At 62.5% G+C, this 57,671-nt stretch carries 51 protein-coding genes, 2 tRNA genes and 1 other RNA gene (1 of these 54 running past the window's edge); 45 read left to right on the plus strand and 9 right to left on the minus strand.

What is annotated here, in order from left to right:
* The 3 genes from VLU25_08405 to VLU25_08415 form a co-directional block, all read right to left on the minus strand.
* Positions 1 to 535: DNA methyltransferase (locus VLU25_08405; protein ID HSR67951.1), on the minus strand; the 535-nt coding region annotated here is incomplete at its 3' end.
* A gap of 180 nt (positions 536 to 715) precedes the next feature.
* Positions 716 to 805, minus strand: a tRNA-Ser gene (locus VLU25_08410).
* Positions 806 to 822: 17 nt separating this feature from the next.
* Positions 823 to 918 (minus strand) — tRNA-Ser (locus tag VLU25_08415).
* 93 nt (positions 919 to 1,011) lie between these two features.
* Between VLU25_08415 and VLU25_08420 the strand changes: the two genes are divergently transcribed.
* From VLU25_08420 to recR, 5 genes are all read left to right on the plus strand, one after another.
* Positions 1,012 to 2,271, plus strand: coding sequence for a hypothetical protein (locus tag VLU25_08420; GenBank protein HSR67952.1), 1,260 nt, complete (start codon positions 1,012 to 1,014; stop codon positions 2,269 to 2,271).
* 67 nt (positions 2,272 to 2,338) lie between these two features.
* Positions 2,339 to 2,436, plus strand: an RNA gene (gene ffs / locus VLU25_08425) — signal recognition particle sRNA small type.
* 117 nt (positions 2,437 to 2,553) lie between these two features.
* Positions 2,554 to 4,179, plus strand: a complete 1,626-nt coding sequence (dnaX, locus tag VLU25_08430; protein ID HSR67953.1) for a DNA polymerase III subunit gamma/tau — start codon at positions 2,554 to 2,556, stop codon at positions 4,177 to 4,179.
* 9 nt (positions 4,180 to 4,188) lie between these two features.
* The gene (locus VLU25_08435) at positions 4,189 to 4,497 is read left to right on the plus strand and encodes a YbaB/EbfC family nucleoid-associated protein (GenBank protein ID HSR67954.1); all 309 of its coding nucleotides are present in this window, start codon (positions 4,189 to 4,191) and stop codon (positions 4,495 to 4,497) included.
* 128 nt (positions 4,498 to 4,625) lie between these two features.
* On the plus strand, positions 4,626 to 5,222 hold the full coding sequence (gene recR, locus VLU25_08440) for a recombination mediator RecR (GenBank protein ID HSR67955.1): 597 nt from the start codon (positions 4,626 to 4,628) through the stop codon (positions 5,220 to 5,222).
* A gap of 55 nt (positions 5,223 to 5,277) precedes the next feature.
* Here recR and VLU25_08445 read toward each other — a convergent pair whose 3' ends face one another.
* Positions 5,278 to 5,763, minus strand: coding sequence for a MogA/MoaB family molybdenum cofactor biosynthesis protein (locus VLU25_08445; GenBank protein HSR67956.1), 486 nt, complete (start codon positions 5,761 to 5,763; stop codon positions 5,278 to 5,280).
* On the minus strand, positions 5,760 to 6,446 hold the full coding sequence (moaD, locus tag VLU25_08450; protein HSR67957.1) for a molybdopterin converting factor subunit 1: 687 nt from the start codon (positions 6,444 to 6,446) through the stop codon (positions 5,760 to 5,762). The genes VLU25_08445 and moaD overlap by 4 nt, the downstream gene beginning before the upstream one ends.
* A gap of 66 nt (positions 6,447 to 6,512) precedes the next feature.
* Here moaD and VLU25_08455 point away from each other — a divergent pair, with 66 nt between their 5' ends.
* From VLU25_08455 to VLU25_08490, 8 genes are all read left to right on the plus strand, one after another.
* Positions 6,513 to 7,799 (plus strand): nodulation protein NfeD, encoded by a 1,287-nt coding sequence (locus VLU25_08455; GenBank protein ID HSR67958.1) that lies wholly within the window; start codon positions 6,513 to 6,515, stop codon positions 7,797 to 7,799.
* 70 nt (positions 7,800 to 7,869) lie between these two features.
* Entirely contained in the window at positions 7,870 to 8,673 is an 804-nt protein-coding gene (locus VLU25_08460) for a slipin family protein (GenBank protein HSR67959.1), read from the plus strand.
* Positions 8,666 to 9,280: an SPOR domain-containing protein gene (locus tag VLU25_08465; protein HSR67960.1), complete on the plus strand. Its 615-nt coding sequence runs from the start codon at positions 8,666 to 8,668 to the stop codon at positions 9,278 to 9,280. Before VLU25_08460 ends, VLU25_08465 begins: the two co-directional genes overlap by 8 nt.
* 2 nt (positions 9,281 to 9,282) lie before the next feature.
* On the plus strand, positions 9,283 to 10,824 hold the full coding sequence (gene lnt / locus VLU25_08470; protein ID HSR67961.1) for an apolipoprotein N-acyltransferase: 1,542 nt from the start codon (positions 9,283 to 9,285) through the stop codon (positions 10,822 to 10,824).
* 38 nt (positions 10,825 to 10,862) lie between these two features.
* Positions 10,863 to 11,949 (plus strand): peptide chain release factor 2 gene (gene prfB / locus VLU25_08475; protein HSR67962.1). Its coding sequence is split into 2 segments (ribosomal slippage): positions 10,863 to 10,898 and positions 10,900 to 11,949, totalling 1,086 coding nucleotides; the frame shifts between segments, so codons are not numbered across the junction.
* The gene (locus tag VLU25_08480) at positions 11,949 to 12,734 is read left to right on the plus strand and encodes a hypothetical protein (protein ID HSR67963.1); all 786 of its coding nucleotides are present in this window, start codon (positions 11,949 to 11,951) and stop codon (positions 12,732 to 12,734) included. The genes prfB and VLU25_08480 overlap by 1 nt, the downstream gene beginning before the upstream one ends.
* 9 nt (positions 12,735 to 12,743) lie before the next feature.
* Positions 12,744 to 13,727, plus strand: a complete 984-nt coding sequence (gene gmd / locus VLU25_08485) for a GDP-mannose 4,6-dehydratase (GenBank protein ID HSR67964.1) — start codon at positions 12,744 to 12,746, stop codon at positions 13,725 to 13,727.
* A gap of 30 nt (positions 13,728 to 13,757) precedes the next feature.
* On the plus strand, positions 13,758 to 14,696 hold the full coding sequence (locus VLU25_08490; GenBank protein ID HSR67965.1) for a GDP-mannose 4,6-dehydratase: 939 nt from the start codon (positions 13,758 to 13,760) through the stop codon (positions 14,694 to 14,696).
* Positions 14,697 to 14,701: 5 nt separating this feature from the next.
* Here the strand turns inward: VLU25_08490 and VLU25_08495 are convergent, their stop codons facing one another.
* Positions 14,702 to 15,031: a hypothetical protein gene (locus VLU25_08495; protein HSR67966.1), complete on the minus strand. Its 330-nt coding sequence runs from the start codon at positions 15,029 to 15,031 to the stop codon at positions 14,702 to 14,704.
* Positions 15,032 to 15,354: 323 nt separating this feature from the next.
* Entirely contained in the window at positions 15,355 to 18,210 is a 2,856-nt protein-coding gene (gene gcvP / locus VLU25_08500) for an aminomethyl-transferring glycine dehydrogenase (GenBank protein ID HSR67967.1), read from the minus strand.
* Positions 18,211 to 18,378: 168 nt separating this feature from the next.
* Here gcvP and recJ point away from each other — a divergent pair, with 168 nt between their 5' ends.
* The 8 genes from recJ (at position 18,379) to ptsP (ending at position 28,301) form a co-directional block, all read left to right on the plus strand.
* Positions 18,379 to 20,082 (plus strand): single-stranded-DNA-specific exonuclease RecJ, encoded by a 1,704-nt coding sequence (recJ, locus tag VLU25_08505; protein HSR67968.1) that lies wholly within the window; start codon positions 18,379 to 18,381, stop codon positions 20,080 to 20,082.
* 92 nt (positions 20,083 to 20,174) lie between these two features.
* Positions 20,175 to 22,601, plus strand: a complete 2,427-nt coding sequence (lptC, locus tag VLU25_08510) for an LPS export ABC transporter periplasmic protein LptC (protein HSR67969.1) — start codon at positions 20,175 to 20,177, stop codon at positions 22,599 to 22,601.
* Complete coding sequence (gene lptB, locus VLU25_08515) at positions 22,598 to 23,341, plus strand: LPS export ABC transporter ATP-binding protein (GenBank protein HSR67970.1); 744 nt, start codon at positions 22,598 to 22,600, stop codon at positions 23,339 to 23,341. Before lptC ends, lptB begins: the two co-directional genes overlap by 4 nt.
* A 101-nt stretch (positions 23,342 to 23,442) precedes the next feature.
* Positions 23,443 to 24,873, plus strand: coding sequence for an RNA polymerase factor sigma-54 (gene rpoN / locus VLU25_08520; GenBank protein ID HSR67971.1), 1,431 nt, complete (start codon positions 23,443 to 23,445; stop codon positions 24,871 to 24,873).
* A 27-nt stretch (positions 24,874 to 24,900) separates the two neighbouring features.
* Positions 24,901 to 25,797 (plus strand): RNase adapter RapZ, encoded by an 897-nt coding sequence (gene rapZ / locus VLU25_08525; GenBank protein ID HSR67972.1) that lies wholly within the window; start codon positions 24,901 to 24,903, stop codon positions 25,795 to 25,797.
* Positions 25,794 to 26,213: a PTS sugar transporter subunit IIA gene (locus VLU25_08530; GenBank protein HSR67973.1), complete on the plus strand. Its 420-nt coding sequence runs from the start codon at positions 25,794 to 25,796 to the stop codon at positions 26,211 to 26,213. The genes rapZ and VLU25_08530 overlap by 4 nt, the downstream gene beginning before the upstream one ends.
* Positions 26,214 to 26,283: 70 nt before the next feature.
* Positions 26,284 to 26,556, plus strand: coding sequence for an HPr family phosphocarrier protein (locus tag VLU25_08535; GenBank protein HSR67974.1), 273 nt, complete (start codon positions 26,284 to 26,286; stop codon positions 26,554 to 26,556).
* A complete protein-coding gene (ptsP, locus tag VLU25_08540) occupies positions 26,553 to 28,301 on the plus strand; it encodes a phosphoenolpyruvate--protein phosphotransferase (GenBank protein ID HSR67975.1) in 1,749 nt (582 codons plus the stop codon). Before VLU25_08535 ends, ptsP begins: the two co-directional genes overlap by 4 nt.
* Positions 28,302 to 28,386: 85 nt before the next feature.
* Here ptsP and VLU25_08545 read toward each other — a convergent pair whose 3' ends face one another.
* On the minus strand, positions 28,387 to 29,181 hold the full coding sequence (locus tag VLU25_08545) for a peptidoglycan-binding protein (GenBank protein HSR67976.1): 795 nt from the start codon (positions 29,179 to 29,181) through the stop codon (positions 28,387 to 28,389).
* A gap of 301 nt (positions 29,182 to 29,482) precedes the next feature.
* On the opposite strand from VLU25_08545, the gene VLU25_08550 reads away from it, so the two are divergent.
* From VLU25_08550 to VLU25_08650, 21 genes are all read left to right on the plus strand, one after another.
* Positions 29,483 to 30,037: a CDP-alcohol phosphatidyltransferase family protein gene (locus tag VLU25_08550; protein ID HSR67977.1), complete on the plus strand. Its 555-nt coding sequence runs from the start codon at positions 29,483 to 29,485 to the stop codon at positions 30,035 to 30,037.
* A 101-nt stretch (positions 30,038 to 30,138) separates the two neighbouring features.
* A complete protein-coding gene (locus VLU25_08555; GenBank protein HSR67978.1) occupies positions 30,139 to 30,924 on the plus strand; it encodes an enoyl-CoA hydratase-related protein in 786 nt (261 codons plus the stop codon).
* A 19-nt stretch (positions 30,925 to 30,943) separates the two neighbouring features.
* Positions 30,944 to 31,414 (plus strand): 6,7-dimethyl-8-ribityllumazine synthase, encoded by a 471-nt coding sequence (gene ribH, locus VLU25_08560; protein HSR67979.1) that lies wholly within the window; start codon positions 30,944 to 30,946, stop codon positions 31,412 to 31,414.
* A gap of 2 nt (positions 31,415 to 31,416) precedes the next feature.
* Positions 31,417 to 31,839 (plus strand): transcription antitermination factor NusB, encoded by a 423-nt coding sequence (gene nusB / locus VLU25_08565; GenBank protein HSR67980.1) that lies wholly within the window; start codon positions 31,417 to 31,419, stop codon positions 31,837 to 31,839.
* Positions 31,840 to 31,998: 159 nt separating this feature from the next.
* Complete coding sequence (locus VLU25_08570; protein HSR67981.1) at positions 31,999 to 33,225, plus strand: FtsX-like permease family protein; 1,227 nt, start codon at positions 31,999 to 32,001, stop codon at positions 33,223 to 33,225.
* On the plus strand, positions 33,218 to 33,904 hold the full coding sequence (locus VLU25_08575; GenBank protein ID HSR67982.1) for an ABC transporter ATP-binding protein: 687 nt from the start codon (positions 33,218 to 33,220) through the stop codon (positions 33,902 to 33,904). The genes VLU25_08570 and VLU25_08575 overlap by 8 nt, the downstream gene beginning before the upstream one ends.
* A 213-nt stretch (positions 33,905 to 34,117) precedes the next feature.
* Positions 34,118 to 36,559: an ATP-dependent Clp protease ATP-binding subunit gene (locus VLU25_08580; protein ID HSR67983.1), complete on the plus strand. Its 2,442-nt coding sequence runs from the start codon at positions 34,118 to 34,120 to the stop codon at positions 36,557 to 36,559.
* A 204-nt stretch (positions 36,560 to 36,763) separates the two neighbouring features.
* Positions 36,764 to 39,394, plus strand: coding sequence for an outer membrane protein assembly factor BamA (gene bamA, locus VLU25_08585; protein HSR67984.1), 2,631 nt, complete (start codon positions 36,764 to 36,766; stop codon positions 39,392 to 39,394).
* Positions 39,395 to 39,467: 73 nt separating this feature from the next.
* Positions 39,468 to 40,031 carry an OmpH family outer membrane protein gene (locus tag VLU25_08590; GenBank protein ID HSR67985.1) on the plus strand — a complete coding sequence of 188 codons (564 nt, stop codon included), beginning with the start codon at positions 39,468 to 39,470 and terminating at the stop codon, positions 40,029 to 40,031.
* Between the two features lie 27 nt (positions 40,032 to 40,058).
* Complete coding sequence (locus VLU25_08595; protein HSR67986.1) at positions 40,059 to 40,706, plus strand: OmpH family outer membrane protein; 648 nt, start codon at positions 40,059 to 40,061, stop codon at positions 40,704 to 40,706.
* Between the two features lie 146 nt (positions 40,707 to 40,852).
* Positions 40,853 to 41,332, plus strand: coding sequence for a 3-hydroxyacyl-ACP dehydratase FabZ (gene fabZ / locus VLU25_08600; GenBank protein HSR67987.1), 480 nt, complete (start codon positions 40,853 to 40,855; stop codon positions 41,330 to 41,332).
* A 2-nt stretch (positions 41,333 to 41,334) separates the two neighbouring features.
* Positions 41,335 to 42,117, plus strand: coding sequence for an acyl-ACP--UDP-N-acetylglucosamine O-acyltransferase (lpxA, locus tag VLU25_08605; protein HSR67988.1), 783 nt, complete (start codon positions 41,335 to 41,337; stop codon positions 42,115 to 42,117).
* A 35-nt stretch (positions 42,118 to 42,152) separates the two neighbouring features.
* Positions 42,153 to 42,998, plus strand: coding sequence for a UDP-2,3-diacylglucosamine diphosphatase LpxI (gene lpxI, locus VLU25_08610; GenBank protein HSR67989.1), 846 nt, complete (start codon positions 42,153 to 42,155; stop codon positions 42,996 to 42,998).
* A gap of 12 nt (positions 42,999 to 43,010) precedes the next feature.
* Complete coding sequence (locus VLU25_08615) at positions 43,011 to 43,958, plus strand: Gfo/Idh/MocA family oxidoreductase (protein ID HSR67990.1); 948 nt, start codon at positions 43,011 to 43,013, stop codon at positions 43,956 to 43,958.
* Complete coding sequence (locus VLU25_08620; protein ID HSR67991.1) at positions 43,955 to 45,175, plus strand: SpoIID/LytB domain-containing protein; 1,221 nt, start codon at positions 43,955 to 43,957, stop codon at positions 45,173 to 45,175. The genes VLU25_08615 and VLU25_08620 overlap by 4 nt, the downstream gene beginning before the upstream one ends.
* A gap of 199 nt (positions 45,176 to 45,374) precedes the next feature.
* A complete protein-coding gene (locus VLU25_08625; GenBank protein HSR67992.1) occupies positions 45,375 to 47,987 on the plus strand; it encodes an ADOP family duplicated permease in 2,613 nt (870 codons plus the stop codon).
* Positions 47,988 to 48,140: 153 nt separating this feature from the next.
* Positions 48,141 to 48,419: a type II toxin-antitoxin system RelE/ParE family toxin gene (locus VLU25_08630; protein ID HSR67993.1), complete on the plus strand. Its 279-nt coding sequence runs from the start codon at positions 48,141 to 48,143 to the stop codon at positions 48,417 to 48,419.
* Entirely contained in the window at positions 48,419 to 48,706 is a 288-nt protein-coding gene (locus VLU25_08635) for a HigA family addiction module antitoxin (protein ID HSR67994.1), read from the plus strand. The genes VLU25_08630 and VLU25_08635 overlap by 1 nt, the downstream gene beginning before the upstream one ends.
* A 704-nt stretch (positions 48,707 to 49,410) precedes the next feature.
* Positions 49,411 to 50,373, plus strand: coding sequence for a tRNA (adenosine(37)-N6)-dimethylallyltransferase MiaA (gene miaA, locus VLU25_08640; protein HSR67995.1), 963 nt, complete (start codon positions 49,411 to 49,413; stop codon positions 50,371 to 50,373).
* A 6-nt stretch (positions 50,374 to 50,379) separates the two neighbouring features.
* Positions 50,380 to 51,840 (plus strand): Asp-tRNA(Asn)/Glu-tRNA(Gln) amidotransferase subunit GatB, encoded by a 1,461-nt coding sequence (gene gatB / locus VLU25_08645; protein HSR67996.1) that lies wholly within the window; start codon positions 50,380 to 50,382, stop codon positions 51,838 to 51,840.
* Positions 51,837 to 52,241, plus strand: a complete 405-nt coding sequence (locus VLU25_08650) for a response regulator (GenBank protein HSR67997.1) — start codon at positions 51,837 to 51,839, stop codon at positions 52,239 to 52,241. Before gatB ends, VLU25_08650 begins: the two co-directional genes overlap by 4 nt.
* A gap of 116 nt (positions 52,242 to 52,357) precedes the next feature.
* Here VLU25_08650 and VLU25_08655 read toward each other — a convergent pair whose 3' ends face one another.
* The gene (locus tag VLU25_08655; protein ID HSR67998.1) at positions 52,358 to 56,410 is read right to left on the minus strand and encodes a carboxypeptidase regulatory-like domain-containing protein; all 4,053 of its coding nucleotides are present in this window, start codon (positions 56,408 to 56,410) and stop codon (positions 52,358 to 52,360) included.
* A gap of 156 nt (positions 56,411 to 56,566) precedes the next feature.
* Here VLU25_08655 and VLU25_08660 point away from each other — a divergent pair, with 156 nt between their 5' ends.
* The 3 genes in view from VLU25_08660 to VLU25_08670 are tightly spaced (at most 48 nt apart) and all read left to right on the plus strand, a layout consistent with a single transcriptional unit that may run on beyond the window.
* Positions 56,567 to 56,770 carry a hypothetical protein gene (locus VLU25_08660; GenBank protein ID HSR67999.1) on the plus strand — a complete coding sequence of 68 codons (204 nt, stop codon included), beginning with the start codon at positions 56,567 to 56,569 and terminating at the stop codon, positions 56,768 to 56,770.
* A 48-nt stretch (positions 56,771 to 56,818) separates the two neighbouring features.
* Positions 56,819 to 57,079, plus strand: a complete 261-nt coding sequence (locus VLU25_08665) for a peroxidase (protein HSR68000.1) — start codon at positions 56,819 to 56,821, stop codon at positions 57,077 to 57,079.
* Positions 57,080 to 57,671, plus strand: the 5' portion of a protein-coding gene (locus tag VLU25_08670; GenBank protein HSR68001.1) for a Stp1/IreP family PP2C-type Ser/Thr phosphatase. The gene runs 158 nt beyond the window's last position; only the first 592 of its 750 coding nucleotides appear in the window; the start codon lies at positions 57,080 to 57,082; its stop codon lies beyond the right edge, outside the window. It abuts the gene before it with no gap.

The following is a 57,671-nucleotide window of genomic DNA, read 5'->3' on the forward strand; positions in this document are numbered from 1 at the left end:
GATAGGGCTTTCCATAGAAGCCCGCACCATTCCCTTTGACCTCGGTCACGCCGTTGGCGATCTTGTGCCAGATGATAGGGGTCAGGCAGTCGAGTCCTAGCTTGCGTACCCGTACCTGAATATCGGAGTGCAAGGGCATAACCCGATGCCGACCATCGAGGCGGCGCGGTATGCAGACATCCCCCACCACGCAGCAAATCCGTCCTCCAGGAGCAAGAACGCGCATGCACTCTCGCCAAACCTCGTCGAGTTGGTCAAGAAACTTCTCATAGTCGCCGATGTCGCCCAACTGACCTTCGATGTCGCGATATTTCTTGAGAGTCCAATAAGGAGGGCTAGTCACGACCAGGTGCACGCTGGCGTCGTCGACCCAAGTCAAGTCCCTGGCATCGCCCAGATGGAGTCTGTGCAGCGTCGAATCAAAAGGCGCTGGCCATGGCGAGTTCCGGTAGTACTGGTTGGCCTCAAGCAACGCCTCCAGCGACTCCGCTGTGTTGTCCTCTCTCGGTACGACTGGTTCTGCGACAATCGACATAGGTCCGTCCTGCCTTCAAATGACCTCTGAAGAATAGCAGCCAGCCATGACAGAGCCCCAAGCCCATGCGGGATGCTTTGAGGAGTGAAGAATTGAGTTGAAACGGGGAAGCTCGCCGACGCGGGGACAGGCATCTTCAGGCACCCCCCGAACACCCACAGATATGGATCAAGAGGAGAATGGCGGAGAGGGAGGGATTCGAACCCTCGGTGAGGTTGCCCCCACACACGCTTTCCAAGCGTGCTCCTTCGGCCACTCGGACACCTCTCCTTCAGGCCGGCTTGCGATGGCGGAGGAGGTGGGATTCGAACCCACGTGCCAAGCTCATCACCTGACAACCCGATTTCGAGTCGGGCGCGTTACGTCCACTTCGCTACTCCTCCGCTGTGGAGCCTGCTATTAGACCCAATCGAGCCTCCTCTCGTCAAGTGCGCCGCCGCTGAGCGATCATCGGCCGTGCTAGAATCCGGCAGGTGATGAGCCGATGGAAGAAGCTGCTGCGGACGGGCTTGAAGGTGGCGGTCGCGGCGGGTGTTTCCTTCTTGCTGCTGGAAGGCATCTTCCTGGCTTTTCCCGACTTCTTTTTTCCTGACCGGTTCTATGTTTACGACTCTGAGCTGGGGTTCAAGGTGCGTCCTCACGCTCGCTACGGGAACGCCCGCGCCAACGAGTTCGGCTTCAATGACCGTGACTATTCGCGCCCGGCGCCGGAGGGGGTTTTCCGGGTGCTGGTCCTGAGCGATTCCTTCAATTGGGCCGGCGGCCCCGTCGACAACTGCACCAACGTCCTCGAAGAGCAACTGGAGAAGACCTACGGCCAGGGACGGGTGGAGGTCATCGCGGCGGGATATCCGATGACGCACACCGCCGAACAACTGGCCCTGCTCAAGAAGTTCGGGCTGCTCTACCAGCCCGACCTGGTGGTGCTGGGCTTCTACACGGGAAACGATTTCTTCGACGGCCGCCCGCAACGCCGCCGGGTGGCCTACGGCGGCACCTTCGTCGACTACAACACCGATCAGGACTTCTTTTTTGAACTGTGGGGCCGGCCGGTCCTCTTCAGAAGCCGCTTCTTTTCCTTCCTGGGTGAAAAATACGTCCTCTGGCGCAACCAGAGGAGCATCCAGCGGGAGCAGGAGGAGGCGGCCAAAGAGAAAAAGGATCCGAAGACGGCAGCCGAGGCTCCGAAAGGGGAGCAAGAGAAGCCCGCCCCAGTGAAGCCCGCCCGAGTGAAGGCCGCCCCCGCGGGCCGGACCGAGCCTGGCGCTCCTTCAGCGTCTCTTCCGCCCAGCATGGCTCGCAGCGCCTACCTCGAGCTGATTCATGATCAGGTCCAGTTCGCCGACCGGCAGCGGGCGGCCATCTTCGATCCTTATGTCGACTATATCCTGGGGGCCCTGGAGGAGATGAAATCGCTACTCGGGCAGCGCGACATTCCCCTCGTAGTGGTGGCCTATCCGGCCGAGTGGCACATCGACGAGTCGCTGCGCCGGGAAATGCTGCAGCGATTCGAGTTGCCCGATGAACGCTTCGAGTGGACCCGCGCCCAGCGGCTGCTGGAGGAGTTCTGCCACCGTCACGGCATCGATTTTCACGACCTCGCCGCAGTTTTCCGGCAGGCGCGCCGAGAGGGGCGGCAGCTTTACCTTCCGGCAGATTCCCACTGGAATCCCGAGGGCAATCGCCTGGCCGCCGAGCAGTTGTTTCAGATCGTCTCCGCATACGTCGAAAACTAGCTTGGGGGCGGGGTGCTCGGCTGGGACCCTGTGCTATGATGGACTCTCGCTCGAAGCGATTGACAGGCTCCGGGTCCTGTGCAACGCGCCCCTCGAACCATGTCAGGTCCGGAAGGAAGCAGCATTAAGGGGTTCCGCGCGTGTGCCGCAGGTTCCCCGGGGCCTGACCCGCCTCGTGTTCCTTTCCGGCCGGGTGTGCTGGAAGGCCGCGACGGCAACCTAGAGCCCCAGCCAGGACGGCCCCGCCAGGTCGCTGTCCTGTGAAAGAAACCGCCGCCTCACATGTCCTATCAGGTCATTGCCCGCAAGTACCGTCCCCAGACCTTCGACGAAGTGGTGGGACAGCGCCTGGTCACCCGCACCTTGAAGAACGCCATCGAAAGCGGACGCATCGCTCACGCTTTTCTCTTTTCAGGCGTGCGGGGAGTGGGCAAGACCACCACGGCGCGCATCCTGGCCAAGGCCTTGAACTGCCATGAAGGGCTCTCGCCGGAGCCCTGCGGAAAGTGCCCGTCCTGCCAGGAGATCGCGGCCTCCAACTCGGTGGACGTGCAGGAGATCGACGCCGCTTCCAACACCGGCGTGGACTCCATACGCGAGCTGAGGGAAAGCGTCCGCTACGGCACCTCCCGCGACCGCTTCAAGATCTTCATCATCGACGAGGTGCACATGCTTTCCAACGCGGCCTTCAACGCCTTGTTGAAGACCCTGGAAGAGCCTCCTCAACACGTCAAGTTCGTGATGGCCACCACCGAGGTCCACAAGATCCCGGTCACCATCACCTCGCGCTGCCAGCACTTCGAATTCAAGCCCATCCAGTTCGCCGAGATCCTGCAGCGCCTCAAGGATATCGTCAAGGCCGAAGGCATCGAAATTTCAAACTATGCTTTGCGGGCCATCGCCAACGAGGGGCAGGGAAGCATGCGCGACGCTCAGTCGGCGCTCGATCAGGTTCTCTCTTACGGCGGCAGCGAGATCTCCGACGAGGACGTCCGCAGTCTGCTGGGCGTGGTGGACGAGGGACTGATCGCCGAGGTGGCCGATGCAGTGCTGGGCCAGAACCGCAAGGCTTTGCTGGAGCACATGCAGGCGCTGCTGGAAAGCGGATCAGACCCTCAGCACTTCTGCCGCGAACTGGTGCAGCACGTGCGCAACCTGATGGTCTGCCGGGCCGCCGGCTGGGACGAGCGGCTGCTCCATCTGCCCGATACCCAACGCCAAAAGGTGGAAGAGCAGGCCAAGCGCTTTTCGGGCATCGACTTGATCCGCTTCTATGACCTGTTGGCCAAGACTCAGAACGAGCTGCGCTGGCACAACCGTCCTTACATCCATCTGGAAATCGCCCTGATGAAGCTGGTGGAGCTATCGCGCCTGCCCGACATCGAGGAGGTGATTGGACAGGTGCGCTCGGGACAGGCTCCTTCGGTGAGCGGAGGCAGCGGGACTGCCACGGCGGAACGCGAGCCCCGTCCTGTGCCTCCAGAGCCCGCACCCCCAGAGCCCGCGCCCCCAGAGCCCGCGTCCGAGGCCCGGGACGAGCCGCCTCCGCCCTCGGCCGTCGCGGACGCCGAAGTCCCGCAACAACTCCTGCAAGCCGTCCGCAACCGCAAGCCCGATCTGGCCGGCCTGCTTCCGGGCGCCGAGAAAATCCGCTACCAGGACGGAAAGCTGGTGATAGGCCTTCCCCGCGGAGGCGGATTTCAGGGCCGCATGCTGGGGAGCAAGGAGAACCGGCGGATACTGAAGGATCTTTGTGCTAAGATCACGGGCTCGCGCCCAAGCGTAGAATTGAGAGAAGATGATGCTGGCGATGACTCGTCCGATGCCGGAGCGGACCCTGAAAAGGATCCCAAGGTGAGAGCTTTCCTGGAGGCCTTTCCCGGCAAGTACATCGTCGAGAAGGAGTAAAAGAGCATTATGAATATGAAGAGCTTTCAGAAGATGATGAAGCAGGCTCAGCAGATGCAGGCCAAGCTTGAGAAAGAAATGGGCGAGATGCAGATGGAGGCCTCCTCGGGCGGAGGCATGGTGACCGTGATCATGGACGGTACCAAACAACTGCAGTCGATAAAGATCGATCCCGAGGCGGTCGATCCCGAAGACACCGAAATGCTGCAGGACTTGATTCTGGCCGCCGTCAACGAGGCGGCCCGCAAGGTCGATGAAGCTGTCTCCGAGCAGATGGGAGGCATGAGCGACATGTTGGGGGGCATGGGCCTGCACTAAGTTGTCCCGTCGGCCAACGGTTCGCTCCGGGAACACGGGGAGTCGCGTCCGCAGAGGACGCACCCCGGCGCCGACCGCGGCCTCGGGCTTGGTGGCGGCCCGACAGACCTGGACCCTACAATCACGCCATGGATCCACGCCGCGACCCGGTCCAGAACCTCATCGAAGAGTTGAAGAAATTGCCCGGAATCGGGAGCAAGAGCGCCCAGCGCTTGGCTTTTCACCTGATCCGCCAGCCCCGCGAAACCGCCCAGCGTCTCTCCGAAGCCCTCATCCGGCTCAAAGACGACCTGGTGCTGTGCTCGCTTTGCAACAATATCGCCGGCAGCGATCCCTGCCGCTTCTGTTCCGATCCCAACCGCGACGCATCCACCATCTGCGTGGTGGAAGAACCCTTCAATATCGTGTCCATCGAGGCCAGCGGATACCACGGCCGCTATCATGTGCTGCACGGCGCCATCAAGCCCCTGGAGGGCATCGGTCCCGAAGACCTCAAGGTCAAGAGTCTGCTCGAGCGGCTGCGCGACGACGAGGTGAAGGAAATCATCGTGGCCACCAACGCCACCTCGGACGGCGAAGCCACGGCTCTCTACCTCAACAAGCTGATCAAGCCGCTGGGGGTGCGCGTCACCCGCATCGCCCAGGGCATCCCGGTGGGCAGCGACCTGGAGTTCGCCGACCAAGTCACCATCTCCCGCGCCTTCTCCGGCCGCCGCGAGATGTAGGGGGCAGGTGTATGAAAGTAATTCCAGGAGTTACTGGTGACGAGCCTGGGTAGCCTCAGTGACCGGTGCGCCCTTGGGCCAGGTCGACAGCGTGGGGCAAGAGCTTTTGCACGGCTTGCAGCGATTCCAGGGCGCCTTTGGGGCTGCCCGGGAGGCACAGGACCACTTTGCCGTTAAGGGTGCCGGCCAGCGAGCGGGAGAGGGCGGCGAAGGGAGTCTTCTTGAGCCCTTCCGCACGCATCAGTTCGGCCAAGCCGGCGGCGGTCCTGTCCAGAAGGGGCTGGACGGCTTCCGGAGTCACGTCGCGGGGACCCAGGCCGGTGCCGCCGGTGCTGAGCAGCAAGTCGAGGTCGTCGCGTCCGGCCCAGGACCGGATAACCTCCCCAATCTGTCCGGGTTCGTCGGGGACGGTCTGACGCTCTTTGACCACCCATCCCAGCGACTCGGCTTCTTCAGCCAGGGCCTGCCCTGACAGATCGTCCCGCTGGCCGTGAAAGCACCCGTCGCTCACCGTCAGAATGGCGGTCCGCAGCTTCTTCATCCGCCCGACTCCTCGATCCAGGTCTCGCCGTCCTGGTAGTGCTCCTTCTTCCAGATGGGGACGCTGGTCTTGAGGGTGTCGATGATCCAGCGGCAAGCCTGAAAGGCCTCGCCCCGGTGGGCCGAGGAGACGGCGATGAAGACGCTGCTGTCGCCGATTTGCAGGTGCCCCACCCGGTGGACCACGCAGACCCCGCGAAGCGGCCATTTTTCCAGGGCCTGCAGGCGAAGCCTCTCGAGCTGCTTGCGGGCCATGCTCTCGTAGCATTGGTATTCCAGCGAGGTGACGTTCTTGCCGCGGGCGTGATCGCGCACGACGCCGTCAAAAGTCACCACGGCGCCCGCTCCCGCATGGGCCACCGAATCCATCACGGCCTGGTGATCGATGGCGTCCCGCGTCAAGTCGGCCCATCCCTGCCCAGTCTTGGCGGCGGAGGCGCCGCTCCCGCCGCTGACAGGCGGGAAAAAGGCGATTTCGTCGCCGTCGGCGACCGGTTGCTGCCATTGGGCATATTCCTCGTTGACGGCCACCAGCAAGGAGGGCCTGTAGGGCGCCAGCCCGGGAAAGCGCTTGAGCAGGCGGGCGAAGACTTCCTCGGCGGTTTGCTGCCCGCGGGACTCGAGCTGCAGCTGCGAGGTCCCGGCCACATCGCGCAAGGAAGCGAAGAAGAGCACGCTTATCATCAGGCTTGCGATTATAGCCGAGGCCGCTTTTCCTCGTTTGGCGGGGAGTTTGCTAGACTACGGAGTATGAAGCGTTTGCGACGGTCCGGGCTGGGATTCGCACTTTTGATGTTGCTCGCATCGCCTCTGGCCGCCGGCATCGTCAAGGTGCGGGTGGACGGGGTGATCGATCCCATCACCGCCGAATTCATCCGGGGGGCCGTCGAGCAAGCCGAGAGCGAACAGGCCGAGTTCCTGCTCATCGAACTGTCCACGCCGGGAGGGCTGGGCGTTTCCATGCAGGAGATCGTCCAGGAGATTCTCAACTCCGAGGTTCCGGTCGTCTGCTATGTGACGCCGCGCGGCACCCACGCGGCATCGGCCGGCTTCTTTATTCTCCTGGCCGCCGACGTGGCCGTGATGGCGCCCGGCACCAACACCGGAGCCGCCACGCCCATTTTTCCCTTCGGCCTGGACAACGAAGTCCTGCTCAAGAAGGTGAAGAACGACGCCTTGGCCAGTTTGCGCAGCATCGTGGAGAGACGCAACCGCAACTACGAGCTGGCGGCCAAGGCTGTCGAGGAGGCGGCCTCCTTTACCGAGCAAGAAGCGCTGGACGGCAACCTCATCGACCTCATCGCCGAAGATGAGGAGGACCTGCTCAATCAGCTCGAAGGACGCGAGGTGTCACGCTTCAACGGTCAGGTGGAACGCCTGCGCGCCTCGGGACAGAGCATCACCCAGGTGCAGAAGACCTACCGCCAGCAGTTGCTCTCCACCGTGGCCAATCCCAACGTGGCGCTGGTGCTGGCGGTGATCGGGGTGCTCGGCTTGTATTTCGAACTCACCAATCCCGGACTCATCGTCCCCGGGGTGCTGGGAGCCATCTCGCTTTTGCTGGGGCTGATGGGCTTCTCCCTGCTGCCCGTCAACCTGATCGGAGTGGCGCTGATTCTGCTGGCCATCGGACTGTTCATCGCCGAGGTCAAGGTGCAGGGGTTCGGCGTGCTGGGAATCGGGGGCGCAATTGCAATGTTCTTGGGACTGTTGCTTTTGATCGACAGTCCTTTTCCGGCTTTGAGGATCAACATGTGGTTGGCGGCGGGCGTCGTCATCGGATTCGCTGCTATCTTCATCTTCCTGTTTCGACTGGCCCTGAAGGCTTTCCAGTCGCCCTCGGCCATGGGGGACGAATCGCTGGTGGGCATGGAAGGCCAAGCGCGCAGCGAAATCACGGCGCGGGGAGGAAAAGTCTTCGTCAACGGCGAGTGGTGGGACGCCTCCTCCAGCGAACCCATCCCGGCCGGCAGCCGGGTGAGGGTGGTGGGAAGCAAGCACCAGACGCTGCTCGTCGAATACGAAGGCGAAGCCTGACGTAAGGCCGATGAGCGTCACCATCGGATGTTAATCTGCAACCGGAGTCCTTGGAAAGGGAGGCCATGTTATGGGCGCGATTTTTGCCATTCCTCTACTCGTCATCGTTCTTTATCTGCTGTCCGCCATCAAGATCCTGCGGGAGTATGAGCGGGGCGTCATTTTTCGTCTGGGGCGGGTCTTGTCGACGCCCAAGGGACCTGGTATCTGCTTCGTGTTCTATCCGTTGGACCGCATGGAGCGCATCAGCCTGCGCACGGTGACCATGGACGTGCCTCCCCAGGACGTCATCACCCGCGACAACGTCTCGGTCAAGGTCAACGCCATCGTCTACTTGAGGGTGCGCGACGCCAACGCCGCCGTGGTGACGGTCGAAAACTACCTCTATGCCTGCTCCCAGTTGGCTCAGACCACCTTGCGCTCGGTGCTGGGCGAGGTCGAACTCGACGATCTGCTCAGCCAGCGCGAAGACCTCAACGAACGGCTGCAGTCGATCCTCGACCAGCACACCGATCCCTGGGGCATCAAGGTCTCCATGGTCGAGGTCAAAACCGTCGACCTTCCCGAGTCGATGCAGCGGGCCATGGCACGCCAGGCCGAAGCCGAACGCGAGAAGCGCGCCAAGATCATCCACGCCGACGGTGAGTTCCAGGCCGCCAAGCAGTTGCTGGAGGCCGCCCGCACCATGGCCAAGGAACCCATTACCGTCCAGTTGCGCTATCTCTCGACCCTGACCGAGATCGGCGCCGAACAGAATTCAACCATCGTTTTTCCGCTGCCGCTGGACATGGTCAAGCCCATGATCGAAGGATTCGAATCCATAGCCAAGGCCTACTCCGGCAAGGACGGAAACCAGGACCAGTCCGATGGGTAATCTCAAGCCGCGGGAAACCCTTTACCTCTACCTCTTCATGGTGGGCTTCTCTTTCGCCCTCTTCGCCCTGGGGGTGTGGGTGGGCAAGACCTACTACGTCGGCGCCCAGGCCGAAGAGACCGCACAGACGCAGTCTCCGCCACCCCTGGCCTCCAAAGAAGGTGAGGAGGAAGAGCCCGATCTGGACTTCTACGAGAATCTGGTGGGCGACAGCCAGTCGGAGAGCCGTTCATCCGACTCGGGTGAGGGCTCCGGCGCCTCCCAGGAGGCCCCTCTCCAGCCGCCGGCTCAGACCGAGGCTCCGAAGGCTCCTCCGCCCGCGGTCGAGGTCTCGCCGCCCGCCGACGATCCCACCCTGGAAACCGGCTATACGGTGCAGGTGGGGGCGGTTGCTTCGCTGGAAGACGCCGAGCAGTTGATGCGTGAACTGAGCGCCAAAGGCTACAAGGGATTCATCGTCAGTCCCGACTTCTCGCAGGACAGTCTCTACCGCGTCTGGGTGGGCCGTTACGCCTCCCGAACAGAGGCTGAACGGATGGAGGGGCAGCTCAAGAGCGCCCAGTTCGCCACCTACGTCAAGCGCGCCCGCTTTCCCGACGAGAACTGATCGTGGAGGATGAAGCCCTCTCGGAATCTAGACTGCTGGCCCACCTGCGTCGAGTGCCTTGGTGGGCGTCGCTCCCTTTGGGCGGACTGGCCCTGGCGCTGGCCTTCCCCAGCTTCAACTTGATTCCCCTGGCCTGGGCGGGCCTGCTCCCCCTGCTCGATTTCCTTATCCGGCGCCCCTCCTGGAAGCGCACGGCTGCCGGACACCTGCTCTTCGCAGTCCCTTTCCTGGGCCTGCTGCTTTACTGGATCCCCAACGTGCTGGTGACCTTCGGCGGATTCCCCCGGGCGGGAGCTTTGGGCGCTTTCCTGGCCTTGCTGCTGCTGCTTTCGCTGCTCATGGCCCCCTTCACCCTGCTGACCCGCTGGTGCGCCGGACGCTCGGCCTCCCTGGCCCTCTTCTGCGCGCCCGGCTTCTGGATGCTCAACGAGCTGTGGCGCAACTACTTCGTGGCGGGAGGATTTCCCTGGGGATTGCTGGGCTACACCCAGGTTCCCGTTCCCTGGCTTCCCATGGCAGCGGACATCGGCGGAGTCTTTCTCATTTCCTTCCTGCTGGTGGCCCTCAACGCCGCCTTGCTGGCCTGGATGAGAGGTCGACCGCGGCTGCTGCCCCCGCTCACCGCCGGGCTGCTTGCCGCGGCCCTGCTCTACGGCGCCTACCGCACCCACCTGGGAATTCCGGCTGCGGGGTCCTCGCTGACGGCCGCCTTGGTTCAGCCCGACGTGGGGCTGGCCGAAAACCGTGAGCATTACGCCCGAAAGTACTTTGAAACGCTGCCGGCTTTCTACATCGAAGCCCTGCAGCGCGGAGCCGACTGGTTCATCGTCTCGGAGGCCCAGAATCCGTTCTTTTTCGGACGCGACTTCTACTACACCACTTTCTGGCAGCGCCAGGTGCGCAACTACGGGATGCCCATGCTCTTCAACAGCACCCACATCGATCCCCAGCGTCCCGGCGTTTACTACAACAGCGCTCACTTGCTGGGTCCCGATGGAGAAGCCGCCTACCGCTACGACAAAATGAAGCTGGTGCCCTTCGGAGAGTACGTGCCCTGGGCAGGCGTCATGAAGTACTTCTTTTCTCCCTTGGTTCAGGAAGTGGGAAGCTTCACTCCCGGCAGCCAGATGACGGTCGGGCAGGTCGACTCTCTGACCTTCTCCACCCTTATTTGCTTTGAAGGCATCTTCCCTCAGGTCAGCCGCCAGGCGGCGCGCCAGGGAGCCCAGGTGCTGGTCAACATCACCAACGATTCCTGGTACGGAGAGAGCTCGGCTCCTTACCAACTGCTGCAGATGGCGCGCATGAGAAGCATCGAGACCCAGCGTCCCATGCTGCGCAGCGCCAATACCGGACTGACCGTGCTCATCGACGCTCAGGGACGAATCGAAGACCGCATCGAGCCCTTCAGGCAAGGCCTGCTGGTGACCGAAGTCGAGGGCGCCCTCGGCCTCTCGGCTTACGCCAGGATGGGCGAATGGCTTAATATAGGAATTGTCGCCCTCACTTTGGCGGCGGCGCTTTTTTGGAAACCCAAGGAGTAGATACAGCCGTGCAAGAGTACCAGGATCGCTACAAGGACATGCAGGAGCGGGTCGGACACTTGTGGGAGTATCTTTGACGTCGAAGGCAAGCAGAAACAACTCGACGAAATCGAAAAGACCATCGCCGACCCCGACTTCTGGAGCAATTCCGACGACCAGGAAACCGTGATGCGCAAGCGCAGCAGCTTGCAGGGCACTCTGGAGAAGGCCAACGGCTGCAAGAGCGCTCTGGAGGATCTGGGTGCGCTGCTGGAACTGGCCGAGGAGGGCGAGGAAGTCGAAGAAGAGATCCAGGGCGGACTCGAGGAGTTGGAATCGAAAGTCGAGTCCACCGAGCTGGAGGCCCTGCTTTCCGGGCCCCACGACCACTCCAACGCCTTCGTCACCATCCATTCCGGCGCCGGAGGGACGGAGAGCCAGGACTGGGCCGAGATGCTCTCCCGCATGTACCTGCGCTGGTGCGAGCAGTCGGGATACAAGACCGAGGTGGTCGATTACCAGCCGGGGGAAGAGGCCGGCATCAAGTCCATCACCTTCATGGCCAACGGCGATCTGGCTTACGGCTATCTCTCGGCCGAGATCGGCGTCCACCGGCTGGTGCGGATCTCGCCCTTCGATGCTGGAGCCCGCCGTCATACCTCCTTCGCTTCAGTCTTCGTGTCGCCCGAGATCGACGAGGACATCGAGATCGAGGTGGACGAGAAGGACCTTCGCATCGACACCTACCGCTCCTCGGGCGCCGGCGGCCAGCACGTCAACGTCACCGACTCGGCCGTGCGCATTACCCACAATCCCTCCGGCATCGTCGTGCAGTGCCAGAACGAGCGCTCCCAGCACCGCAACAAGGAAATGGCGATGAAGATGCTGAAGTCGAAGCTCTTTGAACTCGAGATGGAGAAGAAACGTCAGGAGTTGGACAAGCTTGAGGAAAGCAAGTCGGATATCGCCTGGGGCAGCCAGATCCGCTCTTACGTGCTGCACCCCTACCGGCTGGTGAAAGACCACCGCACCAAGGTCGAGATCGGCAACGTGGACGCGGTGCTGGACGGCGATCTGGACGAGTTGATCCAGGCCTACCTCAAGCGCCGCGGACGCGAGCGGGCCCAGAAGGAGGCCAAGAAATAATGACGGAAAGGCACGACAGCGAAAACCCTGACAGTCAAGCCAGCCGACCGGAGCAGGACTCCGGCCGTCCCCGGCGGCTCGATCCCTATCTGCTGCAGAGCCAGGCGCGCACCCTGCGCCAGCGCTCCGCCGGATCGGTGCGCACGGCAGAGAGCTACGAAGCTCCCATGTGGAAGAAGATCGGCACCGTCATCGTGCTTCTGGTGGTGCTGGGCAGCGTCATGTATCTGCTCACTTTCGGACAGTCGCGCCGCCAGTTGGCTTATCAGATCGGAGGAGCCGTGGAAGGCGTGCGGGGATTGAGCGAGGACCGCATCCTGCGCCTGCCGCCCCCGGCGCGCGACGATGTGGTGGCCGACGCCTCTCGGGTGCCTGTGGTTGTATTGGGTGGAGACGAGAACGCGGGAGTGACCACCACTGCCGGTGAAGGCGAGCAGAAAATCCTCTACTACAACACCTTCCCGGAAAAGAGCGATCAGCCTCGGAACCCGACTCAGGAGGAAATTGCCCCGCCCAGCAAGACCGAGGACGCCCAAAAAGCCTATCAGTTGCTGCTTGAACAGTCTCAAGCCGCCCTCAAGCTCAGCGAGGGCCAAGTCGAAGGCTGGACCTTCCAGGAATGGCAGCCGGTTCAAAACAATCCCCCGCGCTTCTTCATCGCCTTGGTGGCTCAGGACGCCGACGGCAACACCCAGCAACTGATATGGGAGGTCAACACCGACCAGTCCAGCGCCGTGGCGCGCAGCCAGTTGGCCCGCGAACTCGTGCGTCAACTTGAGAACTGAGTCCGCCTCATGAAGACTGCCCTCATCACCGGAATCACGGGCCAGGACGGCTCTTACCTGGCCGAACTGCTGCTGCAAAAGGACTATCGCGTGGCGGGGATGGTGCGCCGCTCCTCCACCGAGAACTTCGAGCGGGTCGACCACCTGCGCGATCAGATCGAACTGCACCAGGCCGACCTTCTCGATCAGCTTTCCCTCATCGAACTGCTGGAGGAGGTCAAGCCCCAGGAAGTCTACAACCTGGCCGCCCAAAGCTTCGTCCCCACTTCCTGGCAGCAGCCGGTTCTGACCTCGGAGTTCACGGGCCTGGGCGTGACACGGCTGCTGGAAGCCATCCGCCTCGTCAACCCAGGAATCCGCTTCTATCAGGCCTCAAGCTCGGAGATGTTCGGCAAGGTGCGCCAGACCCCCCAGAACGAGCAGACGCCCTTCTACCCCCGCAGCCCCTACGGCGTGGCTAAGGTCTACGGGCATTTCATTACCGTCAACTACCGTGAAAGCTACGATCTCTTCGCCTCTTCCGGCATCCTTTTCAACCACGAGTCGCCCCGCCGCGGCAAGGAGTTCGTGACCCGCAAAGTCACCTACGGCGTGGCCAAGATCAAGCTGGGCTTGGCCGGTAAGCTCACCCTGGGAAACCTGGATGCGGCCCGCGACTGGGGCTATGCCGGCGATTACGTCGACGCCATGTGGCGTATGCTGCAGCAGGACGAGCCGGCCGATTACGTGGTGGGCACGGGTCAGGCCAACACCGTCCGGCACCTGGTTGAAACGGCCTTCGGACACGCGGATCTGGATTGGAAGCAGCATGTCGAGACCGACCCTGCTCTGCTGCGCCCCGCCGAAGTCGACCACCTCATCGCCGACCCCTCCCGCGCCCGTGACGAACTGGGCTGGCAGCCGAGTACCAGTTTCGAGGAACTGGTGCGCATGATGGTCGACTCCGACCTGCAACTGGTCGCCCGCAGGCTCAAGGCCGGAGACCGGTTGTGAACCGGCAAGCGTGGAGCCCCCAAGACTACTATGAGAGCCTTCATCACCGGCGCCGGGGGATTCGCGGGACGCTACTTGACAGACTCCCTGCGCCGCCACGGCTGGGAGGTTTCGGGCTTGGCCTCGCGCACCAAGGCGCTCGACGACGACATTCCGGCGGGCGACGTACTCGATTTCCGACGCCTGCTGGAATTGATCGGGAGGGCGCACCCCGATGCCGTTTTCCACTTGGCCGCCGCCTCCAATCCCTCAAAGTCCCTGCAGGATCCCCTGCCTCACTACCAGATCAATGCCCTGGGTACGGCAACCCTGCTGGAGGCCCTCCGCCGGCAGGCCCCCCGAGCCCGTACGCTGATCGTCAGCACCGGACACGTCTACCGTCCCGCCGACGTCGAGGGAGGACTCGACGAAGACAGTCCCCTGCATCCTTCCAGCCCCTACGCCGCCTCCAAACGGGCCGCAGAGATCGCCGCCCTGCAGTACGCCGGCACCTACGGCCTGCCGGTGATGATCGCCCGTTCCTTCAATCACGCCGGGCCCGGGCAGAGCAGCCACTACGTGGTGGCTCAGTTCTGCGCCCAAGCCGCCGCGCTGGAACGTGTCGACCCCTCCACGGAAGCGGCCATGGAAGTGGGCAACCTGAACCCCATACGCGACTTTCTCGACGTGCGGGACGTAGTGGAAGCCTACCGGTTGCTGGTGGAGCGGGGAGAGCCGGGCCAGATCTACAACGTGGCCTCGGGACAGGGAACCGCCATCAAAGACCTTCTATCCATGGTGCTGGAAGAGATCGGCCGTCCGGTCACGGTGCACAGCAGGCAGGAGAGGCAGCGTAGCGGAGAGGCCTCGGTTCTGGTGGGCAATCCTGAAAAACTAAGGCGGGCCACCGATTGGCGGCCCGCCCGTGCATTGAACCAAACCATCCAGGAGACATTGGATGAGTGGCGTCAGCGCCAGTCCGGCGCTTGATCTATCTATCCCGCTCCTCTGCACAGCGAAGAACGGATCTTGCGGGCCAGGCGGCGGTCGCGTTCATAAGCGTTGCGCCGCCGCAGCCATTCCCTCATGGGACCCGGATCCAGGCCCAGGATGGCGCAGATCCAGTCGAAGCTGCCGGCGCAGTCATCGCTTGCGAAAAACCACTCCAGCGCGTCGGCCCGCACTTCTTCGCGGTTCCTCTTGCTGGGAGAGAGAGCGTCTGAAAAGGCCTGAGCCAAGATGGCTCTGGCCAGCTTTTGCAGGTTGTAGTCGGGAGTCTGCTCGATTTGGCGTTTCAAAATAGCAGGTGTCGTCGCTTGAGTCATGAGGCTGCCACCCTTTCCCTTCTGTTCATGCGCACTGGAAGGAGTAGCAACGCCGATGCCACACCCAAACCCCCAAAAACCCAGCATCCCCGCGACTCCAGGCAAGCGTTTGGGGTAAAACACCCAGACGGCCTAAGCCAAATAACGAAATCCCGCTCCGAGCATAGCGCCGGTCAGCGCCTGTGTTATGGATCAAGTCCGGGTTCGCTGAACGCGGGCGTGCCCAGCCCCTCCTGTGGTCAATGGACCGCCTCCGTCCCCGGCCTGGTGGGAGGCGCATCCTTGCGGCGATCCTGGCGCGGGCACGAGACGGCTGGCTGCCTTCAGGCCTCCACCAGCTCTTCCACTGTGGGGCAGGTGCAGTGGAGGTGGCGGTCGCCGTAGACGTTGTCGATGCGGCGGACGGGGGGCCAGAACTTGGCTTGCTTGAGCCAGGGGGCCGGGAATGCGGCGCGCTCGCGGGTGTAGGGCAAGGTCCAGGACTCGGTGCACAGCATTAAAGCCGTGTGTGGGGAGTTTCTTAGGGGGGAGGTTTCGGGGTCGGCGCCCCGCTCCACTTCGGCGATCTCGCCCCGGATGGCGATCATGGCGTCGCAGAAGCGGTCCAACTCGGGCTTGGACTCGCTTTCGGTGGGTTCCACCATCACTGTTTCGATCACCGGCCAAGCCACCGTGGGAGCGTGAAAGCCGTAGTCCATCAGGCGCTTGGCCACGTCGTTGACGTCGATTCCCAGGCTGCGCTTGAAGCGGCGCAGGTCGAGGATGCACTCGTGGGCCACGCGTCCGTTGCGGCCCTTGTAGAGGACGTCGAAGTGACCCTCCAGGCGCTTGGCGATGTAATTGGCGTTGAGGATGGCCACCTTGGTGGCTTCGGTCATCCCGCGGGTGCCCATGAGCTTGATGTAGGCCCATGAAATAGGCAGGATGCCGGCCGATCCCCAGGGAGCGGCGGCTACGGGACCGATGGCCTGCCCGCCTCCCACCGCAGCGTAACGGTGTCCCGGCAGAAAAGGCTCGAGGTGCTCGCGCACGCCGATGGGCCCGACGCCAGGACCGCCGCCTCCGTGAGGGATGCAGAAGGTCTTGTGCAGGTTGAGGTGGCTGACGTCGGCCCCGAAATCGGCCGGACGCGTCAGTCCCAGTTGTGCGTTGAGGTTGGCCCCGTCCATGTAGACTTGCCCGCCGGCCTGGTGGACGATCTCGATCAGCTCGCGGATGGCCTCCTCGAAGACGCCGTGGGTGGAGGGATAGGTGATCATCATGGCGGCCAGATTGTCGCCGTGCTTTTCCACCTTGGCCCGCAGGTCCTCGGGGTCGATGTTGCCGTCGTCGTCGCAGCGCACGGCCACCACCCGCAACCCGGCCATCACCGCCGAAGCGGGATTGGTTCCATGAGCCGAGGTGGGTATCAGGCACACGTCACGGTGTCCCTCGCCGCGCGAGCGGTGGTAGGCCCGGATGACCAGCAAACCGGCGTACTCGCCTTGCGATCCGGCATTGGGCTGCATGGAAAAAGCGCTGAATCCGGTGGCTTCGCAGAGCAATTCGTCGAGTTCGCCGATCAGTTCGCGGTAGCCCTCGGCCTGCTCCAGCGGGATGAAGGGGTGCAGTCCGGCGAACTCGGGCCAGGTAATTGGCATCATCTCGGCCGTACCGTTGAGCTTCATGGTGCAGGAGCCGAGAGGAATCATGGAGTGGGTCAGCGACAGGTCTTTGCCCTGCAGGCGCGTCATGTAGCGCAGCAAGTCGGTTTCAGAACGGTATTGGTGGAAGACCTCATGTGTCAGGTATTCGTCGCTGCGCTGATGCCGCTCGGGGACGCTGCTCTCTGCGGCCCGCGAATCGAGATCCCGGAGGGACTCGCCCGTGAATATTTCGACGAGTTGGGCGACCTCCTCGGTGGTGCTGACCTCGTCCAGGCTCACTCCCACTCCGTCGTCGTAGAGCCGCAGATTGATCTGCGCCTGTGCGGCCCTCTCCAGCACGGACTGACGATCTTCCTCTCCCAGATCAAAACGCAAGGTGTCGAAGAAGACTCGATGGCGCGGCTTCACTCCCCGCTTTTCCAGTTCCTCGGCCAGGATGCAGGTGTAGCGGTGGACGCGTTCAGCGATGCGGTAGAGCCCTTCGGGTCCGTGATAGACGGCGTACATGCCCGCCATCACCGCCAGCAGCACTTGGGCCGTACAGATATTGGAGGTGGCCTTGTCGCGGCGGATGTGCTGCTCGCGGGTCTGCAGAGCCAGGCGCAGGGCCGGGTTGCCGTCGGCATCCAGGGATACTCCGACGATGCGTCCTGGGATGCGCCGTTGGTAGTCCTCCCTGGTGGCGAAGAAAGCCGCGTGGGGACCCCCGTATCCCATGGGGACGCCGAAGCGCTGCGAATTGCCCACGGCGACGTCGGCGCCCCAGGCCCCCGGACTCTCCAGCAATAGCAGGCTGAGCAGGTCGCAAGCCGCCACCACCAGGGCCCCGGCCTCATGGGCCCGTCGGGCAAAGCCGCGGTAGTCGACGATCTCCCCATCACTGCTGGGGTATTGCACCAGTGCGGCAAAGCAGTTGCCGTCAAGCTCGACGGTTTCGTGATCGCCCACATCCACCTCGATGCCCACAGCCTGAGCGCGGGTCTGGACCACGTCGACGGTCTGGGGGTGGCAGCGCTCAGAAACGAAGAAGCGCTCGCCTTGGCCGCGCCGTCTGGCGCTGTAGCACATGCTCATGGCTTCGGCTGCGGCGGTGGCCTCGTCCAGCAGCGAGGCGTTGGCCACCGGCAGTCCGGTCAGGTCGCTGACGGCGGTCTGAAAATTGAGCAGGGCCTCCAGCCGTCCTTGGGCGATCTCGGCCTGATAAGGCGTGTACTGGGTGTACCACCCGGGATTTTCCAGAATGTTGCGCTGGATGACCGGGGGCGTGATGGTCCCGTAGTAGCCTTGTCCGATCAACGAGCGCCAGACCTGGTTCTTGGAGGCCAGTTCGCGGGCTCTTTCCAGCACCTCCGTCTCGGTGAGCGGCGGATGCAGTTCCAGGGCCCTCTCCAGGCGGATGGAACGGGGGATGGTCTGGTCCATCAGCTCATCCAGGGAGGAAGCGCCTACGGCTTCCAGCATCTCTTCGATTTCGCCGGGCCGGGGGCCGATATGTCGTCGGGCGAAGGATTCAAACTCGTCGAATTTCTTCACAGTCGCTGTAGTCCTTTCTCTCGCCCGCTCCGGCCCGAGGACTGCCTGCCGCAGGCGTCGATCACACTTACGCGGCCAGTATACGTGATCCCCACATCCCGAGGAAGGATGCCGCTGGACGAGGACGGGACGGGCGCCGATATCAGGTGGTCCTGCTAGACTTTGAGGGTGAGATACCGATGGCAGGCTATCGAGACGGACGGCGATGCGGCCGACAGGCTGGCACGCGACATGGATATCGATCGGCTGCTGGCCCGTCTGCTGCTGCAGCGCGGCATCGCCGACCCCGATCAGGCCCGCTCCTTCCTTAATCCCCGGCTGGAGGACCTGCATGATCCCTTCCTGATGCGGGACATGCAGCGGGTGGTGGAGCGTGTCGAGAGGGCCCTGCGCGAGAAGGAGAAAATCCTTATCTACGGCGACTATGACGTGGACGGGATCACCTCCACCGTGGTGCTGAGGCGGGCCCTGGAAATGCTGGGCGGGAAGGTCGATTTCCACATCCCGGCCCGGCTCGAGGACGGCTACGGACTGCAGCCTGATGTCATGCGCGAATTCGCCCTCAAGGGCTTTTCGCTGATCATCAGCGTCGACTCGGGAGTCCGCGCCTTCGAGTCCTGCCGCGCGGCCCGCGAGGCCGGCGCCGACCTCATCGTCACCGATCATCACACCCCCGCCGAGACCTTGCCCGAAGCCTACGCCATCCTCAATCCCAAGCGCTTCGACTGCTCATACCCCTGCAAGGATCTGGCGGCCGTGGGCGTGGTCTTCAAGCTGGTGCAGGCGCTCTTTCAGCGAAGCGGACGGGAGACGGTGCTGCCTCATTTCCTCAAGCTGGTAGCCATCGGGACGGTGGCCGACATCGTGCCCGTGGTGGGCGAGAACCGCATCATCGTGAAATACGGCCTGCAGGGCCTGGAAAGGCCCAACAACCTGGGCCTGCAGGAACTGCTGGTGGGCGCCGGGGTGGAAGGCCCCGTAGGACTGAGCGACGTGGGATTCCGCATCGCCCCCCGCATCAATGCCGTCACCCGCATGGGCGGCGGACGCGAAGTGGTGGATCTGTTCGCCCTCTCCGACCGCCGGCAGGCGCGCCGCCTGGTGGAGGAGATGAATCGCAAGAACGATGCCCGGCGAGGCGAGGAAGAGAGAATCCTGGAAGAGATCGAAGACCGCGTAGCCGAGCGGCCCCAGGACTTCAGCAAGCGCTTCCTGGTGGTAGCGGGACGCGATTGGCACCGGGGCGTCATCGGCATCGTGGCCTCGCGGCTGGTGGACCGCTTCCACCGTCCCGTGCTGGTGCTTTCGGTGGGATCCGAGAACACCCAGGGCTCGGGACGCAGCATCACCCCCTTCAACCTGGTCGAGTCCCTCGACCGCCACGCCTCTTTCTTCCAACGCCACGGCGGACACCCCATGGCGGTGGGATGCACGCTGCAGGTCAGCGACCTTGAAGATCCCCGCTTGAGCGAACTGTCCGCGGCCCTCAACGACCATGCCGATCAGCACCTCGACGATGAAGACCTGGTGCCGCGCCTCAAGATCGCCTGCGAGTTGCCGGCCGAGGCGGTCAGCCTGGGCCTGTGCCGCCAGGTAGAGCGTTTGGCGCCCTACGGAGTGGGAAACCCGACGCCGGTGTTCGCTTCCCGCGCCATGCCTGTGGCGGCGGGACCGTGGCTGCTCAAGGAACGCCATCTCAAGTTTCAGGTGCAGTGCAACGGATCGCGGGTAGACGCCATCTGGTGGAAGAACGCCCAGGCCGCCGAAGGTCTGTCCCCCGGAAGTCCGGTCGATCTGGCCTTCACCTTGGGGCGCCAGTTCTTTCAGGGCGAGGAGAGCCTGCAGCTCACCATACGTGACCTGCATGCCTGAGAAATTATCGGCGCAGCCCAAGCCTCGGCTGCCCTCAGTGCGTCGGAGCGATGTTATTGCGGCCTTGCGATTTGCTACCATAAATAGGGCCCATGCAAACCACACGTTGGATTCGGCTGGGGCTGGCCGTGGTCTTCCTGGCCGGGTTGGCCGCCATCATTTTCAGCCTGACTTCCAGACAACCGGGAACTCCCGAGGCGGTCGAAGAGCCTCTGTTGGATCCCGATGTCGAAAGCCAAAGCACCCGTTTCGAGTACTCCGAGAAGGAGGAGGGGCGCACTGTTTTCCGCGTGCAGGCCCTGCAGAGCATCCAGCGCAGCGACGGCCGCCATGAACTCGAGGAGGTGCTGCTCGAGCTCTACAATCCGCAAGGCGAAGTGGCCGACACCATCCGCGGACGCAAGGCTCTTTACCGCGTGGGCGAGTCCCGCGTGGAGTTCAGCCAGGACGTGGAAATCCGCCTGGTGGACGGAACCGTCATCCGGTCCCAGCAGGTGCGGGCCGACCTGGAGCGGGAACTGATTCTCATCGATCAGCAGTTCTCCTTCAGCCGCCAGCGGGCCTCGGGGGAGGGCCGGCGCCTGCTCTACCGCATCCAGCCCCAGGTAGCCGAGATCGAGGATTTCAAGGTGCGCATGCCCTCGCGGGAGCTGCCCCTCGACGTCGCCTCCGCCCAGGCCGTTTACGACCTCGGCCGCCACCATGTCGAGCTGACCGGGGACTCCAGCATCACCCGCCGGCCCACCCTCTTGACCGCCGACCGCATCGAGGTCTGGATGGATTCGACGCAGCGGCTGGAGCGCATCCTCAGTCAGGGCTCGGCACGCTTCGCACCCCAACTTGGTCAGTCCTTCGCCGGCCAGGTCATCGACATGGCCTTTCAGCCCGCCTCGGGACGCCTCCTCAGGCTTGAAGTGAGGGCCGCCTCGCCGTCCGCGGGCCGACCAGCACAAAGGGCCGTCTACCAGGAAGAGACGCCTCAGGGCCAACAGCACCTCGAGTCCGACCTGATCGTGGGACGGCCCACGCCGGCCCGCGGCCAGGGCGCAGACCTGTGGCTGTTGCGGCAACTCGAGGCCCGCGGAGACACGCTCTTCCGCTCTCCGCCCCTGCGTATCCGCGAGGCTCAGTCCCAGGTTTTCCTGCTCCAGTTCGCGCCCGGCGGACGGTCCATGCGCACGGTCACGCTGCAAGATCAGGTCTCCGTCCTGCGCCGCCAGGGCCAGGGACACGAGCAGTCGCTGGAGGAACTCTACAGCTCCCGAATCGACCTGCGTCTGAACGAGGAGGAGCAACTGGAAGAGGCCCGGGTGGCAGGTCCGGCCCGCCTGGAAGTGAACCGTTCGGGAACCTTTCGCCGTCTTACTGCCCAGGACGGACTCGTGGCGGAGTTCGATCAAGGCCAGATAAAGAGCCTGCAAGCCGGCGGCGGCTGCCGCCTCGACAGCCGCCAGGGCCGAGAAGAAAGCAGCATTCAGGCCCCTCAGATCCGCTTCCGCTTTGAAGACGGCAAGCCGTTTTCGGCATGGGCGGGAGAAGGAGTCATCGTGGATATGGGACAACGCCAGACCCGCAGCCGCACCTTGAGCCTGCACTACCGCGGCGGACTGTTGGCCAAGGCCGTACAGACCGGGCTCTTCAGTCTCAGCGACCCGGCTGCCGGCATCGAGCTGATGTCCGAAGAGGCGGTCTACCATCCCATCGCCAACCAGGTCCGGGCCGCCAGTTCGCCCCAGCGCCGCCGGCTCGTTTACCGCAACTCAGACCAGGCAGAGCCGGTCACCACGACCGCCGATGAGTTCCTCCTCGATCGCGCCGACGGCGGCATCACCGCTCTGGGAGACGTCCGCACCGACTTGCGCTCAGGTGAGGAGCCCTGGATGTTGCAGGCGGGACGGATGCGCATCGATCAGGCCTCGGAAGTGGTCGAGTACAGCCTCTCGCCCAAGCTTGAGCGCTCCGGCAACCTGTTTCAGGCCCGACGCATTCTGCTCTCCAGCGCCGACCGCAGCCTGCGCCTGCAGGACGAGGTCTTCAGCCGCTTCCAGGCCCAGGGACCCGCAGGGGCCTCGGCCGACGAGGCCGGGAGGCAGACTTACCAGGTGCGCTCGCAGACGCTGAGGTTGGATCCCGACGGAGGGAGGGCCGAGTACCGGGGAGAAGTCTTCCTCAAGAGCCGGCAGCTTGAGATCGATGCCCCCAACATGGACATCGTGGAGAGCCAAGGGCCGCCCTCACAAGCCTCCCTTGGAGGCAACGGCTCCGCCGCCGACTCCGCGCCCCAAACCTCCCGCAGGATCGAGGCTTGGGACCAGGTGGAGATCCGCCTGGCCGATGGAAGGCGTGCGCTGGGCGGACGCTTGGTTTATGATCCGACCGCCGACCAAGGCCGCTTGACGGGCGATCCGGTGCGCCTCTATCAGCCTGATCCCAAGAGCGGCAAAACCCGCAAACTGGAGGGCGCGGTGTTGGTTTTTCAGGTTGAGAACGACAGCTTCCAGATGCAGGGGGTGCAATGAAGCCCCGCAAGTTCGAATCGCGCCTGGAGGCTGAAAACCTGGTCAAAGCCTACCGCGGACGCAAGGTGGTCAACAATGTCAGCCTGGGCCTCAGGCGGGGCGAAGTGGTCGGGCTTCTGGGACCCAACGGCGCGGGGAAGACCACCACCTTCTACATGATGGTGGGCTTGACCCGTCCCACCAGGGGCGTGGTCAAACTCAACGGCGAGGACGTGACCTCCCTGCCCATGTACCAGCGGGCCCGCAAGGGGGTCAGCTACCTGCCTCAGGAACCCAGCGTTTTCCGCCGCCTTTCGGTCGAAGACAACCTCTACGCCATCGCCGAGACCCTGGAGCTGGCGCCGGCCGCCCGCGATCAGGTGGTCAGCGAACTGCTCGATGAGCTGGGCATCGGCGAGTTGCGCAAGTCTCCCGCCTACACCCTTTCGGGAGGGGAGCGCCGCCGCCTCGAGATCGCCCGTTCGATGGTCATCCGCCCCTCCTTCATTCTGCTCGATGAGCCCTTCGCCGGAATCGATCCGCTGGCCGTCCTCGATATCCAGGAAATCATCGTCAAACTGAAGACCAAGAACATCGGCGTGCTCATCACCGACCACAACGTGCGCGAGACTCTCAAGATCACCGACCGCGCCTACATCATCAAAGAAGGACGCATCTTTCGGGACGGCACTCCAGACGTCCTTTCCTCCGATTTGGAAGTCCGCAAGGTTTACCTGGGCGAGCATTTTCGACTATACTAGAAACCGCCGAAAGCGTTTTTTTACAGTCGTTTGTGTCGATTCTTGCCTGCCGGTCGCCGCCTCCGGCACCGGTTGGTTGCTCTTTACGGTACAATTCTTGCATGGCCAGAAGGGTACAGCTCAGACCGACGCTCAACGTGGGCTTGCAGCAAAAGCTCGCGATGACGCCCTCTCTGTTGCAGAAGATCGAATTGCTGCAACTGAGCCGCCTTGAGCTGTCCGAGATGCTGCAGACTGAATTGACCGAGAATCCGGTCTTGGAGGAAGGGCAGGAGCAGAGCGCCGAGGCGGCCGAATCGGCCGAAAAAGAAGAGCAGGCCGAGGAGAATCCGCTCGACAACGACGACTTCGATTATGAGTATTTCTTCGGCGAATACTTGAACAGCACCCCCGCCCGCAAAGAGTACGAGGCCGACGACGACCGGCCCTCTTTCGAACTCTTCCTGGCCGGCGAATCCTCGCTCATCGACCACCTCAACTGGCAGCTTAACCTGACTCAGATCAGCCCCCGGGAAAAAGAGATCGCCGAGTACATCGTCGGCAACATCGATCCCGACGGATACCTGACGCTGACCCTTGAAGAGATCGCCGAGGCCCTTGAGGTTTCCCTGGAAGATGTAGAGGAGGCCCTGGAAATCGTGCAGGAACTGGACCCTACCGGGGTGGGCGCCCGCGACCTGTGCGAATGCCTCATGCTGCAGTTGCGGGCGGCCGACATGGAGGACTGTCTGGCGGCACGCCTGGTGCGCGATCACCTCGACCTGGTGCAGTCCAAGGACCACGAAGAGATCGCCTGCCGAATCGAGTGCGACGTCAAGGAGGTCGAGGAGGCTCTGCAGGCCCTGCGGCGCTTCAATCCGCGACCGGGGCAAAAGTACAGTTCGCAGAAGCCTCAGTACATCCAGCCTGACGTCTACATCTCCAAGGTCAGCGGAAAGTACCAGATCAACATGAACGACGACGGTATGCCCAAGTTGAGCCTCAACCGGGCTTACCGCAAGATGCTCAAGGACGCCAACACCAACAAGGAAGCCAAGTCGTTCATCAAGGAGAAGGTTCGCGCCGCCCTCGAGTTGATTAAGAGCGTCGACCAGCGCGAGCAGACCATCTTCCGCGTCTGCCGTGCCATCGTGCGCCGTCAGGAGGGCTTTCTCGACCGCGGGCTGATGTCCCTCAAGCCCATGCTCATCAAAGACATCGCCGAGGAACTGGGAGTCCATTCCTCCACCATTTCGCGGGTGGTGGCCAACAAGTACGCCCACACGCCTCAAGGGGTCATCGAGTTGCGCAACTTTTTCACCGTGGGTCTTGAGAGCAGCGACGGGGAAAACGTCTCCATCGTCCAGGTCAAGGACCGCATCAAGAAGGTGATCGAAGACGAGAATTCCTTGAAGCCCATGTCCGATCAGCAGATCACCAAAGTTCTCAACAACGAAGGCATTCAGATTACCCGCCGCACGGTGGCCAAGTATCGCGACCAGATGGAGATTCCGGGATCGCGGGCCCGCAAACGTGCGGCCGTTAAAGGCTAGCCGACAGACGGCGTCAGACATTCCGCCATGAGTCTTCCTGTCACACCTCAACCCGAGCCCGGCGGGCTGTCGTCACTGGTGCTGCTCACCGGCATGAGCGGCTCGGGCAAGCACACGGCCGCTCAGGCGCTGGAAGACCTGGGCTTTTACTGTGTCGACAATTTGCCGGTAGCCCTGGTTCCACAACTGGTCGAGATGGCCCAGGCCTCGGGCGGGGCCATTTCACGCCTGGCCGTGGTGCTCGATGTCAGGGCGCCCGAACCGGCTTCCGAGTTCGAAGCCTTGGCCCAGCGCCTGAAGGGATCCCACACCGCCGTTCAGGTGCTCTTTCTGGATGCCGACAACGAGGTCTTGGCCCGGCGCTTTTCCGTCACCCGCCGCCGCCATCCGCTGACCAGCGAGACGACCCTTTTGGAGGGTATCGAGGAAGAACGCCGGCGCATGGCCGGCATTCGCGAGGCAGCCGACCAGGTGATCGACACCAGTGACTTTTCCGTCCATCAATTGCGTCACCTCATGCACGAGACCTTTCGCGATCCCGTGCGCGACGGTGAACTGAGCCTGATGCTGCTCAGCTTCGGGTTCAAGCACGGCATCCCATCCAACGCCGATCTGGTGTTCGACGTGCGCTTTTTGCCCAACCCCTATTTCGAGACCGAGTTGCGCGAGATGTCCGGACGCGACGAGCCGGTCAAGCGCTTCCTGGATCGCGCTTCGGGAAGCGAAGAGACGCTCAACCGTCTGGAAGACTTGCTCAATTTCCTCATCCCGCAATACCAGCGCGAGGGTAAGAGCTACCTGACGGTGGCGGTGGGTTGCACCGGCGGCAGACACCGTTCGGTTTACCTGAGCGAGGCTCTGACCGAGCGCCTGAGCGACGGACGGCGGCGCATCAAGACCGTGCATCGCGACATCCACAAATGAACGACGAAGCCAAGAAAATCGGAGCCTTGGTGGTCACTCACGGTCAATTGGCCCAGGAACTGATCACCATCGCTGAAATCATCCTGGACGGCGAGTTCGATCACCTTGTCCCCGTCAGCATCGGCTGGCACGATGAGATGGAGGAAGCCAAGGCCGCCATCACGGGGGCCCTGAGGCAAGCCGATCAGGGCAGGGGAGTGCTGATTCTCACCGACATGTTCGGCGGCACCCCCTCCAACATCTCCATGCCCCTGCACAAAAAGGGCGAGGTCGAGATCATCACGGGAGTCAATTTGCCCATGGTGATCAAAGTGGCGGGCCAGGAGGGCGGCGAGTCCTGGGAGGAAATGGTCAACTCGGTGAGCGAGCAGGGACGCAGTCATATTTCCGTAGCCGGGCAGATTCTGGGAGACTAGTGCAGGTGAGCAGGGCGGCTGCTGCGTCGGCCTGCCGGGCGGCGACGCGCAGAGGCGAAAACAGCGATTCATGATCGAGCGGCGAGTGAAGATCTGCAATGAACTGGGACTGCATGCCCGGGCTGCGGCCAAGATGGTCAAGCTGGCCGGCCGCTTCAATTCTCAAATCACCTTGCAGGCCGAAGGTCGTCCCCCGGCTGACGGACGCAGCATTCTCAGCATCGTGCTGTTGGCCGCCGGGCGGGGTACGGAGGTGACGTTGCGGGCCGAGGGAGAAGACGAGGGCGAGGCCTCGAAGGCTCTGGTGTCCCTGGTCGAGAGCCGCTTCGGAGAGGAGAAATGAGCGAGAAGGAGACTAAGCCGAAGCTGCTGCAGGGACGTCCCCTCTCACCGGGAATCGCGGTGGGGACGGCTCATCGCGTCACCCCGCGCGTGGCCGGCTTCTTCCGTCTCAGCATTCGTCCGGAAGAAGTCGAAGACGAGATAAACCGCCTCAAGGAGGCGCTCAGGATCTCTCTGCGCCAACTCTACAAGGTGCGCGACCGTTTGGAATCCAAAGTGGGCCGCGAGCACAGTTTCATCATCGACGCCCACCTCATGATTCTCGAGGATGGACGGTTCCTGCAGGAAATCGAATCGCGGGTGCGCGAAGACATGCAGAGTCCCGAGCGCGCCGTCCGGGAAACGGCCGAACGCTGGCTCGACCTGTACCGCAGCCTGGAAGATCCTTTCTTTCGTGAGCGCGGCAGCGATCTCGAAGAGGTGACCGAGCGCATCCTGGGCAACTTGGGCGACAGCCTCCGGGGCAGCGGAGACGAGGAAACCCCTCAAGACCTGGTCCTGGTGGCGCCCCGCATTTCTTTGTTGGTCCTGACGCAGTTTCGCCTGGAGCGCGTCAAGGCTCTGGTGCTCACCCAGTGCGGACGCATGTCGCACGTCAGCATCATCTGCCGTTCCTGCCGCATTCCTGTGGTGACCGGCATCGAGCACCTGCACCGCTTCATCCGTTCCGGCGACACCTTGGCTGTGGACGGAACCCAGGGCATGGTCCACATCGATCCTTCGCCCGAGGAAACTCAGCGTTTTCGCGACCGCGAAGCCCGCCACCGCAGCCAGGAGCCCGAGGGCGATCAAGGCCCCTGCAACACCCTGGACGGAACCCGCATCCAGATCCTGGTCAACACCGAGGTGGGACGCGAAGTCGAGATGGGGTTGCGCTTGGGAGGCGAGGGCATCGGACTCTTCCGCAGCGAGTCGATTTACGCCGAGCGCAAGGAAGATGCGGTCGACGAAGAGTCGCAGTATCTTATTTATTCCGATCTGGCCCGCCGCACCCGCGGACGCACCGCCATCGTCCGCACCTTGGATATCGGAGACGAGGAGCATCCTTTCTTCTCCGATCTGGCCGGGGTCAAGGTTCCCCTGCTGGGCTTGCGCGGCATCCGTCTCTCGCTGCGTTATCCCGAGCTTTTTCAAGCTCAGGTGCGCGCCATCCTCAGGGCCCGCGCCCACGGCGACCTGAAAATCGCGCTGCCCATGGTCACCTCGCCCACCGAAGTGCGTCAGGCCCGCTCCCTCATCGAGGACGTGCAACGCCGCCTGGGCCAACCGCCCCCAGCCTACGGTCCGGTCAGCGTAGGGACCATGATCGAGGTTCCGGCGGCCTTGATCGAGATCGAATCGATGGTCATGGAAGCCGATTTCCTGCTGGTGGGTTCCAACGACCTGATTCAATTCCTGCTGGCCGTTTCCAGGACCGACGAACGGGCCTCCGACCTCTACGACCCCTTCCATCCGGCGGTAATGGCCTCGCTGCACCGGGTGGCCCAAGCCTGCGAGAGAGCCGGCAAGACGGCCATCGTGTGCGGCGAAGTCGCCACCGACCCGCAGTACGCCCCGCTTCTGGTCGGGATGGGGTACGACACCCTCTCCATGAACCCCTTCGCCATACCGGAGATCAAGGAAAGACTCCGGCATTTCGAACGCTCTCATCTGCGCCGCATCGTGAAAGGTCTGCTCAACATGACCGATCCGCGCGAGATCGAGCGGCGGGCCCGCACTGAACTGCAGACCCATACCCAGGTTTGAGCCCAAACAGAAAACCCCCGGTCCTCAATGACCGGGGGCGTCTGACAACTCGTCAAGTGGTGTCAGGGCTGAGCGACATGGACTGTCAGCGTGCAGGGAAGCGCACGAAAACCTCCTTGACTCCGTCGACGCCCCGGGCCAAAGCGACGGCCTGGTTGAAGGCTCTCTCGTTGCCTTGTCTGTGTTCCTTGAAGTGAAGGGTGACGACACCGTCCTTGACCTTGACGTCGATCAGGTCGGGTTCGATGAGCTCTTCCTCCCGGAAGCGCTCCTCTATGCGTTCCTTGATCTCGCCGTCAGCGTCCTCTCCAGCCACGAAGTCCTTGGTTTCGTCAGCGGCCGTGCGGGTACCTTTGGCAACCGCTTTGCCGGTGGTTTTGGCGCCCTTGGCTGTGGCCTTGGCGGCCGTTGTAGCGCCCTGGGCGGTGGCTTCAGCAGCGGTTTCGGCGCCTTCGGCGGTGGCTGAGGCTCCCTTCTTCACCCCTTGGGCCGTGGCTTTGGCGGCAGTAGTGCCAGCCTGGCCGACGGCGCTCGCGGCCTTCGACAGACCCTTGCCGGCCTTGGACAAGATGCCCTGGTTTTCACTCTGCTCGATGTCGAGCTTCTTCAAGGTCTCCTGGTTCAGGCGTCCGCTCTGAGTCAAGCCGTTGTCGGCTTGAAAGCGCTCGAGTGCGGCCTCGGTCTTGGGGCCCAGGATGCCGTCCACAGGGCCGGCGTCGAAGCCCTCGTCATTGAGCCTCTGCTGGACTTGACGGATCAGTTGGCGGTCTTGGGGGCTGTCCTCAAGTGCTGCCAGTGCGGGAACCGTCAGGCAGAAAACAAGGGCCAGGACGGGGATCAGGAAACTGAAACGGTGGCGAATCATATGCGCTAACTTCATGCTTCTTTATTTTCACTCCTGTTGCTTCTGGCTCGGCAAGGGCTTCTGCGGGTCTTCCAAAGCAACTCGCGTCTTGCCTGCCAGCCATTGATGCAAGGGCTGTACCAATCTTTCAAAAGGGCCGTTGACAGGGGTTGGGCCTTTCTGCCGGGGGTCTGCGAGGAATTCCTACCGGGAAAAAATGGGACACTTTCCCGGGCGCCGGATGGGTCGGGCTTTACCCTGGCTTGCATCACCATTGACTTGCCGCTACAGTGCGCACTGTGCTGACCGAGGCGATTATGGCACGAGAACATGGGTCATGACCTACGCCAATCAACTGACCATTCTGCGCATGATTCTGGTTCCTCTTTTCTTGGGCCTGATCGCCTACGGATTCCCCGTGGCGGCTTTGGCGGTGTTTGTTTTCGCCGGCATCAGCGACGTGGCCGACGGTTATATCGCCCGCAACTGGCCCGACCAGAAGTCTGAGCTGGGCGAAGTACTCGATCCGGTTGCCGACAAGGTGCTGCTGATGACCAGCTTCCTGGCCCTCACCATACAGCGCGATGTCTTCGACCTGCGTATTCCCCTGTGGCTGGCCATCGCCGTCATTGGACGCGACCTGCTGCTGGTGGTGGCGGGCCTCATCATTCGCCTCACGGTGGGCAAGCGCCGCTTTCCGCCTTCGCTGCTCGGCAAACGCACCACCTTCTTCCAGCTCTTGACCGTGTTCTTGGTGCTGCTCAGCAGCCTCACGCCGATTCACGGGCTGCTCTTTCTAATCGTCTGTTATGTAACCTTGGCTTTGACAGTGATTTCAGGGCTAGACTATTCTATCCGCGGCGTGCGCATCATCAAGCGGCACGAAACCTGACCATCGGCGCAGAAAGCCGCCTGACGTTCATTTCGCCGTCAGCCGCCCGCTCAAGCCGGCCGGGCGCCGATCACGACCTTGGAAAGGCATCGACTGCAAGCATGGGCCAATACGACAATCTGCTCATCGAAATCGAAGACGCCATCGCCCAGGTGACCATCAACCGTCCGCAGGCCCTCAACGCCCTCAACGGCGCCACCCTGGATGAACTGGAGGAGGCCTTCACCCGTTTGGAGGCGGACGGTGAAGTGGCCTGCATCATCCTCACGGGAGCCGGCGAAAAGGCTTTCGCGGCGGGGGCCGACATCAACGAATTGGCCGCCCTGGAAGGCCATACGGGACGCCTGCAAGCGCTGCGGGGACAGAGGCTCTTTTCGCTCATCGAAGACCTCTCCAAGCCGGTAATCGCGGCCGTCAACGGATTTTGTCTTGGAGGGGGATGCGAAATGGCCATGGCCTGTCATATCCGCCTGGCCGCGGCTTCAGCGCGTTTCGGCCAACCCGAGGTCAAGCTGGGACTGATTCCCGGCTATGGAGGCACTCAGCGCCTGACCCGCCTGGTGGGCCAGGGGCGCGCCATGGAAATCATCCTCAGCGGCGCGATGATTTCGGCCCGGCGGGCCGAAGCGATGGGATTGGTCAACCGGGTGGTGGAGGACGCCGACCTGTTGGATGAATGCCGCAAGCTGGCGGCCCAAATCAAGTCCAACGCCCCCTTGGCGCTGCGTTACGGACTGGAGGCGGTGCGCAAGGGCGCCGATATGCCTTTGCAGGAGGCGCTGCGCTATGAGGCCGCGCTCTTCGGATTGAGTTGCGCCAGCCAAGATATGAAGGAGGGCACGCGGGCCTTCCTGGAGAAACGCAAGGCCGAGTTCAAAGGCCGCTAGAGCTGAAGGGACCAAGCACATGAAGGAGTTTCGCGGCGGCCTTCAAGGCCGGGGCCTCAAGATCGGTTTGGTGGTCAGCCGTTTCAACGAGACGGTGACCGAAAATCTGCTGGCCGGCGCTTTGGAGACCCTGACCCGAGCCGGTGTCAGCCAGGATGATCTGACTGTCGTGCGGGTGCCGGGCGGATTCGAGATCCCTCTGGCGGCGCGTCGTCTGGCCCGCTCTCACAAGGGGAATCTGGACGCCCTCATTTGCCTGGGCTGCGTGATTCGGGGCGAAACGCCCCATTTCGACTACATCGCTTCTTCGCTCACGACCGGCATCAACCGTGTGATGATGGAAGAGGACATTCCCATCGCCTACGGGGTTTTGACCACCGACAGCGTCGAGCAGGCCATCAACCGGTCAGGCCTCAAGTACGGCAACAAGGGCGAGGAAGCCGCCCTGACGGCCCTTGAAATGGCCAACCTGAGCCGGGAAATCCAGTAGCCATGAGCAGTCGACGCAAGTCCAGGGAATGCGCTCTCCAGATGCTCTTTCAAGGCGAATTCAATCACTATTCTCCGAGCCGGATCTCGCGCACTTTCTGGTCGCTTTACCCAGCCGATCCCGAGACGCGCCGTTTCGCCCAGTTTCTCTTCAACGCGGTTCACGAGCATGGTGAGGAGATCGACCAGCGCATACGGCGTCACGCCCAGCATTGGCGCCTGGAGCGCATGGCGGGGGTGGACCGCAACGTGCTCCGCCTGGCCATAGCCGAGCTGCTTCATGCCGACACGCCCGAAGCCGTAGTCATCGACGAGGCCGTCGAGATCGCCCGCCGCTTCAGCGCCCGCGAGTCTTCTGATTTCGTCAATGGAATCCTCGACTCGGTCATGCGCGAGATCAAAGAGGAAAGCCAACCCGCAGGCTAGCCCAATTTCCAATTCCCAACGTCCAACTCCCAGACTTCACAGTCGCCTGCTGGCCGTCAGTTGCAGGTTGGTTCCCGGTTATTGGGAGTCGCGGAGCCGTAGCGCAGCCTCGCGCCGCCGCCCTCACCTCGTTCATCCGCTTTTGCTAGGCTAGGGGGCGTGAAGTTTCAGCTCTTCGTGGCGGGACGATACTTGCGGGCCCGCAGCCGTCAGGCGGTGATTTCAGTCGTCACTTTGGTTTCGGTGGCGGGAGTGGCCGCCGGAGTGATGGCCCTGCACATCGCCCTGGCCCTCAACGAAGGCATTCAGCAGGAGTTTCTGACCCGCATCCTGGGAGCCACCTCCCATCTCAACGTGCGCAGCCTCACAAGCAGCGTCATCAAGGACTACCCGGCCTGGCTGCGCCAGCTTGAGCAGTTGCAGGAAGTGGAATCAGCCACCCCCACGCTTTCCGGCTACGCCTTGCTGGAAAGCTCTTTCCGCGAACAGCCCGCCATAATCCGGGGAGTCGATCTCGAGGATCGCCGCGAGTACCGCCAGGTCATCGAGAACATCAGGGCGGGGACGTTGGAGGGATTCGATTCGGGGTCCCGCCCCTCCATCATCCTGGGCACCGGACTGGCCGATATTTTGAGCGTCAAGGTGGGCGACAGGTTAGTGGCCATCGGCACTCGGGGAGGTGTTTCCCCAATGGGACGCATGCCCCGCTACAGGCATTTCGAAATCATCGCCATCTACGAGACGGGGCTGTGGGACTACGATACCAATCTGGCCCTGATCTCCATCCCGGCGGCCCAGCGTTTTTACGACTATGGTCCCGACCAGGCCAATCTCATCGAGCTGCGAATCGAGGACCTCCACCAGGCCGAACAGGTGGCCGAGCGTTTGCGCAACCTGCTGGGAGAGGGCTTTCAGGTGCAGACCTGGATGCAACTCAATCAGCCCTTGTTCGCCGCCCTGCGGCTGGAGAAACTGGGACTGATGATCGCCATCGGACTGATCGTTCTGGTGGCGGCCCTCAACATCGTCAGCACCCTGACACTGATGGTCACGGAGAAGGGCCGCGACATCGCCATCATTACCGCCATGGGAGGCAGCGCCCGCACCATCAACGGCATCTTCATGCTGCAAGGCGTCATCATCGGCGTGGTGGGCGCCCTGCTGGGCAGCATCCTGGGGATCGCCATCAGCTTGTACCTGGACGCCTCCCGCTTCATCCCCCTGGACCCCCAGGTCTATCAGATCTCCTACGTGCCCTTTAAAGTGCAGGTCTTCGACGGCATCTTCATCGCCCTCTTTTCAGTGCTGATCAGCTTTCTGGCAACTCTCTACCCGGCCCGTGCGGCGGCCCGGCTCGACCCGGTGGTGGCACTTCGCAATGACTGACCAGGCCCTTCTTCAAGTCCGTGCCCTGCGAAAGAGCTTTCCCTCGGGCGACCGAACCTTGCAGGTGCTGCGCGAGGTCGATCTCGTCGTCCCAAGGGGAACCTCGGTGGCCATCATGGGAGCCAGCGGATCGGGCAAGAGCACCTTCTTGCATCTGACGGGCGGCATGGAGAAACCCGATTCGGGGGAGATTTGGGTGGAAGGACAGAATATCGCCCTGTTGCAGGGCAGGCGCCTGGCCCAGTACCGCAACCGCAAGGTCGGCTTCGTCTTCCAGTTTCATCACCTTCTCTCGGAGTTCAGCGCCCTCGAGAACGTCATGTTCCCGCTCTTGCTGAGCGGCGGTTCCTTCGCCCGGAGCCGTTCCCAGGCGGCCCGCTGGCTGGGGGAGGTGGGGCTGTCGGAAAGGGCCCATCACCGGCCCGGACAGCTCTCGGGCGGCGAGCAGCAGCGCGTGGCGGTGGCCCGCGCATTGGTGGGATCGCCCTCGCTGCTGCTGGCCGACGAGCCCACCGGGGACCTCGACGAACAGACCTCGGAGAGCATCCACCGACTTCTCATGAACCTCCATCGGCGCTACGATCTGACCTCCGTCATCGTCACTCATGACTCGTCGCTGGCGGCGCTGTGCGATCAGAGGCGGTTGATGGCGGGAGGGCGCCTGACGTCCCTGGAGTAGGGTTGAGCGGAGGAGTTGAAACGATCCGACCGGGGCTTCATCTGAATCATTTGACAGCCGGTCCAGGAAAAGACAAAGGATACAGGGCCTGCATTATAATGGCGGGCCATGGCGCCGCATCCGTTACAATGGGGAAAAGAAGTGGAAGGCAGCCGATGAAGAGCCTTTTCCACGGGCTAGAGGCGTCTTGAAACGCAGCAGGTGAGAGCCGATATGTTCGAAAAGTACACCGAGAAAGCCAGACGGGTTATCTTCTTCGCGCGCTACGAAGCCAGCCAGTTAGGATCGCGTTATATCGAAACCGAGCATCTCCTGCTGGGCCTGCTGCGCGAAGACAAGCATCTAACGGGACGCTTCTTCCAGCGCTCGGAGTCGGCGGTCGAGAACATCCGCAAGCAGATCGAGGGTCAGGCCTTGGGTCGCGACAAGGTCTCCACTTCGGTGGAGCTGCCGCTCAGCGACGAGTCCAAGCGCGTGCTGACCTTCGCCGCCGAAGAAGCCGACAGGCTGCTTTGCAACTACATCGGCACCGAACACATCCTGCTGGGCCTGATGCGTCAGGACACCTCGACGGCGGCTTCGCTGCTGCAGGAAAACGGCTTGCGCCTGTCCACCGTGCGCGAGGCCATCGCCGGACCCGGCAACGAGAAGCCGACCCCTGCCAAGTCCAAGGACAATCTGACGCTGACCGAATTCAGCCGAGACCTCTCGGAGGCGGCTCTGGCCGGCAAGCTCGATCCCCTCATCGGACGCGAGGGCGAAATCGAGCGGGTGGTGCAGATCCTCTGCCGGCGCACCAAGAATAATCCCGTGCTCATCGGCGAGCCGGGAGTGGGGAAGACCGCCATCGTGGAAGGTCTGGCTCAAAAGATCGTCAACGGGGAAGTGCCTTCCATGCTGGGCGACAAGCGCCTGCTGGCTCTGGACATATCGCTGGTGGTGGCCGGCACCAAGTACCGCGGGCAGTTCGAGGAGCGGCTGAAGGCCATCATGAAGGAGCTGGCCGAGAATCCGCAGTTCGTGATCTTCATCGACGAGCTGCACACGCTGGTCGGGGCCGGCTCGGCCGAGGGCTCGCTGGACGCCGCCAACATTCTCAAGCCCGCCCTCTCCCGCGGCGAGATCCAATGCATCGGCGCCACCACGCCCTACGAGTACCGCCGCTCCATCGAGAAGGACCGCGCGCTGGAACGCCGCTTCCAGAGCATCAAGGTGGCCCCTCCCTCGGAGGAGGAGGCCATCGAGATCATCTACGGCATCAAGGACCGCTACGAGGCCTTCCACGGCATCGAGTACACCGATGACGCGGTGCTGGCTTCGGTGCGCCAGTCCAACCGCTACATTCCCGACCGTTTTCTGCCCGACAAGGCCATCGACGTGCTGGACGAGGCGGGAGCCCGGGTCAAGCTCAAACATACGGTGCAGCCCGAGGAGGTCAACCGCCTGCAGAAGCAGATCAAGGTTATCGTCCGCGAGCTGGATCAGGCCGTCTCCAGCAAGAACTTCGATGAAGCCGTGCGCCTCAAGAACCGCGAGCAGAAGGAGCGCGAGAATCTGGCGGTGATGCGCGAGCGCTGGAAACTCAAGTCGCGCAAGCCGCTCAAGGTCGACGCCGACGACATCGAAGAAGTCATCTCGCGCTGGACGGGCATCCCAGTCAGTTCTCTGCGTCAGGAAGAGACGGAAAAACTGATGCAGATGGAAGACGCACTGCATCAGCGGGTCATCAGCCAGGACGCCGCCATATCGGCCCTCTCGCGGGCCATCCGCCGCTCGCGCGCCGGTATCCGCAACCCCAACCGCCCGGTGGGATCTTTTCTCTTCCTGGGACCCACGGGAGTGGGCAAGACGGAACTGGCCAAGTCGCTCTCGGAGTTCCTTTTCGGCAGCGAGAAGGCGCTCATGCGCTTCGACATGTCGGAGTACATGGAAAAGCACTCGGTTTCAAAGCTGATCGGATCGCCTCCCGGATACGTGGGGCACGAAGAAGGCGGTCAACTGACCGAGAAGATCAAACGAAACCCCTATTCGGTGGTGCTGCTGGACGAGATCGAAAAAGCCCATTTCGACGTTTACAACCTGCTTCTGCAGGTCTTCGAGGACGGGCAGTTGACCGACTCGCACGGCAATACCGTCGACTTCAAAAACGCCATATTGATCATGACCTCCAACCTGGGGGCCCGTCATCTCAACAACCCTTCCCCGCTCGGCTTCGGAACCGGAGAGGGCCACAACCGCGAGGTGGAAGACATGATCATGACCGAAGTCAAGAGGGCCTTCAATCCGGAGTTTCTCAACCGGCTCGACGAGATTATTCTCTTCGAGTCCCTGACCGAAGACGACTTGCGCCAGATCATCGAATTGCTGATGGGCCAGGTCAACGACAATCTCAATGCCAAGCAGATCACCATCCAGCTCGACCCCGAGGTCAAGCAGTGGATCATCGCCAAAACCTGCCAGGATCGCTCCTACGGGGCGCGTCCGTTGCGCAGGGCGGTGCAGAAGTACATCGAGGATCCCATATCCGAGTTGATTATCCAGGGCGAACTGAAAGAAAAGCAGGATCTGGCCATCTATCTCAAGCAGGATGAGCTGTACCACCGCAGCAAGGACTCCGAGAGCGAAGGGGCGCCGTTGTTTTCCCCGGTTCAGTAGCTCGCTTCGCTGCCCGGGTCGTGGGCCGTTGCAGGCCCCGCGCCTCACCCCGGCCGCCGCCCAGCCCGGCCCAGCCCCGGGGGCGGCTTTCCCAGCTTTCCGCCTGCTGCTGTGGAGCCTCCATAGGCAGTTTCTCTCCCCAAACGGTTGCTCCAACCCCGAACCACCCGCTAGAATGTAGCGTTTCACGAAGGGAGTATCGCAGTGACGCAGAAGCGAACCCGAATCGGCATGCTGTCTCAATTCTTGCTGGCGGCCCTGATGCTTTGCCAGCCTGTCCTGACCGCTCCCAGTTTGCCTCAGGACTCGTCGCAAAGAATCGAGGAAGTGCTGGTGGTGGGCAACCGGCGCATTCCCGAAAGCACGGTGCGTTTTTACATTCAGACCAAAGAAAACGACCCCTACAACGAAGACCAGATCCTGCGCGACTATCGCAGTCTTCTGCGCACCAGTTTCTTCGAGGACGCTTCGGTCAAGCGCCGCGACGGAGAGACGGGCCTGATCATCATCTTCGAAGTCAGCGAACGCCCTCTCATCCGCGAGATCGAGTACGTGGGGCTGTCCTCCTTCAAGGAGTCGGACATCCTCGAGCGCTTCCGCGACATGCGGGTGGGAATGACGGTCGACACGCCCTTCGATGAATCCAAAATCCCCTTGGCGCGGCGGGCCCTCAAGCAGTTGCTGGATACCAACGGACGGCCCTTGGGCCGGGTGGAAGTCGATTCCGAGCGCATCACTTCGTCCACCGTCAAGCTCACCTTCACCATCGACGAGGGACCCAAGGTGCGCATCGGCAAGATCGACTTCCGGGGCAACGAGGTGGTGCCCGATGAAGACCTGCGCCAAGCCTTGGAGCTGAACCGGGAGAAGGGCATCCGCACCGCCTTCAAGAGCACCGACCACTACATCGAGGACAAGCTGGAGTTCGACATCCAGACCAATATGCTGGAAGAGTACCGCTCCCGCGGCTATATCTTCGCCAAGGCGGGCGAACCGGACGTCGAGATCGTGGAGGGTCCGCGGGGCTTTCTGTGGGGCTTCCGCAAGACCAAGCAGCAGTACTATATCGAGATTCCCATCGAGGAAGGCGAGCAGTATCACGTAGCCAGCTTCAACATCGAGGGGGCCGACGCCCTGCCGCCCCAGTTCGTGCGCGCCGTCTATCCTCTCTCCGAGGGTTCGGTGCTCAATATGACGGCGCTGCGCAAGGCCAACGAAGACCTGGAGAAGTTCTACTCCGAGCGGGGTTATCTTGACATGGCGGCCATCCCCGACATCGACCCCGACCCGGCCACCAAGACGGCCACCGTCAACATCACCATCACCGAGGGCAGTCAGTACATCGTCGACCGCATCGAGTTCGCCGGAAACACCCGCACCCGCGACAAGGTGTTGCGGCGCGAGTTCGTGCTTGAGGAGCAGCAGCAGTTCAACGGCCGGCTGCTCGACTTCTCCATCACCCGCCTCAACCAACTGGGCTTTTTCGAGCCCATCGAGGAAGAAGACTACGAGGTGGTGAAGAAGCCTCAGGAAGGCGAAGTCGACGTCGTGGTCAACGTCAAGGAGCGCAGTTCTCAGTCGATCGGGTTGACGGGGGGCGTGAGCGGCATCAGCGGAAGTTTCTTCGGCATCAACTACTCCACCAACAACTTCCGCGGCAAGGGGCAGCGCATCGAGGTCTCCATCCTCACCGGAACCCGCTCTGCGCTCTTCAACTTCTCCATGACCGACCCCTATTTCCTGGATACCCGGACCTCGGTGGGGTGGAGCGTATTCCGCCAGCGTTCGCGCTTCGATACCTTCGCCGCCTCGGGCTTCCTGCTGGGTTCGCCTAGTGACGCCATCACGCTGTTTACCCGCATCAACACCGGATTCAGCGTTTCCGCCAGCCGTCCTTTCTGGCGCTGGTCGCGCGTCGGATTGAGCTACTCGCTGACCAGCATCGACATCGAAGACATCGATGCCTCCATCGAGGCCTTTGCCCGGGGTCAGTTGGTGGGCTTCACTCCCGGCGGGGATCCCGATGCCTTGAACGGAGAGGGGCTGATCCGCAGCGAAATCACCCCCAGCTTCACCTTCAACAGCAAGAACGGCTATTACGAGGCCACTCGGGGGCGCAGCCTTTCGGTGCAAGTGCCCTTCGCCGGCGGCCCGCTGGGCGGCACCTACAACATCATCCGTCCGGTGGTCGAGTTCCAGCAGTTTCTGCCCGACCGCTGGCTGAGCGGCGGACGCAACACCTTCGCCTTCAGGGTCCAGGGACAGCACGTGCTGCCCTACGGCAATCTGGAGGGCGGCCTGGATTCCACCATTCCCTTCTTCGAGCGCATTTTCATCGGAGGCGAATTCAATCTGCGCGGGTTCGACATCCGCTCGGTCAGCCCCATCGCCATCTCGCGCACGCCCCGCTTGGATCCCGCCGGAAACCCGGTCCTCGACTCCAACACCGGGTTGCCCCTGGTGACGGAAAGCCTGGTGGCCATCGGAGGCGACACTTCCATCGTGGTGACCGGCGAATACCGCGTGCCCATTGCGGGGCCGCTTTCGGTGGCGGGCTTCGTGGACGTGGGAACCTCGACGATTCTGGACGAAGAGGGCCTGCAGGTGTTCGGACCGGACACTTTCATCGATCTGGTAGACGGGACCAACGGCATCTGGCGCATGTCGACCGGAGCCGAGATTCAGTTCCTGATGCCGGTCGTCAATCAGCCCTTCCGGCTCATTCTGGCGTACAATCCTTTCCGCCTGGAGGATGAATTGAGGCTGGCAGGACGAGCCATCCCGGTGCGCGAACCTTCCAGCAACGTGAAATTCACCGTGGGGTGGAACTTTTAGACCCAGGTATCGTCGGGAAGAGACAAGGGGCTGGACTTTTTTTAAAGAGCAACCTATAGAGGAGCATTCGACAATGAATCCCAAAACCATACTTCGCGGGCTGGTCCTGACGGCGTTCCTGGCCGCTCTGGTCACGCCGCTTTGGGCACAGCAGAAAATCGCCTTCGTCAATACGCTTCGCGTCATCGGCGAGTCGGCCGAAGGCGGCCAGAAAATCGACGCCTGGGAGGCCTTCTATGAAGGCAAGCGTCAAGAACTGGACGCCGAGGCTCAAGAACTGCAACAACTGCAGCAGCAATACCAGCAACAGCAGTTGAGCCTCAATGCCGAGACCCAGGCCGAAATGCAGCGGACGATCGAAGAGAAAAGCACGGCCCTGAAACGGGCCCAGGAGGACGCTCAAAGAGAAGCCGAGCAGCGCCGCAACAGAATCATCCAGGAGGTGGGCAGCAAGCTTCAGGCGCTGTTGCAGGAGTACGGCCAGTCCAATAACTACGCCGCCATCTTCCTTCTTAATCCCGAATCTCAGGTCTTCGTGGCCCAGGGCGTGGACATCACCGACCAGATCATCGCGCTGTACAACGAGAAGCACCCGGTCGCCGCCCAGGGAAGCCCTGCAGGCGGCAGCAGCCGCTAGCAGGTGCGGGGAGAGAGGAGTAGAACGATGAATCGCATATCAGGAACAATCTGTTGGTCGGCCGCCACCCTGGCATTGACTATCCTGCTGACGGCGCCGCTGGTGGCTCAGCAGGAAGCGGCCCCGGCGGGAGAGCAGATGGGGCAGGGCGTCATGGTGGCCGAGAAAATGGGCTTCTTGAGCTTCCGAGGCGCCTTGCAGGCTACCAACGAAGTCAAGGCACAAATCGCCGACATCCAAAAATTCGTGGACGAGAAGAACACCGAGTCGACCCAGAAGATCGACGCCATCAACTCCCTTCAGGAGGAGATCAACGCCAAAGCGCGTTCTCTCAACAGCGAGACGCTGGAAGAGATGAGGACCCGCCTGGAGCGCCTGCGTACCGACCTCAAGCGCTTTCAGGAAGACACGCAGCGCGAGATCAACCGGCGCCGCGACCGGCTCTTTCAAACCTATGGGCCCAAGTTGCAGGCCGTCATTAATGAATATGCCCAGGCCAATTCCTATTCGGTGATTTTCCTCACCGACGAGCAGAGCTTCGGCTACATCGATCCCCAGTGGGAACTGACCGAGGAGGTGGCGGCCGCCTACAACGAAAAGCATCCGGCTCAAGCGCCCGATGCGTCCCCGTCCGCCTCCGAGAGCGCGCCGCCTCCCAGCAAGGGCCCGCGATAGGCTCTGCGCCGCCTCCCCGCGGAGAGTTGGCCCTTGGTTGCCGAGCCATAAAAAGTCAGGGCCTCCGCCGCCAAGACTGTGGAGGCCAATTGGAAAGGGGCCGACGATTTTTCGGCCCCTTTTGAATTGGGGTAGAATCGGCGGCGATGAGCGAGCAACACGCAGCCACCACTTTTGAGATACGGGAGATTCTCGATTTCCTCCCCCACCGCTATCCCTTCCTGCTGGTCGACCGCATCGTGGACCATGAGCCCGGGAAGCGCATCGTGGGGATCAAGAACGTCTCCATCAACGAACCCTACTTTCAGGGGCATTTCCCCGGCGTCCCCATCATGCCGGGCGTGCTGATCCTGGAATCGATGGCCCAGGTGGGCGGCATCCTCGTCTTCTTCACGCTCCCCGACCGCAAGGAAAAGCTGGTGTTCCTGGCCGGACTTGAAAAAGCGCGTTTCCGCAAACCCGTGGTTCCGGGAGATCAGATCAGGGTTGAATTGACGGTGCTGCGAGTCAAGAGCCGGGTGGGACGTCTGCAGGGTGTGGCCACCGTAAACGGCCAAAAGGCGGCCGAAGCTGAAATCTTGTTCTCCTTGGTCGACCGCCCCAAGGACCCCGCGGAGGCGCTATGAGCATGAAGACCCAGGTTCACTCCACCGCGCAGGTCTCTTCCCGGGCCAAGTTGGCTGAGGACGTCGAAATCGGCCCTTTCTCCCTGATCGGTCCCGAGGTCGAGATCGGGCCGGGCACCCGGATCGGTCCCCATTCGGTCATCCAAGGCCCCACCACGCTGGGAGCCCGCAATCACATCTACGGCCAGTCCTCGATCGGCACCGACCCTCAGGACCTCAAATACCGCGGCGAAGCCAGCATCTTGCGCATCGGGGACGACAACCGCATCCGCGAGTTCGTGACCATCCACCGGGGCACCGAAGTGGCCGGCAATGAAACCGTGGTGGGCAGCGGAAACCTCATAATGACCGGCGTTCACATCGCCCACGATTGCCGGGTGGGCGACGACAACATCTTGGCCAATTCAGCCACCTTGGCGGGTCATGTAGAGGTCTCTGACGGAGCTACGGTTGGAGCCTTCAGCGGGGTGCACCAGTTTTGCCGCGTGGGTTACAGGGCCTTTATCGGAGGCTACTCGGTCATCACCCGCGATGCTTTGCCCTTCATCAAGACCGTAGGGGAGCGCGGCGAGGCCAAGACCTTCGGAATCAACACCATAGGACTGGAGCGCAGCGATTATTCCTCCCAGCAGATCGGAGCCCTCAAAGAGGCCTATCGCCTGCTCTTCAGGAAAGGCCTTCGCCTGTCCGAGGCTCTACAACAGCTTCGCGCTTCCTCTTTGACCGATGAAGTGGAAGTGCTGCTCGATTTCATCGAGTCTTCGCAACGGGGATTCGTGCACTAGACACGGCCCCGGACCATCGCCCGCGGAGCGAGCTTATGTATGGACTGATCGCGGGAAACGGACGCTTTCCCCTGCTGGTCTTGGAAGAGGCTTTGCGCCGGGGCGAAGAGGTGACGGTGGCCGCCATCCGGGAAGAGGCCGATCCTTCCATAGAGGCATTCGAGGGCAGAAGCGGCGGCAAGATCAGAGTCCACTGGCTGGGGCTGGGACGCTTGGGCAGGTTGCTCAAGATCTTTGCCCGGCACGGCGTGACCCAGGCCATGATGGCGGGCCAGGTCAAACACGTGCGCATTTTCGCCCGCGACGGGCGTCCTGCGGCTGGAGTCCTTTCCAAGGTTCCCGACCTGAAGATGCTCAAGGTGCTGCTCTCGCTGCCGCAAAAGAACACCGCCTCGCTGATCGGCGCCTTCGCCGAGGTGCTGGCCGGGGAGGGAATCGAACTCATCGCCTCCACCCACCTGGTGCCTCACCTGCTGCCTGAGCGCGGAGTGCTGACGCGGCGCGGACCCGATGAGGAGGAAGTCAAAGACGTCGAATACGGGAGGCGTGTGGCCTCGGCCCTGGTGGATCTCGATATAGGGCAGACCGTCGTGATAAAAGATCAGGCGGTGGTGGCGGTGGAGGCCATGGAAGGCACCGACGCCGCCATCCGCCGGGCGGCCCGACTGGCGGAGGGCCGGTCGCTGACCGTGGTTAAAGCGGCGCGTCCGGGACAGGACATGCGTTTCGATGTCCCCGTGATGGGCCTGAAGACGCTGCAGGTGCTGGAAGAATGCAATGTCACCGCCTTCGCCATCGATGCCGGCAAGACCCTCTTGCTGGATCGTGAGGAGCTTCTCAAGGAGGCCGACCGGATGGGACTGGCATTGCTGGCGCAGTAATCGACAGTGGCTATGAAGAGAACCGTCGTTGCCGTCATCGGAGTTGGAGCGCTGGGCAAGCATCATGCCCGCATCTATTCCAGCCTCGATCAAACCGAGCTGCGGGCCGTGATCGACATCGACCTTGCTCGGGCCGAGAAGATCGCTTCCCGGTACGCCTGCTCATTCTACGACCATTACAGCAAGCTGCCTGCCGAGGTAGAAGCGGTTTCGCTGGCTGTTCCCACCGTTGACCACAGCGCCATCGCCGGCGACCTTTTGCGGAACGGCGTCCACGTCCTGGTTGAAAAGCCCATCGCTTCATCGCTGCCTCAGGCCGATACGATGCTGGAGGCCGCCCAACGCGGGGGGACCCGGCTGCATGTCGGCCACAGCGAACGCTTCAATCCCGCCCTGCGGGCCGTGCGGCCCTTTATCGGCGATCCAGGATTCTTCGAGGTCCACCGCATGGGAGCCTTCGCCGGCCGCAGCCTCGACATCGACGTGGTGCTCGACTTGATGATCCACGACATCGACTTGCTCCTCCACCTGGTGGGCGAAGAAGTCTCCGAGGTGCGGGCTGTGGGCATTCCGGTGCTCACCGACAAGATCGACATCGCCAACGCCCGCCTGCAATTCGAAAGCGGCTGCGTGGCCAACGTCACCTCCAGCCGCATTTCGCTGGAAAAGATCCGCAAGCTGAGGCTTTTCCAGCCCCACGACTACATTTCCCTCGATCTGGCTGCCCGCAAGGTCGAGATGTACAGCCTGGACACCTCCCTGGAACCGCCCGGCATTCTGCCCCGTGATTTCCAGATCGAAGAGAAGGAACCGCTTCAAGCCGAAATCGAGGCTTTCCTGAGCGACGCCTCAGAGGCCTGCACGGGAGCCCAGGGTCGCCGGGCGCTGCGTCTTGCTCTGGAGATCCGCCAGGCCATCGAACGGCAGGAGAAGGTCCGTCAACTGACTCAGCAGACATGAAACGACATCGCCTTCGGCTCCCTTATCCAACTCCCAGCAAGGTCCGGACTTTGTTGCTGCTGGCCTTCTTGCCGTTTTTCCTGGGCTGCGGCGGGAAGAAGGTCGAGCGCCAGGCTCCCCGCCTTCCCAGCGGCGCAGATCTTCCGCTGCCGGCCACGGGTGAGCCTTCTTTGCGGGTCCTGCTGGCCGAGGACTTTGAAAGCCTGGAGGTGGAGGGTGCGATGCTGGGGCAGCGGCTACGCCTGCGCTCGCTGGAGGGAGAGATGGAACTCACTCCCCTGGAGCCGGCCGGACCCGCCGTGAAGAGCAGCGGATTCCGCCTGGAGCCGGCCCGGTTTCAGCATTTGCGCTGGCGGGGGCGCGCCTACAGGGGCGTCTTCGAGGCCTTCCTCAACCCCCTCGGCCAGCCGGTGCTGGTCAACGAGGTAGGCATCGAGGACTACCTGAAGGGAGTGGTCCCCAATGAACTGGGGACCAGCCGGGAGCGCCTGGAAGCCGTCAAGGCTCAGGCCGTGGCCGCCCGCACCTTCGCGGTATCCAACCGGGGACGCTTCAACCGCCTGGGATTCGACCTCTACGCCGATTCACGTTCCCAAGCCTACAGCGGCATTTCAGGCGAGCAGGCGCTGGCTACGCAGGCCGTCCTGGAGACGGCGGGGCGCATCTCGGTCTACCAGGGCCGTCCTATCCTGGCCATGTACTCCTCTACCTGCGGAGGCCTGACGGCCAGCTACCAGACCATCTTCCTGGCCTCACCTCTGCAATACCTGCAGGGCGGCGTGCGCTGCCGCGACCGCTCCAGCCCGTTCCATGAATGGACGGAAACCGTCGATTTGTCCCGGCTGGACACCAACCTGGAGCGCTACGCCCCCTCCATCGGCAAGCTGCGCCAGGTAATCCCCGGGGCCAAGGACCCCACGGGACGCCTGATCGAGCTGACCTTGCTGGGAGAGCAGGGAAGCCACACCCTTCGCGGAATCAACCTGCGCTCGGCCCTGGGGCTGCGCAGCAACTGGATTCTGGATCTCCAGCCCCGCTACGACGACGAGAACCTCCTGCACGCCCTGACGGTACGTGGAAAAGGATGGGGTCACGGCGTCGGCCTGTGCCAGTACGGCGCCCTCGAGATGGCGGCCTCGGGCTCCAGCTACGCCGACATCCTCACCCACTACTACCCCGGCACTCAGGTGGTCAGACTTTATCCTCGAACCAATTAGTCCGCTGGAGCATTTCCCGCCAACCATCGGGGCGCGGACGCGTCTAATCGAATAAACGTCGCCCGAAACCGCCTGATTGAAAGCGTTTGAAAGCACTTTCTTTCGAGAATCGAAAAGATGTCTTGACGGGCCCGAAGTTGAACCTGTTAGGTTGAAAGCGTTGCGAGTTCGATTAAAGCACCGGGAACTCTCCCGCCGGATGGCCCGGAGCCGTCTGAGCCAGAACCGGTGGGCGCAGAGGATGGGCCTGAGCAGCGGCCATTTGTCGCTGCTGGCCAACGGGCACAGACCCTATCCGGGCGCCAGGACGCGTGAGCGTCTGCTCAAGGCTCTCGACTGCTCCTTCGACGACCTCTTCGAGGTCGATTCGCAGGGCCAGGCAGCCAAGCCCGAGACCCGGCCTTTCCAAGGAGACAGCGCCGTGACCACTCTCTGGCAGGACTTTCGTTTCGCCTTCCGCTTCCTCACCCGTCAAAAGACCTTCGCGGCCCTTTCCATCATCGCCCTGGCCGTGGGAATCGGAGCCACCACGGCCATCTACAGCATCGTCAGCAGCGTGCTTCTGACGCCGCCGCCCTACCGCTCTCCGGCAACCTTGGTCGACTTCTTCGCTCCCGGGGCTTGGTCGAGAATTGAAATCGCCCGCATGCAGGAGTTCGGAACCGCCTTTGAAAACATCACCGGCTTTGGAACCCGCTCCGCCACTCTGACCGGACGTGATGAGCCGCTGTTGGTGACCAGCGTGGTGGCCACGGGCAACCTCTTCGACACCCTGGGAGTGGGCGCCTTGCATGGCCGCACCTTCCAGTCCGAGAACAGCTACGGCGGGCGACACCGGGTGGTCGTGGTCAGCCACCGGTTTTGGACCTCGGTGCTGGGAGGCGTCGAACTCGCCCGAGGAACCACTCTTGAAATCGAAGGGGAGAGCCGCCAACTTCTGGGGGTGATGCCCCCCGACTTCTTCTTCCCCCGACGCGACGTCGATCTCTGGCTGCCCATGGAGATGGACCCGGATCATCCTCAGTACAGCGGCTGGCACTCCTGGAGGCTGGTGGGACGCTTGGCCCAAGGCCTGACCCTGGAGGAGGCTCAGAGCAGCCTGGACTCGCTGGCCGCTTCCATGAGAGAGGTCTTCAACTATCCTCCCCAGTGGGACAAGTTTGCCAACAATCCACGGTTGACCGAGTTGCAGCAGGCCCAAACCGGACCTTTCCGCAACACCCTCTACCTGCTCCTGGCCGCCGTAAGCGCCGTGCTTTTGATCGCCTGCGTCAACGTCACCAACCTGTCGCTCTCGCGCATCTCCTCCAGGGTCCGGGAGCTGTCCATTCGCAGGGCATTGGGGGCCGGCACCGTGCGCATCGTCCGCCAGATCCTGGTGGAGAACTTCTGGATCTCGCTGTGGGGAGGCCTGGCCGGCCTGCTCCTGGCCTGGCTGCTGGTGGAATGGTTCGCGCCCTCTCTTCCCCGCCAACTGCTCAACCGGGCAAATGTCGAGATGAGCTGGGGAGTGCTCCTCTTCGGACTGGCTCTGGCCCTCTTGACGGTCCTGCTCTCCGGCGCCCTGCCCGCATTGCAGGCGGCCCGCCAGGATCCTCAGCAGGGCCTGGCCGAGGGAGGGCGGGGGAACTCCGAAAACCGCACCACCCGCCGCTGGGGCAGTGTGCTGGTCGTCAGCGAAATCGCCCTGGGGGTCCTGCTGGTGGTGACGGCCGGATTGCTGCTGCGCAGCTTCTATAATCTGGCCTCGGTCGATCCAGGTCTCGATCCCGATCAGGTCATTGTCTTCAATACCTATCCGAACTCCTCTTCCTTCACCCCCTATGAGAACAGGCCTCGATTCCTCGATGCGGTGGTGGAGAATCTGCGGGCCCTGCCCGGGGTCGACCAGGTAGGAGCGATTCAAAACCTGCCCCTCGATTCCTTCGGTTGGATCCAGAACGTCACGCTGGAAGGCGAGAGTCAGGACTACAGCGTGGCCTGGCGGATCATCGAGGGCGAGTACTTCACAAGCATGGGTATCCCTCTCTTGACGGGTCGCCCTTTCGACGGAGGCGACCGCAAGGAGAGCCAGCCGGTGGTGATCGTCAATCAGGCCTTCGTCGACCGCTTCTGGACCGGCAAGGACCCCCTCGCTCAGAGGCTGCGGGTGGGGGCCGACGGCGAGCACTGGATGCCGGTGGTGGGCGTGGTCGGAAACGTGCGCCAATTGGGACTCGGGCGGGAATCGCAGCCCATGGTCTACCGTCCCTATCGACAGAACCCTCTGAGCGTCTTCATGAGTGTCACCGTCCGCAGTCAGCGGGACCTGGCATCCCTCCATCGCGACATCCAGAACTCGGTCTGGTCGGTGGACGCCGACGCTCCCGTTTTCGGGCAGCGGACCATGAACCAGGTCATCGACGAGTCGCTGGCCCGCGGCCGCTTGCTGATGACCCTGCTGGTGGCCTTCGCGGCCGTCGCCTTGCTGCTGGCCGTGATCGGGGTCTACGGAGTGATCTCCTACCGCGTCAACCAGCGTTTCTTCGAGGTGGGAGTGCGAATGGCGCTGGGGGCCAGCCGGATCAGCGTCGTCACCATGATCTTGAGGCAGGGCCTGGCGCTGGCGCTGCTCGGACTGGCCCTGGGCTTGGCAGCGGCAGTGAGTTGTTCCTGGGTCCTGCAGGGCATGCTTCACGGAATCAGCACCACCGATCCTGCCAGTTACCTGGCCGTCTCCCTCCTGGTACTCCTGGTAGCCGTCGGCGCCTGCCTTTTCCCGGCCCTGCGCGCCGCTTCCTGGGACCCCAATCAGGCCCTGCGCTCCGAGTAGTACCCGGCCTTCGCCAAAGTCTTCACCCTCTACCCCCAAACCGATAGTAGCGTGACAAATGCTGTACGTTAGGCCTGTACAAACAATCGGTGTAACGGGGCCAGCCGGCGCTCCTTGTTTGCAACCCGTAACGTTATAGGTTACACTCTGTCCGTGATCAACGGATTCAGGCACCGTGGACTGAAGCGCTTTTTCGAAAGCGGCACCACCCGCGGAATCCAAGCTCAACAGGCAAATCGTATTCGGCTGATTCTTGGTCGGCTGCATGCGTCACAGTCGCCGCAAGACATGAACCTGCCAGGGCTTCATCTGCACGAACTCTCTGGCCGGAGAAAAGGCACATGGTCTGTCCGAGTTTCCGGCAATTGGCGGATAACATTCCGTTTCGACGGTCCTGATGCCTACGATGTTAACTTGGAGGATTATCACTGATGCGTATGCACAATCCACCCCATCCCGGAGAAGTATTACGCGAGCTATGTTTAGAGCCTTTGGGGCTGACCGTGACCAATGCCGCCGAGGCTCTGGGGGTGAGCCGCAAGACCTTGTCTGCGATCCTTAACGGAAGAGCCGGAATCAGCCCGGAGATGGCGATCAGACTGTCCAGGGCTTTTGGTACTTCTGCCGAGAGCTGGTTGACTCAGCAAATGCAATACGACCTCTGGACCGCTGAGCAATCGGCTGAAAATATCCGTGTAGAAAGGCTGTCCGCGGTCTAGCGGCGGCTCGCCTCAGGGTCCGAAGGCCTGGGCTTGGCATTGGCTTTTTCGTGAAGAACCGCTGGAGGGATTCGAAAACCGGAAAGGAGGGCCGACAACACGCCCACGAGTCCCTTTTGCAGAAGGCCTTCAAGCAAGCTGTTTCAAAGTTGATCAAGCGGGCGACATGCCACACCCTCTGCCACCCATTTGACGCATCCTATTCGGCAGGCCGGCCAGATGCGGGCCCTATCTGGAAACCAGAGAATCAGAAGTTGGCTAGTTTGACTATGACGATATCTAACGTCGGGATTATTTTTCGCAAGCTGAGAAACCTCGGCAAGCTCCGAGATGTTCTGCTAGTTGTCGCGTCCGGGTAGTATCTCTCAGGGTACGCGGTCTGGGCTTTGGTTGCGTCGCGGGCCTTACATCGGAGAGCGGAAATGAACAACGAATCGACATACCCAAGAGCGTCATAAAGCTGCTTCGTTGGTGCGGCGAGCCGTGACAAGTACTGGCTAACAACAGTTTTGCAGCCGACGACGGCTATGATCCATATGCCGTCTCGGCTGGAATCTGGCGTTCACGGGGCAATCCCGACGACACAGCATTCGGTGCAGTGTATGTGCTTTCTGAAGCTGAGAAGCACCTGTTGCTGAGTGATCCCAGGCACCCGCTGGGTTTCGTGCACAATCGCTCGTGATAGGCTTTGCTGCGTGGACGAAGTGCAGAGCTCAGGTCAGCGGAGCTTGGTGATCATCGCCGGGCCGACGGCTTCGGGCAAGAGCGCGCTGGCGTTGAAAGCGGCCTTGCGGCTGGGCGGAGAGATCGTCAACTGCGATTCCATGCAGCTTCACCGCGGGCTGGCCGTGGGCACGGCCAAGCCAAGCGACGAGGAAAGAGCCACGGTTCCTCATCATCTCTACGACCGCCTCGATCCCGACGAGTTCTTCTCGGCCGGCCGCTACATGAAGGAATCCCGCGAGATCTGTGCGGCCATTTGCGGGCGGGGACACCTTCCCCTCGTCGTAGGGGGGACGGGCCTCTATCTGCGGGCCCTTTTGCAGGGTGTCTTCGAGGGACCTTCGGCGGATCAGGACTTGCGCCGGCGCCTCAAGCTCAGCGAGGAGCAGAAAGGCCCCGGCCATCTCTACCGCATGCTCAAGCGGCTTGACCCTGAAGCAGCTTCGCGCATCCAGCCCGCCGACCTGGTGAGGCAGGTGCGGGCGCTGGAGGTTCACCTGCTGAGCGGCCAGCCTCTCAGCCGTCTGCAGAAGCGCACGGAGCCCCTGCAAGGCTACAGCGTTCTCAAGGTGGGGCTGCGTCTGCCGCGCCGGGATCTCTATGATAGAATCGACCGCCGCGTCTCCAAGATGTTCCGCGGGGGGCTCCTCGAGGAAGTTAAACGTCTGCTCGATGCCGGCTATTCGCCTGAATCCAAAGGATTTGAAGCACTCGGCTACCGTCACGCGGCGGCCGCTTTGCAGGGCCAGTTAAGCCTCAGCGAAGCCATCGAAAGGACCCAGGCTGACACCCGGCGCTACGCCAAGCGCCAGATGACCTGGTTCCGGCGCGAGAAGGGGATGCTTTGGCTGAACCGCGCAGGCGAGGCGGACGAGGCTCTGAGCGAGTTCATGGAGCGCTTTCGCCGTGAGGAGTCCTGGATGGCCTGCCCTGAAAGCGTTTGACCGGATATGGAGTACGAACCCGTTATCGGACTGGAAGTGCACGCTCAACTGCTGACCCGCAGCAAGATTTTCTGCAGCAGCAGCACGGCTTTCGGCGATCCGGCCAACCAGCACACCTCCCCGGTGACCTTGGGACTTCCAGGAGCCCTGCCCGTGCTCAATGGCGGAGCCGTGGAAATGGCCGTCAGGGCCGCCTTGGCTCTGGGCTGCCGCATCAATGGGCGCTCCATCTTCGCGCGCAAGCACTACTTCTATCCCGACCTGCCCAAGGGTTATCAGATCTCCCAGTACGAAGAGCCGCTGGCCCGGCACGGCCAAGTCGAGGTGTGGACGGGTCCGCGCGACGAATCGGGCAAGGTCTCGGAGCAGGGACTGAAGACCTTCCGCATCCTCAGGGTGCATATGGAAGAGGACGCCGGAAAGAGCGTCCACTCGCCCGACGGAGGCTCCTACGTCAATCTCAACCGCGCCGGCGTTCCACTCATCGAGATCGTCTCCCAGCCCGATTTCCGCTCTTCTCAGGAGGCTTACGACTACATGACGCAACTGCGCCTGACCCTCATGTACCTGGGCATCTGCGACGGCAATATGGAGGAGGGCAGTCTGCGCTGCGACGCCAACGTATCGGTGCGTCCCAAGGGACAAGAAAAGCTGGGAACCAAGTTGGAGATCAAGAACCTGAACTCCTTCCGCTTCCTGCAAAAGGCTCTCGACTACGAGATCGAACGCCAGATCGCCGTGGTCAGCCAAGGCGGCAAAGTCCATCAGGAAACCCGCCTCTGGGACGAGGACAAGGGGCGGACCTTCGTCATGCGCAGCAAGGAGGAGGCCCAGGACTACCGCTATTTCCCCGATCCCGATATTCCCCCTCTGGTGCTGGAGGCCGAGTGGGTCGATCGGCTGCGCGGCCAGATTCCCGAGTTGCCCGAGACACGCCGGCGACGCCTGGTCGAGGCCTTCGGACTGGAGGGCGAGGAGGCCCGCCAGATCATCCAGAGCCGCACTTTCGCCGATTTCTTCGAAGAGGCCGTGCAAGCCGGGGCTGAAGCTCGCAGCGTTTTCAACTGGATGGTCGGAGCCCTGACACGGGCCCTCAAGGACAGCGGCAAAGACCTGGGCGAGCTGCCGGTCACAGGCCGCCGACTGGCCAAGCTCATCCAGCTTGAGAACGAGGGCGTCATCAGCGGCAAGATTGCCAAGAAGGTGTTCGACAGGATGCTGGCGCAAGGGGGCGACCCCGAGAGCATCGTGGAAAAAGAGGGTTTGCGCCAAATCTCCGACGCCGCGGCTCTCCAAGATGTGGTAGAGAAAGTAGTGCGGGCCAATCCCGACAAGGTAGACGCCTATCGGGCAGGCAAGACCGGCTTGTTGGGCTTCTTCGTCGGACAAGTCATGCGTGAGACACGCGGCCAAGCCAATCCGCAACTGGTCAATGAAATCTTGAAAGAAAAGTTGGAATCCAGATGAGGAAGAAGCGAAAAAGAAAGCCCACCGGCCCGCCAATGGCAGTCATCGAAGAAGACGCCGACGACATTTATTCCATCAAGTTCATCCTGCAAAGCCTGGGCCATGATGTTCGGTCCTACTCCTACCTCCACGATTACATGGCCGACATGATCGATTTTGCTCCCAAGGTGGTCATCGTCGACATGATGATTCCCGAGGGAGGAGGCTTCCAGGCCATCCGCCAGGTCAAGCGTCATCTGCCGGACGTACCCGTTCTGGCCATTACCGCCGACGCCATGGAGGGAAGCGAGAAAGAGGTGCTCGAGGCCGGAGGGGAAGATACCTTGGGCAAGCCTTACACGGTGGGTGACTTGCAGGACAAGCTGGGCCAGTGGATCGCCATCGAGAAGGCCGAGGGCTAGCCCGCCCGCAGCTCCCTAAGGCTAGCGAGCGACCTCATACCGTCGAGGGCAATTGAGCCTTCACTGCGGTCGCTGAAACTTGACCCGTGTGTGAACTTGTTGGCCACCTAGTGGCCCTAGGGAAAGCGCACATGGCGCTCTTCTCCCTCGATGAGCTGAACTTGCTGCTCCGATGTAGTGCCGTTCTCAAAGACCACTTGAAGGCGCCATAGTCCTGGTTTGAGAGCTGGAAGGAATGCTTTCCCGTTGTAAATCGGCCACCAGCCTTCAAAGGGCCCGCCCGTGGGCGCGGACGCCATGGGAGCGAAGTCGCGGACCATAAACGGTTTTCCTTGAGAATCCCAGAGCCTGAGGTAGAGAGGCTTGCTGCCACCTTGCGTGGAGGCTTCCACCTCGACCCGAGCCGCAGGTTCGAAGCTGACTTCGCGGGTCTGTCCCGCCCTGATCGTCAAGTCGACGCTGCGCATGTCGTTGGTCATGAGACGGATGTGAGTGTCCTCGGGTCCCATCTGCTTGAGCGTGAGGACGTCGCCCGACCATTCGGCCTTGCTGTCGCCTGCCATTGACCCCGCCTCCATCCGCAGCACATGGGGAGGGCGGTCCCCGGGCAGTTTGCCGGTGAGGATGACATGGGCGGTTCCGGCTTCAGGCAAGACGATCTCCAGTCCTTCGATGACCTTGCCCTCCTCCTCTGGCAATTGCACGGAAGTCAGGGCGTAGTCGGGATGGTCGATCCTCAGCCCCCCGTCGGCGGCCATGACGCCTTTGAGTGCGAAGGTTCCCTCAGAGTCGGTGAGGGCAGGCGGCTGGTCGCTGCTTGCGCTCCCAGAGGTGAACTTCTGACCTATTCGGACGGACGCTCCCTCAACGGGTTCTCCGGCCTCGTTGAGGATCTGGCCCGAGACATCGATCAGAGACAGGTCGAAGACCCTGTTCAGGTCGCGGGGCATTTCAAGTTGTTGGATGGTGGTCCCGAAGGAGCCCATGAGCAGGAGCTGATAGCTTCCCTCGCTCAATCCCTCCAGGTAGATGCGGCCCCGCGGGCGGGTTTGACCATTGGCGAACGATGCCGTACCTCCCCACAGCCGGTAAGCGGCGCTGAGCGGTTGGCCGTTTCCCAAAACCTGCAGGTCGGCGGTCAGGCCGAGAGGAAAACGCAAGTCGATGCGAACCTTGTCCTGTCCTTCCCTGACCGTGATGGACTCCTCCAGGCGAAGAGCGCTGTCGGAGACTGTAGCGTGCACTTGAAATCGCCCGACCGGCAAGGGAGGGCTCATGATTTCGCCGGACGCGGTGGCGGAGGCCCGGATCGACGTTCGGAAAGCCTTTGACATCACAAAGATGTCGAGGCGCCGCAACTGCTCCTCGTCGAGTCCTTCCACCCTGCCTTCTACCGGCACGCCGGGTTGCAGACGCAAAGTCAACTCGGGCAAAGGCCGGTGTCCCGCCATGATCTCGCCGCTGGCCCACAGGTCGTCAAGTCGCGCCGCCACCGCGAGGAGGCCCGGATTCTGCACCAGATGGTAGGTCACGCCCCGGTCGGTGAGCGAATTGCTGGTGTCTTGGCCCTGGCGGATGGTGATCGAGGCTCCGACCGCTTCTTTGCCTTCCGGATCGAGGACTCGGATCACTACCATCTGGGTCGGGTCCAGAGTCACCTCGATCTGGCGGTGTCCCTCTTGCAGGTCGATGGTGAGCTTTTGCCCTCCGACACCGTCGGCCGTGGCGCTCAGATCGTATTCTCCCGGCTCGTCAAAGCCGGTCTGGAAGCGGCCCTTCTCGGTTTGCAGAGAAGCATAAGGCGTCGAAATCGGGCGGCGGCGGAGGCTGTTGAGGTCAGGACCGATATAGACTTTGGCGCCATCGACCGGGCGTCCGGAAGCGTCCAGCACGAGTCCGCTGACGCGTACCGGCTTCTCGCGCACGACCAGGCGGATTTCCTCCTCCTCGCCTTCTTCCAGAGTAAAGATCTCGCTGCGGTGCGGACCGTCGCCCTCGGGAGTCGCCTCCAAACGGTAATCGCCGGCCCGTTGGTTGGTGGCCTTGAAACGCCCCTCCTGGTCAGTGTCCGGCAAGTGGAAGGTGGCGTTGAAATCCTCCTGCTGCTCGGATTGGCGGTACTTGAGCCTCAAGTTGACCCCCGCCAGAGGTCGTCCGGCGGCATCCACAACCTGACCGCTGATCACGCCGGTGCGAAGCAGGACGATCTCCAGGGGCTGGGAGGTGTCTTCAGGCACGTCGACGCCTTTCGACTCGTAGTCGCGGCTGCTGACCCTGATCTCCATTCTTTGGTCCGGCGGGACGTAGATTTGGAAACGGCCGTCCTGGTCGCTGTGTTCCAGGACGTCGGCCGATGAGCCGTGCCACTCGATACCCGAAATCGACCACTTCGGACGCAAGCTGATGGACGCCTCCGGGATGGCCTCATCCTGGCTGTTGATGATCCGGCCCGTGACTTTGCGGGCGTACCCCAGTTGCAGGTCGCCGGCGTCGACGTGTTGCCCCGGCTCGCGCACCGAAAGGTTTGGCGACAGGGCGGGTGAGAACTCGGGCTGGGAGGAAAAAGCGGATACCACAACCTGCTCGCTGGGGACGCCTTCCAGCAGGAACGAGCCATCGGCCTCGCTGCGGGTTTGAACGTCGGCTATGGGGGCGCCCGCGCCCATGTATCCGGTGGGCCGGCCTCCGGAAGAAAAAGCGTGTACGCTGACGACGGCATTCGACACGGGTCTGCCTTCAGGATCGATGACCCGTCCGCTGACCAACCCGCCTTCCACCAACTGCAGATGAACCGGTTGACCATCGGTTCGCTCGGTGTCCGGCGCCATCCGGGGGTAGTCCGCCCGTACTTGAAGATAAGGGTCGTCGAAGTTCACCTCGATCAGAAAGGAACCATCCTGCAGGGAGTAGTTCTGCGCCCCCCGAAAGGTCTGGTGCCATATCATTGAAGTGGCATAACGTGCCGGCCGGGCCCGCACCCTGGCTCCGTCGACAGGGTTGCCCCGATGGTCGCTGACCCAACCCTGAGCCAGGCTGGCCGGTCTCAACGCCCGTTGCAGGACGGGCTGATCGACGAGTCTCTTCCTGTCATAGCTGATGCTCATCTGATAACCGAGGAGATCGGCGCCGACCCCCCGTGAGATGGGCCAAGCGCGGAATCGGCAGCTTCCGGCGCGGTTGCTGAAGCAGACTTCGTTCTGCTCGGGCAGCCAAATGGCGGCGTTGGCCAAGGGAGCCGAGCTCGCCTCGTCCACCACGGTCACATTGATGGTCCGCGGTCGTTCCAGCCTAATGACTTCGGGTGGATCCCTCCAGTCGACATAGCCGTAATAGCCCGCTCCGTCGGGTCCCAGGAATCGCAGGAAGCTGCGGTCGGCGTTTGGGCTGAAGTAGAGGGTGACCGATCCGTTCTCATCGGTGATGCCTCTGGGCAGTCCGCGACGATAAACGAGCACGTCGCGAAGCGGATGTCCCAACTCGTCAACGACCTGAAGAGGCAAAGGCTGCCCTTCCACCAGCACCAGTACCGGCTGGCTTCCCGGAGTGAGGATGGTGGGCATGACGAAGTCGACGCCTGCCGGTGCCGCTGAAAAGGTGTTGGGGGTGCCGGGCAGCACCGGATAGGTGATGATGCCTTGGCCGTCGCTGAGCACCCGCAGGTGGAAGGGTCGCCAGGGAGCGGAGCGCCATTGACTGGGATATTGGCGTCCCCGCGGCCCCAGCACTTCGATGACTACGCCGACTGCCGGTTGCTTGGCTGAAACCACCTGCGAGGACTGGTAGCGGCAGCCCAGCAACACCGCGTCGGGAATCGAGTATCCCGGAGTAAACACCCTGGCCGGCAACTCCATCGGGTAGAACCCTGAGAGGCTCACACTCAGGCTCCACATGGCGTTCTGGGGTACATGGAAGCGGTAAAGGCCGTTCTCGTCGCTGAAGACCGCGGCCTCGGCGGGAGGATCTGGTTCTCCGCCCAGACGTGCCATCCAGTCCCGGTAGAGGTCGCGGTGGGCGTGCAAGGCTACGCGGGCTCCGGCCACGGGCTGCCCCACGCGGTCTACGACGCGTCCTTGAACCCAGGTGTTCTGGGCTTGCAGCGAAGCTGCGGCGGAGATCAAAAAAAGTGAGGCCGCCAAGCCGGCCTTGAGGAGGTCTGCTGAACCGATCATGGTTTGCCTCGCGCAGGCATTCGATCCAAAGGTGCTTGTTTATCGTCTAGAGAGTATAACGTTTGGCGGGGTTCATTTCATTCAATAAGCGCCAGAAAAAATCGATCCCAGCGCTGCCGCCGCAGGTCCTTCGAGGCGATGTTACAATCGGCGGCTATGGCTTTTATCGAGTACGTCCGCTGCCGGGATTGGAAGCTCGACCCTGACAACATCCTGCGCATCCATGGCGTCAATCCCAAGGTCCTGCGCAGCCACTATCGGCTTTACAAGTCGATCATGCATGAGGACTCCCCGCTCAGCCGCCTGCAGCGCGAGATGATGGCGGTGGTGGTTTCGGCCGCCAACGACTGCCACTACTGAGTGCAGCACCACGGGGCGTGGCTCCGTGAACTGAGCGGCGACGAGGAGTTGTTCAAGACCGTCTCGGGCGATGATCCGCTCTCGGCCCAGGTGTCGTCCGCCGACAAGGCTCTGATCGCCTTCGCCCTCAAGCTGACCCGGCATCCCGCCTCCATCGCCGAGGAGGACATCGAGCAACTGCGCCGTCACGGATTCGATGAGCGGGCCATACACGACGCCGTCCAGGTGGTTTCTTACTTCGCCTACGTCAACCGGGTGGCCGACGGACTGGGAGTTGAGCTGGAAGAGCGGTTTCTGGAAGAGGGTTGAATGACCAAGTACGCGGCGCTAAGCGACACCGGACGCAAGCGGTCGAGCAACCAGGACGCCTGGTTCGCCGATGTCGAGCGCGGACTCTTTCTGCTGGCCGACGGCATGGGAGGGCACGCCGCCGGCGAAGTGGCCGCCGAATTGACCGTCCGCACCTTCAAGGAATTCGCTTCCCTGGTGATGGAAGACCGCGAGGTCACCTGGCCCTTCGGATACGATGCTCAAGCCGGCTTCGAAGGCAATCTGCTGCGCACGGCGGCCCGTCTGGCCAACTTGAAGGTGTGCAGCGCCGCCGAGGAGCGGTCCCAGCATGCGGGCATGGGGTCCACGCTGGTCTGCCTCTGGCTGCACCAGCAGGAAGCCTTTTACTGCCACGTGGGGGACAGCCGGCTCTACCTCTATCGCAAGGGCGAGCTGCGGCAGTTGACGGAAGACCACTCGCTGGTGCAGGAGCAGATGAGAGCCGGCCTGATATCGGCGTCCACCGCCCGCCGCCATGCCCTGCGTCACGTGGTCACCCGGGCCATCGGCAGCCAGGAGTCGTTCCAGCCCGACGTGGACCGTCGGCCCCTGCAGACGGACGACGTCTTCC

It is taken from the genome of Acidobacteriota bacterium (assembly GCA_035471785.1).
Taxonomy (GTDB): domain Bacteria; phylum Acidobacteriota; class UBA6911; order RPQK01; family DATIPO01; genus JANQFM01.

Coding starts and splice junctions, on each gene's coding strand:
- VLU25_08590 (HSR67985.1), top strand. CDS start 39,468: ATGAATCCCAAAACCATACTTCGCGGGCTGGTCCTGACGGCGTTCCTG.
- VLU25_08555 (HSR67978.1), top strand. CDS start 30,139: ATGGGCCAATACGACAATCTGCTCATCGAAATCGAAGACGCCATCGCC.
- lptB (HSR67970.1), top strand. CDS start 22,598: ATGAAGCCCCGCAAGTTCGAATCGCGCCTGGAGGCTGAAAACCTGGTC.
- moaD (HSR67957.1), bottom strand. CDS start 6,446: ATGATAAGCGTGCTCTTCTTCGCTTCCTTGCGCGATGTGGCCGGGACC.
- VLU25_08550 (HSR67977.1), top strand. CDS start 29,483: ATGACCTACGCCAATCAACTGACCATTCTGCGCATGATTCTGGTTCCT.
- VLU25_08615 (HSR67990.1), top strand. CDS start 43,011: ATGAAGAGAACCGTCGTTGCCGTCATCGGAGTTGGAGCGCTGGGCAAG.
- VLU25_08535 (HSR67974.1), top strand. CDS start 26,284: ATGATCGAGCGGCGAGTGAAGATCTGCAATGAACTGGGACTGCATGCC.
- VLU25_08625 (HSR67992.1), top strand. CDS start 45,375: ATGGCCCGGAGCCGTCTGAGCCAGAACCGGTGGGCGCAGAGGATGGGC.
- VLU25_08635 (HSR67994.1), top strand. CDS start 48,419: ATGCGTATGCACAATCCACCCCATCCCGGAGAAGTATTACGCGAGCTA.
- VLU25_08575 (HSR67982.1), top strand. CDS start 33,218: ATGACTGACCAGGCCCTTCTTCAAGTCCGTGCCCTGCGAAAGAGCTTT.
- nusB (HSR67980.1), top strand. CDS start 31,417: ATGAGCAGTCGACGCAAGTCCAGGGAATGCGCTCTCCAGATGCTCTTT.
- VLU25_08435 (HSR67954.1), top strand. CDS start 4,189: ATGAATATGAAGAGCTTTCAGAAGATGATGAAGCAGGCTCAGCAGATG.
- ptsP (HSR67975.1), top strand. CDS start 26,553: ATGAGCGAGAAGGAGACTAAGCCGAAGCTGCTGCAGGGACGTCCCCTC.
- fabZ (HSR67987.1), top strand. CDS start 40,853: ATGAGCGAGCAACACGCAGCCACCACTTTTGAGATACGGGAGATTCTC.
- VLU25_08460 (HSR67959.1), top strand. CDS start 7,870: ATGGGCGCGATTTTTGCCATTCCTCTACTCGTCATCGTTCTTTATCTG.
- ribH (HSR67979.1), top strand. CDS start 30,944: ATGAAGGAGTTTCGCGGCGGCCTTCAAGGCCGGGGCCTCAAGATCGGT.
- VLU25_08420 (HSR67952.1), top strand. CDS start 1,012: ATGAGCCGATGGAAGAAGCTGCTGCGGACGGGCTTGAAGGTGGCGGTC.
- VLU25_08490 (HSR67965.1), top strand. CDS start 13,758: ATGAGAGCCTTCATCACCGGCGCCGGGGGATTCGCGGGACGCTACTTG.
- VLU25_08480 (HSR67963.1), top strand. CDS start 11,949: ATGACGGAAAGGCACGACAGCGAAAACCCTGACAGTCAAGCCAGCCGA.
- VLU25_08595 (HSR67986.1), top strand. CDS start 40,059: ATGAATCGCATATCAGGAACAATCTGTTGGTCGGCCGCCACCCTGGCA.
- VLU25_08495 (HSR67966.1), bottom strand. CDS start 15,031: ATGACTCAAGCGACGACACCTGCTATTTTGAAACGCCAAATCGAGCAG.
- VLU25_08660 (HSR67999.1), top strand. CDS start 56,567: ATGGCTTTTATCGAGTACGTCCGCTGCCGGGATTGGAAGCTCGACCCT.
- VLU25_08655 (HSR67998.1), bottom strand. CDS start 56,410: ATGATCGGTTCAGCAGACCTCCTCAAGGCCGGCTTGGCGGCCTCACTT.
- gmd (HSR67964.1), top strand. CDS start 12,744: ATGAAGACTGCCCTCATCACCGGAATCACGGGCCAGGACGGCTCTTAC.
- lpxA (HSR67988.1), top strand. CDS start 41,335: ATGAAGACCCAGGTTCACTCCACCGCGCAGGTCTCTTCCCGGGCCAAG.
- VLU25_08530 (HSR67973.1), top strand. CDS start 25,794: ATGAACGACGAAGCCAAGAAAATCGGAGCCTTGGTGGTCACTCACGGT.
- dnaX (HSR67953.1), top strand. CDS start 2,554: ATGTCCTATCAGGTCATTGCCCGCAAGTACCGTCCCCAGACCTTCGAC.
- VLU25_08650 (HSR67997.1), top strand. CDS start 51,837: ATGAGGAAGAAGCGAAAAAGAAAGCCCACCGGCCCGCCAATGGCAGTC.
- rpoN (HSR67971.1), top strand. CDS start 23,443: ATGGCCAGAAGGGTACAGCTCAGACCGACGCTCAACGTGGGCTTGCAG.
- VLU25_08580 (HSR67983.1), top strand. CDS start 34,118: ATGTTCGAAAAGTACACCGAGAAAGCCAGACGGGTTATCTTCTTCGCG.
- lptC (HSR67969.1), top strand. CDS start 20,175: ATGCAAACCACACGTTGGATTCGGCTGGGGCTGGCCGTGGTCTTCCTG.
- gatB (HSR67996.1), top strand. CDS start 50,380: ATGGAGTACGAACCCGTTATCGGACTGGAAGTGCACGCTCAACTGCTG.
- VLU25_08545 (HSR67976.1), bottom strand. CDS start 29,181: ATGAAGTTAGCGCATATGATTCGCCACCGTTTCAGTTTCCTGATCCCC.
- VLU25_08620 (HSR67991.1), top strand. CDS start 43,955: ATGAAACGACATCGCCTTCGGCTCCCTTATCCAACTCCCAGCAAGGTC.
- VLU25_08445 (HSR67956.1), bottom strand. CDS start 5,763: ATGAAGAAGCTGCGGACCGCCATTCTGACGGTGAGCGACGGGTGCTTT.
- VLU25_08455 (HSR67958.1), top strand. CDS start 6,513: ATGAAGCGTTTGCGACGGTCCGGGCTGGGATTCGCACTTTTGATGTTG.
- rapZ (HSR67972.1), top strand. CDS start 24,901: ATGAGTCTTCCTGTCACACCTCAACCCGAGCCCGGCGGGCTGTCGTCA.
- VLU25_08465 (HSR67960.1), top strand. CDS start 8,666: ATGGGTAATCTCAAGCCGCGGGAAACCCTTTACCTCTACCTCTTCATG.
- recR (HSR67955.1), top strand. CDS start 4,626: ATGGATCCACGCCGCGACCCGGTCCAGAACCTCATCGAAGAGTTGAAG.
- lpxI (HSR67989.1), top strand. CDS start 42,153: ATGTATGGACTGATCGCGGGAAACGGACGCTTTCCCCTGCTGGTCTTG.